At 73.8% G+C, this 55,595-nt stretch carries 54 protein-coding genes (1 of these 54 only partly in view); 29 read left to right on the top strand and 25 right to left on the bottom strand.

What is annotated here, in order from left to right; translation table 11 throughout:
• Nucleotides 1-174: 174 nt before the first annotated feature.
• The 4 genes from ASG49_RS06130 to ASG49_RS06145 all read right to left on the bottom strand — a co-directional run bounded on the left by ASG49_RS06130 (nt 175) and on the right by ASG49_RS06145 (nt 5,703).
• Entirely contained in the window at nt 175-1,332 is a 1,158-nt protein-coding gene (locus ASG49_RS06130; protein ID WP_200936207.1) for a bifunctional glycosyltransferase family 2/GtrA family protein, read from the bottom strand.
• Nucleotides 1,333-1,388: 56 nt separating this feature from the next.
• Nucleotides 1,389-3,446, bottom strand: a complete 2,058-nt coding sequence (locus ASG49_RS06135; protein WP_056538407.1) for a glycosyltransferase family 39 protein — start codon at nt 3,444-3,446, stop codon at nt 1,389-1,391.
• A gap of 78 nt (nt 3,447-3,524) precedes the next feature.
• A complete protein-coding gene (locus ASG49_RS06140; RefSeq protein WP_056538409.1) occupies nt 3,525-4,955 on the bottom strand; it encodes a cell wall metabolism sensor histidine kinase WalK in 1,431 nt (476 codons plus the stop codon).
• Nucleotide 4,956: 1 nt separating this feature from the next.
• Nucleotides 4,957-5,703 carry a response regulator transcription factor gene (locus tag ASG49_RS06145; protein WP_056538412.1) on the bottom strand — a complete coding sequence of 249 codons (747 nt, stop codon included), beginning with the start codon at nt 5,701-5,703 and terminating at the stop codon, nt 4,957-4,959.
• A 137-nt stretch (nt 5,704-5,840) separates the two neighbouring features.
• Between ASG49_RS06145 and ASG49_RS18535 the strand changes: the two genes are divergently transcribed.
• Complete coding sequence (locus ASG49_RS18535) at nt 5,841-6,446, top strand: hypothetical protein (protein WP_056538415.1); 606 nt, start codon at nt 5,841-5,843, stop codon at nt 6,444-6,446.
• A 69-nt stretch (nt 6,447-6,515) separates the two neighbouring features.
• Complete coding sequence (hrpA, locus tag ASG49_RS06155; RefSeq protein ID WP_056538418.1) at nt 6,516-10,307, top strand: ATP-dependent RNA helicase HrpA; 3,792 nt, start codon at nt 6,516-6,518, stop codon at nt 10,305-10,307.
• A gap of 118 nt (nt 10,308-10,425) precedes the next feature.
• On the opposite strand, the gene ASG49_RS06160 is transcribed toward hrpA, so the two are convergent.
• From ASG49_RS06160 to ASG49_RS06170, 3 genes are all read right to left on the bottom strand, one after another.
• Nucleotides 10,426-10,917 (bottom strand): DUF2243 domain-containing protein, encoded by a 492-nt coding sequence (locus ASG49_RS06160; RefSeq protein WP_056538421.1) that lies wholly within the window; start codon nt 10,915-10,917, stop codon nt 10,426-10,428.
• 25 nt (nt 10,918-10,942) lie between these two features.
• Nucleotides 10,943-11,314 (bottom strand): type II toxin-antitoxin system PemK/MazF family toxin, encoded by a 372-nt coding sequence (locus ASG49_RS19275; protein WP_235561925.1) that lies wholly within the window; start codon nt 11,312-11,314, stop codon nt 10,943-10,945.
• A gap of 414 nt (nt 11,315-11,728) precedes the next feature.
• The gene (locus ASG49_RS06170) at nt 11,729-12,340 is read right to left on the bottom strand and encodes a hypothetical protein (protein ID WP_056538424.1); all 612 of its coding nucleotides are present in this window, start codon (nt 12,338-12,340) and stop codon (nt 11,729-11,731) included.
• Between the two features lie 122 nt (nt 12,341-12,462).
• Here ASG49_RS06170 and ASG49_RS06175 point away from each other — a divergent pair, with 122 nt between their 5' ends.
• Nucleotides 12,463-13,872 (top strand): ABC transporter substrate-binding protein, encoded by a 1,410-nt coding sequence (locus tag ASG49_RS06175; RefSeq protein WP_056538426.1) that lies wholly within the window; start codon nt 12,463-12,465, stop codon nt 13,870-13,872.
• Nucleotide 13,873: 1 nt separating this feature from the next.
• Here ASG49_RS06175 and ASG49_RS06180 read toward each other — a convergent pair whose 3' ends face one another.
• Both ASG49_RS06180 and ASG49_RS06185 read right to left on the bottom strand, forming a co-directional pair.
• Entirely contained in the window at nt 13,874-15,184 is a 1,311-nt protein-coding gene (locus ASG49_RS06180) for an HRDC domain-containing protein (protein ID WP_056538429.1), read from the bottom strand.
• A complete protein-coding gene (locus ASG49_RS06185; RefSeq protein WP_056538432.1) occupies nt 15,184-15,783 on the bottom strand; it encodes a DUF3000 domain-containing protein in 600 nt (199 codons plus the stop codon). Before ASG49_RS06185 ends, ASG49_RS06180 begins: the two co-directional genes overlap by 1 nt.
• 69 nt (nt 15,784-15,852) lie before the next feature.
• Between ASG49_RS06185 and hemE the strand changes: the two genes are divergently transcribed.
• Nucleotides 15,853-16,905, top strand: a complete 1,053-nt coding sequence (gene hemE / locus ASG49_RS06190) for a uroporphyrinogen decarboxylase (RefSeq protein WP_056538436.1) — start codon at nt 15,853-15,855, stop codon at nt 16,903-16,905.
• Between the two features lie 28 nt (nt 16,906-16,933).
• Here the strand turns inward: hemE and ASG49_RS06195 are convergent, their stop codons facing one another.
• Complete coding sequence (locus ASG49_RS06195) at nt 16,934-17,869, bottom strand: DUF4349 domain-containing protein (RefSeq protein WP_156384202.1); 936 nt, start codon at nt 17,867-17,869, stop codon at nt 16,934-16,936.
• A gap of 84 nt (nt 17,870-17,953) precedes the next feature.
• Here ASG49_RS06195 and hemG point away from each other — a divergent pair, with 84 nt between their 5' ends.
• Together hemG and hemQ are read left to right on the top strand one after the other, a co-directional pair.
• Complete coding sequence (gene hemG / locus ASG49_RS06200; RefSeq protein ID WP_200936208.1) at nt 17,954-19,396, top strand: protoporphyrinogen oxidase; 1,443 nt, start codon at nt 17,954-17,956, stop codon at nt 19,394-19,396.
• Complete coding sequence (gene hemQ, locus ASG49_RS06205; RefSeq protein ID WP_056538445.1) at nt 19,393-20,106, top strand: hydrogen peroxide-dependent heme synthase; 714 nt, start codon at nt 19,393-19,395, stop codon at nt 20,104-20,106. Before hemG ends, hemQ begins: the two co-directional genes overlap by 4 nt.
• Before the next feature lie 75 nt (nt 20,107-20,181).
• On the opposite strand, the gene msrB is transcribed toward hemQ, so the two are convergent.
• Nucleotides 20,182-20,601 carry a peptide-methionine (R)-S-oxide reductase MsrB gene (gene msrB / locus ASG49_RS06210; RefSeq protein ID WP_056538448.1) on the bottom strand — a complete coding sequence of 140 codons (420 nt, stop codon included), beginning with the start codon at nt 20,599-20,601 and terminating at the stop codon, nt 20,182-20,184.
• A gap of 119 nt (nt 20,602-20,720) precedes the next feature.
• Between msrB and ASG49_RS06215 the strand changes: the two genes are divergently transcribed.
• The 4 genes from ASG49_RS06215 (at nt 20,721) to ASG49_RS06230 (ending at nt 24,647) form a co-directional block, all read left to right on the top strand.
• A complete protein-coding gene (locus ASG49_RS06215) occupies nt 20,721-21,830 on the top strand; it encodes a ferredoxin reductase (RefSeq protein ID WP_056538450.1) in 1,110 nt (369 codons plus the stop codon).
• Nucleotides 21,831-21,904: 74 nt separating this feature from the next.
• The gene (locus ASG49_RS06220; protein WP_056538454.1) at nt 21,905-23,101 is read left to right on the top strand and encodes an acyl-CoA desaturase; all 1,197 of its coding nucleotides are present in this window, start codon (nt 21,905-21,907) and stop codon (nt 23,099-23,101) included.
• The gene (locus tag ASG49_RS06225) at nt 23,098-23,508 is read left to right on the top strand and encodes a hypothetical protein (RefSeq protein WP_056538457.1); all 411 of its coding nucleotides are present in this window, start codon (nt 23,098-23,100) and stop codon (nt 23,506-23,508) included. The genes ASG49_RS06220 and ASG49_RS06225 overlap by 4 nt, the downstream gene beginning before the upstream one ends.
• Before the next feature lie 62 nt (nt 23,509-23,570).
• Nucleotides 23,571-24,647, top strand: a complete 1,077-nt coding sequence (locus tag ASG49_RS06230) for a DNA polymerase domain-containing protein (RefSeq protein ID WP_056538460.1) — start codon at nt 23,571-23,573, stop codon at nt 24,645-24,647.
• A gap of 15 nt (nt 24,648-24,662) precedes the next feature.
• Here the strand turns inward: ASG49_RS06230 and ASG49_RS06235 are convergent, their stop codons facing one another.
• From ASG49_RS06235 to ASG49_RS06245, 3 genes are read right to left on the bottom strand one after another with little or no spacing between them, the layout of a single operon-like run.
• On the bottom strand, nt 24,663-24,998 hold the full coding sequence (locus ASG49_RS06235; RefSeq protein ID WP_056538463.1) for a hypothetical protein: 336 nt from the start codon (nt 24,996-24,998) through the stop codon (nt 24,663-24,665).
• Nucleotides 24,998-25,573, bottom strand: a complete 576-nt coding sequence (locus ASG49_RS06240; protein WP_056538466.1) for a hypothetical protein — start codon at nt 25,571-25,573, stop codon at nt 24,998-25,000. The genes ASG49_RS06235 and ASG49_RS06240 overlap by 1 nt, the downstream gene beginning before the upstream one ends.
• A 10-nt stretch (nt 25,574-25,583) precedes the next feature.
• Nucleotides 25,584-26,687: an ATP-dependent DNA ligase gene (locus ASG49_RS06245; protein WP_056538469.1), complete on the bottom strand. Its 1,104-nt coding sequence runs from the start codon at nt 26,685-26,687 to the stop codon at nt 25,584-25,586.
• Nucleotides 26,688-26,757: 70 nt separating this feature from the next.
• Here ASG49_RS06245 and ASG49_RS06250 point away from each other — a divergent pair, with 70 nt between their 5' ends.
• The 3 genes from ASG49_RS06250 to ASG49_RS06260 are packed head-to-tail and all read left to right on the top strand — an operon-like array spanning nt 26,758 to nt 28,803.
• Complete coding sequence (locus ASG49_RS06250) at nt 26,758-27,615, top strand: PPK2 family polyphosphate kinase (protein ID WP_056538472.1); 858 nt, start codon at nt 26,758-26,760, stop codon at nt 27,613-27,615.
• A gap of 7 nt (nt 27,616-27,622) precedes the next feature.
• A complete protein-coding gene (locus ASG49_RS06255; protein ID WP_056538475.1) occupies nt 27,623-28,396 on the top strand; it encodes a HipA family kinase in 774 nt (257 codons plus the stop codon).
• Complete coding sequence (locus tag ASG49_RS06260) at nt 28,393-28,803, top strand: DUF3037 domain-containing protein (RefSeq protein WP_056538478.1); 411 nt, start codon at nt 28,393-28,395, stop codon at nt 28,801-28,803. Before ASG49_RS06255 ends, ASG49_RS06260 begins: the two co-directional genes overlap by 4 nt.
• Nucleotides 28,804-28,872: 69 nt before the next feature.
• Here ASG49_RS06260 and ASG49_RS06265 read toward each other — a convergent pair whose 3' ends face one another.
• The 4 genes from ASG49_RS06265 to ASG49_RS06280 form a co-directional block, all read right to left on the bottom strand.
• Nucleotides 28,873-29,616: a sirohydrochlorin chelatase gene (locus ASG49_RS06265; RefSeq protein ID WP_056538481.1), complete on the bottom strand. Its 744-nt coding sequence runs from the start codon at nt 29,614-29,616 to the stop codon at nt 28,873-28,875.
• 91 nt (nt 29,617-29,707) lie between these two features.
• Nucleotides 29,708-30,454 (bottom strand): phosphoadenylyl-sulfate reductase, encoded by a 747-nt coding sequence (locus ASG49_RS06270; protein ID WP_082533820.1) that lies wholly within the window; start codon nt 30,452-30,454, stop codon nt 29,708-29,710.
• Nucleotides 30,451-30,654 carry a hypothetical protein gene (locus ASG49_RS06275; RefSeq protein ID WP_056538485.1) on the bottom strand — a complete coding sequence of 68 codons (204 nt, stop codon included), beginning with the start codon at nt 30,652-30,654 and terminating at the stop codon, nt 30,451-30,453. Before ASG49_RS06275 ends, ASG49_RS06270 begins: the two co-directional genes overlap by 4 nt.
• Nucleotides 30,651-32,396: a nitrite/sulfite reductase gene (locus ASG49_RS06280; protein WP_056538488.1), complete on the bottom strand. Its 1,746-nt coding sequence runs from the start codon at nt 32,394-32,396 to the stop codon at nt 30,651-30,653. Before ASG49_RS06280 ends, ASG49_RS06275 begins: the two co-directional genes overlap by 4 nt.
• A gap of 342 nt (nt 32,397-32,738) precedes the next feature.
• Between ASG49_RS06280 and ASG49_RS06285 the strand changes: the two genes are divergently transcribed.
• Complete coding sequence (locus tag ASG49_RS06285) at nt 32,739-34,187, top strand: glycine hydroxymethyltransferase (RefSeq protein WP_056538490.1); 1,449 nt, start codon at nt 32,739-32,741, stop codon at nt 34,185-34,187.
• A 26-nt stretch (nt 34,188-34,213) separates the two neighbouring features.
• On the opposite strand, the gene ASG49_RS06290 is transcribed toward ASG49_RS06285, so the two are convergent.
• Both ASG49_RS06290 and ASG49_RS06295 read right to left on the bottom strand, forming a co-directional pair.
• Nucleotides 34,214-34,900, bottom strand: coding sequence for a response regulator (locus tag ASG49_RS06290; protein WP_056538494.1), 687 nt, complete (start codon nt 34,898-34,900; stop codon nt 34,214-34,216).
• Nucleotides 34,897-36,474 carry a sensor histidine kinase gene (locus tag ASG49_RS06295; protein WP_235561926.1) on the bottom strand — a complete coding sequence of 526 codons (1,578 nt, stop codon included), beginning with the start codon at nt 36,472-36,474 and terminating at the stop codon, nt 34,897-34,899. Before ASG49_RS06295 ends, ASG49_RS06290 begins: the two co-directional genes overlap by 4 nt.
• A gap of 167 nt (nt 36,475-36,641) precedes the next feature.
• Here ASG49_RS06295 and ASG49_RS06300 point away from each other — a divergent pair, with 167 nt between their 5' ends.
• On the top strand, nt 36,642-38,048 hold the full coding sequence (locus tag ASG49_RS06300; protein ID WP_056538497.1) for a cation:dicarboxylate symporter family transporter: 1,407 nt from the start codon (nt 36,642-36,644) through the stop codon (nt 38,046-38,048).
• 43 nt (nt 38,049-38,091) lie between these two features.
• On the opposite strand, the gene ASG49_RS06305 is transcribed toward ASG49_RS06300, so the two are convergent.
• Nucleotides 38,092-39,309, bottom strand: coding sequence for a phosphotransferase (locus ASG49_RS06305; protein WP_056538500.1), 1,218 nt, complete (start codon nt 39,307-39,309; stop codon nt 38,092-38,094).
• A 52-nt stretch (nt 39,310-39,361) separates the two neighbouring features.
• Between ASG49_RS06305 and ASG49_RS06310 the strand changes: the two genes are divergently transcribed.
• Nucleotides 39,362-39,850 carry a MarR family winged helix-turn-helix transcriptional regulator gene (locus ASG49_RS06310; RefSeq protein ID WP_056538503.1) on the top strand — a complete coding sequence of 163 codons (489 nt, stop codon included), beginning with the start codon at nt 39,362-39,364 and terminating at the stop codon, nt 39,848-39,850.
• On the opposite strand, the gene glgA is transcribed toward ASG49_RS06310, so the two are convergent.
• Nucleotides 39,832-41,019 (bottom strand): glycogen synthase, encoded by a 1,188-nt coding sequence (gene glgA / locus ASG49_RS06315; RefSeq protein ID WP_056538508.1) that lies wholly within the window; start codon nt 41,017-41,019, stop codon nt 39,832-39,834. The two genes, ASG49_RS06310 and glgA, sit on opposite strands and share 19 nt — an antisense overlap.
• A 68-nt stretch (nt 41,020-41,087) precedes the next feature.
• On the opposite strand from glgA, the gene glgC reads away from it, so the two are divergent.
• Both glgC and pgm read left to right on the top strand, forming a co-directional pair.
• On the top strand, nt 41,088-42,335 hold the full coding sequence (glgC, locus tag ASG49_RS06320) for a glucose-1-phosphate adenylyltransferase (protein ID WP_056538512.1): 1,248 nt from the start codon (nt 41,088-41,090) through the stop codon (nt 42,333-42,335).
• Entirely contained in the window at nt 42,335-43,981 is a 1,647-nt protein-coding gene (gene pgm, locus ASG49_RS06325) for a phosphoglucomutase (alpha-D-glucose-1,6-bisphosphate-dependent) (RefSeq protein ID WP_056538514.1), read from the top strand. The genes glgC and pgm overlap by 1 nt, the downstream gene beginning before the upstream one ends.
• 45 nt (nt 43,982-44,026) lie before the next feature.
• On the opposite strand, the gene ASG49_RS06330 is transcribed toward pgm, so the two are convergent.
• Both ASG49_RS06330 and ASG49_RS06335 read right to left on the bottom strand, forming a co-directional pair.
• Complete coding sequence (locus tag ASG49_RS06330) at nt 44,027-44,911, bottom strand: DUF559 domain-containing protein (protein WP_156384203.1); 885 nt, start codon at nt 44,909-44,911, stop codon at nt 44,027-44,029.
• 167 nt (nt 44,912-45,078) lie between these two features.
• The gene (locus ASG49_RS06335; protein WP_056538520.1) at nt 45,079-46,722 is read right to left on the bottom strand and encodes an acyl-CoA dehydrogenase family protein; all 1,644 of its coding nucleotides are present in this window, start codon (nt 46,720-46,722) and stop codon (nt 45,079-45,081) included.
• 18 nt (nt 46,723-46,740) lie between these two features.
• Here ASG49_RS06335 and ASG49_RS06340 point away from each other — a divergent pair, with 18 nt between their 5' ends.
• The 9 genes from ASG49_RS06340 (at nt 46,741) to ASG49_RS06380 (ending at nt 53,930) form a co-directional block, all read left to right on the top strand.
• Nucleotides 46,741-47,841, top strand: a complete 1,101-nt coding sequence (locus ASG49_RS06340) for a YihY/virulence factor BrkB family protein (RefSeq protein WP_235561927.1) — start codon at nt 46,741-46,743, stop codon at nt 47,839-47,841.
• A 45-nt stretch (nt 47,842-47,886) separates the two neighbouring features.
• Complete coding sequence (locus tag ASG49_RS06345) at nt 47,887-48,240, top strand: hypothetical protein (protein ID WP_056538522.1); 354 nt, start codon at nt 47,887-47,889, stop codon at nt 48,238-48,240.
• A 29-nt stretch (nt 48,241-48,269) separates the two neighbouring features.
• Nucleotides 48,270-49,325, top strand: a complete 1,056-nt coding sequence (locus ASG49_RS06350) for a TrkA family potassium uptake protein (protein ID WP_056539904.1) — start codon at nt 48,270-48,272, stop codon at nt 49,323-49,325.
• Between the two features lie 65 nt (nt 49,326-49,390).
• The gene (locus tag ASG49_RS06355; RefSeq protein ID WP_162244499.1) at nt 49,391-49,933 is read left to right on the top strand and encodes a PGPGW domain-containing protein; all 543 of its coding nucleotides are present in this window, start codon (nt 49,391-49,393) and stop codon (nt 49,931-49,933) included.
• Between the two features lie 11 nt (nt 49,934-49,944).
• A complete protein-coding gene (locus ASG49_RS06360) occupies nt 49,945-50,622 on the top strand; it encodes a hypothetical protein (RefSeq protein WP_056538528.1) in 678 nt (225 codons plus the stop codon).
• Nucleotides 50,623-50,697: 75 nt separating this feature from the next.
• Complete coding sequence (locus tag ASG49_RS06365; protein ID WP_056538531.1) at nt 50,698-51,978, top strand: AI-2E family transporter; 1,281 nt, start codon at nt 50,698-50,700, stop codon at nt 51,976-51,978.
• Complete coding sequence (locus ASG49_RS06370; RefSeq protein ID WP_056538534.1) at nt 51,978-52,979, top strand: NAD(P)/FAD-dependent oxidoreductase; 1,002 nt, start codon at nt 51,978-51,980, stop codon at nt 52,977-52,979. The genes ASG49_RS06365 and ASG49_RS06370 overlap by 1 nt, the downstream gene beginning before the upstream one ends.
• Before the next feature lie 73 nt (nt 52,980-53,052).
• Nucleotides 53,053-53,373, top strand: a complete 321-nt coding sequence (locus ASG49_RS18880) for a hypothetical protein (protein WP_056538537.1) — start codon at nt 53,053-53,055, stop codon at nt 53,371-53,373.
• A gap of 17 nt (nt 53,374-53,390) precedes the next feature.
• On the top strand, nt 53,391-53,930 hold the full coding sequence (locus ASG49_RS06380) for a mismatch-specific DNA-glycosylase (RefSeq protein ID WP_056538540.1): 540 nt from the start codon (nt 53,391-53,393) through the stop codon (nt 53,928-53,930).
• Here ASG49_RS06380 and ASG49_RS19050 read toward each other — a convergent pair.
• On the bottom strand, nt 53,905-54,315 hold the full coding sequence (locus ASG49_RS19050) for a lipopolysaccharide assembly LapA domain-containing protein (protein WP_200936209.1): 411 nt from the start codon (nt 54,313-54,315) through the stop codon (nt 53,905-53,907). The genes ASG49_RS06380 and ASG49_RS19050 overlap by 26 nt on opposite strands.
• A gap of 135 nt (nt 54,316-54,450) precedes the next feature.
• On the opposite strand from ASG49_RS19050, the gene ASG49_RS06390 reads away from it, so the two are divergent.
• Nucleotides 54,451-54,909, top strand: coding sequence for an NUDIX domain-containing protein (locus ASG49_RS06390; protein WP_056538543.1), 459 nt, complete (start codon nt 54,451-54,453; stop codon nt 54,907-54,909).
• A gap of 83 nt (nt 54,910-54,992) precedes the next feature.
• Nucleotides 54,993-55,595: the 5' portion of a glycosyltransferase family 2 protein gene (locus ASG49_RS06395; protein WP_082533825.1), read on the top strand. It continues 330 nt past the right edge of the window; the window shows 603 of its 933 coding nt (coding positions 1-603); the start codon lies at nt 54,993-54,995; its stop codon lies beyond the right edge, outside the window.

A 55,595-nucleotide genomic window follows, 5' to 3' on the forward strand; every position in this document is an offset into this window, starting at 1 on the left:
AACAGCGGGTTCGCGACACGCCTCACGGGAGGGTCCGGGTGTTCGGGGATCGTCCTGGGACCGGCGGTTGGCCCTGCTTGCCCGGGAGTCCTGTTGCTGTGCCGGGGTCGTGGTCCCGGCGCAGCGTCGGTTTCCCAAGCGACCTTGGGAAACCGCCGCCGGCCGCCGCCCCCCTCACCGCCGCACGAACACCCACAGCCGCAGGGCCACGAACCGCAGCACCGTGACGGCGAGGTTGGCGGCGGTGAGCACGACGACCTCCGCGGTCGGGCCGGGGTCGGAGACGCCGTGGAGGAGGTGGAGCGCGCCGGTGGTGACCGCGAGGCCGACGGCGAGGACGACCAGCCCCTGCACCTGGTGGCGTACGACGTCACGGCGACCGCGCACCCCGAAGGTGAACCGCCGGTTGGCGGCCGTGTTGGCCACCGCGGTGGCGAGCAGCGCCAGGGCGTTGGCCCACCACGGCGACATCGTGGTGCGCAGCAGCACGAACAGCAGGGCGTAGGCCAGGGTCGAGGCGACGCCCACCAGCACGAACATGCCCAGCTGGAGGCCCAACCGACCCCGGCCCGCCTCGGCGCTGGTGCGGCCGAGCCGCTCGCCGACCTCGCGCAGCGGCAGCGTGCCGCGCAGCAGGGCGGTGCCGAGCCGGGCCACCCCGCGCAGGTCCTCGAGCGCGGTGCGGACGAGGTCCACGCTGCTGTCCGGGTCGTCGACCCAGTCGACCGGCACCTCGTGGATCCGCAGCCCGGCGCGCTCGGCCACCACCAGCAGCTCGGTGTCGAAGAACCAGGCGTCGTCGCGCACCAGCGGCAGCAGCTCGCGGGCGGCGTCCTGGCGGATCGCCTTGAACCCGCACTGCGCGTCGCTGAACCGTGCCCGCAGCGCCTGCCGCAGGACCAGGTTGTAGCCGCGCGAGATCAGCTCCCGCTTGGCGCCGCGCTGCACCCGCGAGGTGCGGGCGAGCCGGGAGCCGATCGCGAGGTCGGAGTGGCCACTGACCAGCGGGGCGACCAGGGGGAGCAGCGCCGCCAGGTCGGTGGACAGGTCGACGTCCATGTAGACGAGGACGTCGCTGGTCGAGGCGTGCCACACCCGCTTCAGCGCTCGGCCCCGGCCCTTCTCGGCCAGGTGCACCACCTCGACGTCGGCGTGGGCGTGGGCCAGGCGCCGGGCGATCAGCGCGGTCTGGTCGGTGCTGGCGTTGTCGGCGATCGTGACGCGGGCGCTCCAGGGCAGCGTCCGCAGGTGCTCCAGCACGCGGGTGACGGACGCCTCGAGCTGCGCCTCCTCGTCGTAGACCGGGATGACCACGTCGAGCACGGTCGCCACAGCCGTGCGGTCCGATCCGGTGGGGAGCGGTCCCCCCACCGGCTCGAGCAGGGCGCTCACCGGATCCCGGCCGCGAGGTCGTAGACGACCGTGCCGTCCACGGTCTGCGAGGCGAAGTTCTCGCTCACCCAGGTGGTGATCGCGTCGCTGCCGTCCCCACCGGGCCCGCCGCCGCTGCTCGCGATGAACCAGTGGACCTGCCCGTCGGCGACGTACTGCTGGAACTGCGCCAGCGTCGGGCTCGGGTCGCTGCCGTTGAACCCGCCGATCGCCATCACCGGCTCCTCGCTGGCCAGCTGGTAGCCCGAGGCGTTGTTGGCGCCCACCGTGGCCGCGGCCCAGGTGTAGGCGTCGGCGTCGGTCCGGAGCAGCGCGGTCATCGCGGCCGAGGACTCGCTGGCCTCGAGCAGCCCGCCCGTGCCGCCGCCGGCCGCACCGCCGCCGGGGGTCCCGGTCGGAGCGCCAGCCGTGCCGCCGCCGGGGGTGCCGCCGGGCATCCCACCGGGCATCCCACCGGGCATCCCACCGGGCCCACCGCGGCCGCCGGGGCCGGTCGACGAGGCGGGGCCGGCGCTGGGGATCGAGCCGGTGTGGGGCGTGGCGGCGGTGCTCACGGCGTACGCCGCGGGGCCGGCCAGGCCGACGACCAGCGCGACCGAGGCGACGACGAGCGCGATCGTGCGGGGGAGCTGGCCCAGCGCCGACAGCGCCAGCGCGGCGACCAGGCCGAGGACCAGCACGACCCACCTCAGCCACGGGACGAAGTCGCTGGTGCGGTCGAGCAGCACGAAGGCGAGCACCGAGGTCATCGCCGTCGTGGCCGAGAGCACGCCCGCGGCGACGAGCGAGGCGCGGTGCTGCCACAGCACCCACGTGCCGGTGCCGACGAGCGCCGCGATCGCGGGGGCCAGGGCGACGGTGTAGTAGGCGTGGAAGATGCCGGCCATCAGGCTGAACGTCAGGCCGGTGACGACCAGCCAGCCGCCCCACAGCACGAGCGAGGCGAGCACCGGGGGCCGCCGGCGCACGAACCACGCCGCCGCGAGGCCGAGGACGACGGCGGCGGGGAGCAGCCAGGCCACCTGGCCGCCGACCTCGCTGCCGAACAGCCGGAACAGCCCGGTCGAGCCCCAGCCGCCACCGCCGCCGACCGACCCGGTCTCCTCGCCGTTGAGCCGGCCGAGGCCGTTGTAGCCCAGGGTGAGCTCGAGGATCGAGTTGGTCTGCGAGCCGCCGATGTAGGGACGGCTCGAGGCGGGCCACAGCTCCACGATCGCGATCCACCAGCCGCCGGCCAGCAGCATCGCGCCGAAGGCGACCAGCAGGTGCCCGACCCGCTTGCCCCACGAGGTGCGGGCGAAGAGCAGGTAGACCAGCGCCAGCGCGGGCAGCACCAGGAACGCCTGCAGCATCTTGGCCAGGAAGGCCAGGCCGACCAGGGCGCCGCCGAGGGCGACCCAGCGGACCGGACGGCCGGTGGCCCCGGCCCGGGTCTCCTCCACGGCGCGCAGGGTGGCCCCGGCGGAGCCGACGAGCAGCAGCACCAGCAGCGCGTCGGGGTTGTCGAACCGGAACATCAGCACCGCGACCGGCGTCAGCGCCATCGTGGCGCCGGCGACGAGGCCGGCGGCCGCCGATCCCGTCGTACGCCGGACCAGCCGGTGCAGCAGCGCGATGGTGGCCACCCCCATCAGGGCCTGCGGCACCAGGATGCTCCAGCTGGAGAGCCCGAAGACCCGCACCGAGAGCGCCATCGGCCACAGCGCGAGCGGGGTCTTGTCGACGGTGATCGAGCTCGCCGCGTCGCTGGAGCCGAAGAAGAACGCCTTCCACGACTCCGACCCGGCCTGCACGGCGGCGGCGTAGAACGAGTTGGCCCAGCCGCTGGCGCCCAGGTCCCACAGGTAGAGCAGCGCGGTGAGGCCGAGCAGCGCCAGCAGGGCCGGTCGGGCCCAGACGGGGTCGGCGTCGGGTCCGCGCCAGGCGCGGCGCAGGGCCGGGCCGGCGTCGCCGGCGCGCGGCGCGGTGCGGGAGCCCGCGGTGTCGGGCGGGGGGAGCGAGGGGGCCGGCGGGGTCGGGGCGGTCGACCGCGACAGCGTGCTGGTGGTGTCCATGGGGCCACCGTGCCGAGCGGGACTGCGAGGGCCGTGTGGCTCCTCTGTGCAGGTCCTGTGAGGCCCGGCGCGGGGACGTCAGCGGGGGAGCGACACCACGAAGGTCGTGCTCCCGGGACGCGACTCCACCTCGACGGTGCCGTGGTGGGCCTCCGCGATGGCCGCGACGAGCGAGAGCCCGAGCCCGGCGCCGCCGGAGGACCGGGTGCGCGAGGAGTCACCGCGGGTGAACCGCTCGAACGCCTGCGACACCAGCGCGGGCGGGAGCCCGGGCCCGTCGTCGTGCACCGTGACCCGCACCCGGTCGCCGGCCACCGCGGCCCCGACGGTCACGGTCGTGCCCGGCGGGGTGTGGGCGCGGGCGTTGCCCAGCAGGTTGCGCACCACCTGGTGCAGCCGGTCGACGTCGCCGGTCAGGGTCACCGGCTCGTCGGGCAGGTCGAGGCGCCAGTGGTGGTCGGGGGCGAGCACCCGGGCGTCGGTGACCGACTCCAGCAGCAGCAGCGTCACGTCGACCTCGGCGCGCTCCAGCGGGCGCCCGGAGTCGAGCCGGGCCAGCAGCAGCAGGTCCTCGACCAGGGCGGACATCCGGTCGGTCTCGGTCTCGACCTTGGTCAGCGCCCCGGAGAGCGCGACCGGGTCGTCCGGCGTGCGGCGCGACAGCTCGGCGTACCCGTGGATCGTGGCCAGCGGCGTCCGCAGCTCGTGCGAGGCGTCGGCGACGAACTGCCGCACCTGCTGCTCGCTGCGGTGCCGCGCGCCCAGCGAGGACTCCACGTGCACCAGGAGGCTGTTGAGCGCCGCCCCGACCCGGCCGACCTCGGTGCGCTCGTCGGTCAGGTGGGTGGGGACCCGGTCGTCGAGCGCGATCTCGCCCGAGGACAGCGGCAGGTGCGAGACCCGGTCGGCGGTGGCGGCGACCTCGTTGAGCGGGCGCAGCTGGCGGCGTACGACGACGGTGCCGAGGCCCGCGGCCAGCCCGAGGCCGAGCAGGATCAGCAGCGCCTCGTAGCCCACGAGCGTGGCGACCGTCTCGTCGACCTCGCGGGTGGGCAACCCGTTGACCGCGGTGGTGCCGTCGGCCTGCGTCGAGGCCGCGACCCGGTAGGACCCGACGCCGGGGAGGTCGACGTGGTGCACCTCCCCGTCGGCGGGCACGTCGCCGAGGATGCCAAGCGCACGGGTCGAGAGCTCCCGCCGGCCGCCCAGCTCCCGGGTCAGCACCGCCCCGAAGGAGCCCGTCGGGCTGTCGAGGACCGACACGAGGGTGCCGGGCGCCTGGTTGCGCTGGTCGGGCCCCGGTCCCGGGCCGCCTCCGTCGCCGTCCCGGTCGGCGTAGGGACCGGGCCCGAGCCGCTGCACCGACGCGCGGACGTCGCCGTCGAGACGGTCCAGCAGCGAGGACCGGATCGCCAGCGTGGTGATCGCGGCGATGAGCAACGACACCGCCGCCACGAGGGCGACGGCGGTGACGACGAGGCGGGCGGTGAGCGTCCGCGGCGTACGCATCTCAGCCGGCGTCCGCGGCGGCGGCCTCGACCGGCTTCAGGACGTAGCCGGCGCCCCGCATGGTGTGGATCATCGGGGCCCGACCGGCGTCGATCTTCTTGCGCAGGTAGGAGATGTAGAGCTCGACCACGTTGGCCTGGCCGCCGAAGTCGTAGTTCCACACCCGGTCGAGGATCTGGGCCTTGCTCAGCACGCGGCGCGGGTTGCGCATCAGGAACCGCAGCAGCTCGAACTCGGTGGCCGTCAGGCTGATCTCGGTGCCGCCGCGGCTGACCTCGTGGCTGTCCTCGTCGAGGCTGAGGTCGCCGACGGTCAGCGTCGAGTCGCTGCGCGCCTGCTGCGCGCCGGCGCGCCGCATCAGCGCCCGCAGCCGGGCCACCACCTCCTCCAGCGAGAACGGCTTGGTGACGTAGTCGTCGCCGCCCGCCGTGAGCCCGGCGACGCGGTCCTCCACCGAGTCGCGGGCGGTCAGGAACAGCACGGGCACGTCGGCCGCGTCGGTGCGCATCCGGCGCAGCACCTCCATGCCGTCGAAGTCGGGCAGCATCATGTCCAGCACCACCGAGTCGGGGCGGAACCGCTTGGCCGCCGCGACGGCCCTGGAGCCGGTCAGGGCGACCTCGACGTCCCAGCCCTCGTAGCGCAACGCCATCCGGAGCAGCTCGGCGATGTTCTCCTCGTCGTCGACGACGAGCACCCGCAGCGGCGAGCCGTCGGGACGGGTGAGGTCGGGGGAGCCGTTCTTCATGACTCCACTGTGAAGGGGCTGTCCGGCGTGAGTCCATGAACACGCTGTGCATCACCTGTGAACGTCGGCCAGGACCCGCAGGTCGCGGCCAGCGTCGTCACAGTGCCCTGACAGGTAGGGCGGCGACGGTGCCTGGCATGAACGACGACACCCAGCCCCAGCGTCCTGTCCCCCCGGGCGAGCGACCCGGCCCCGCGTCCGCCGGGCCCGACCCGACCGTCTCGCTCCCCGCAGGCAGCTATCCCGCCGACGAGCGACCGACCGCCCCCGCGGCCCGTGCGGGGCGGCTGCAGCAGCTCAAGGGCTGGCGCGGCGCGGCCGTCGTCGGCGCCGCGGCGGTGATCCTCGGCTCCGCCGGCGGCGTCGCCATCGCGGCGGCCGGCAACGGTGCGGACGGAGCCGACGGCACCGGCGCCCGGGGCGGCCCCGGTCAGGGCCAGGGCCTCGGCGGGTACGGCGCTCCGGGCTACGGCACCGACGGTCGGCCCGGAGCCGGTCCCGGCCAGGGCGCCGGAGGCGGCCCGGAGGGTGCCGACGGCTGTAACGGGGACGGCGACGGGGACGGGGACGGGGACGGCGACCACGGTCACGGCCCACGTGGGGACGGGGACGGCGACGGCCCGCCGGCGCCCCCGCAGGGAGCGCCGGACGGACCCCGGGGCGAGGCCCCCGACGGCACGCCCCAGCCGCCGAGCGAGCCGCCGAGCGGGTCGCCGAGCGGGGCGTCCGACCCGACCACCTAGGCCTTCACGACGACGGGCACGGCCTCCCGGTTGGGCCTGGGAGGCCGCGCCCGTCAGACTGGTGGGGCTGTGCGCCTCCACTTCCCTCCCGACCTCCCCGTCTCGGGCCGACGCGACGACATCGCGGCCGCGATCCGCGACCACCAGGTCGTCGTGGTCGCCGGCGAGACCGGATCGGGCAAGACCACCCAGCTGCCCAAGATCGCGCTGGCGCTCGGCCGTGGCGACCCCTCGGCGAAGGGCGGTGGCCTGATCGGCCACACCCAGCCGCGGCGGATCGCCGCGCGCAGCGTCGCCGAGCGAATCGCCGAGGAGCTCGGCACCGAGCTCGGCGAGACCGTGGGCTACCAGGTCCGGTTCACCGACAAGACCTCGAAGCAGAGCCGGGTCAAGGTGATGACCGACGGCATCCTGCTGGCCGAGCTGCAGCACGACCGCGACCTGCGCCGCTACGACACCCTGATCATCGACGAGGCGCACGAGCGCAGCCTCAACATCGACTTCATCCTCGGCTACCTCCGACGGCTGCTCCCGCGCCGACCGGACCTCAAGGTCGTCATCACCTCGGCGACCATCGACCCCGAGCGGTTCGCGCAGCACTTCGCCGCCGTCGACGGCACCCCGGCCCCGATCATCGAGGTCTCGGGCCGCACCTACCCCGTCGAGGTCCGCTACCAGCCCCTGGTCGAGGAGTCCTACGACGACGACGAGGGTGAGCCCGTCCAGCGCGACCAGACCGAGGCGATCCGCGACGCCGTCTCCGAGCTGGTCCGCGACACCCCCGGCGACGTGCTGGTCTTCCTGCCCGGCGAGCGCGAGATCCGCGACACCGCGGACGCGCTCGCCGACCTCGCCGAGGGGCCGCGCGCGGTGCGGGGCGGCTTCGACGTGGTCCCGCTCTACTCCCGCCTCTCCGGCGCCGAGCAGCACCGCGTGTTCGAGCGGCACACCCGCCGGCGCGTGGTGCTCTCGACCAACGTCGCCGAGACCTCCCTGACCGTGCCCGGCATCACCGGGGTCGTCGACACCGGCCTCGCGCGCATCAGCCGGTGGTCGACCCGCACCAAGGTGCAGCGGCTGCCCATCGAGGCGATCAGCCAGGCGAGCGCCCAGCAGCGCTCCGGCCGGTGCGGCCGCGTCGAGGCGGGCGTGGCGATCCGGCTCTACAGCCAGGAGGACTTCGAGTCGCGCCCGGAGTTCACCGAGCCCGAGATCCTGCGCACCTCGCTGGCGAGCGTGATCCTGCAGATGACCTCGCTGGGGCTGGGCCAGGTCGAGCGGTTCCCGTTCGTGGAGCCACCCGACACGAGGGCGGTGCGGGCCGGCGTACAGCTGCTGGAGGAGCTCGGGGCGCTGGTCCCGACGGGCTCGACCGGCGGGGGAGGGGGCCGCGGGGGGCGCGGACCGCGGCTGACCCGGACCGGGCGGTCGCTGGCACGGCTGCCGATCGACCCGCGGCTGGCGCGGATGATCCTGGAGGCCGACCGGCTCGGCTGCCTGCGGGAGGTGCTGGTCATCACCGCCGCGCTGTCCATCCAGGACCCGCGCGAGCGGCCGGTCGAGCACCGTGCCCACGCCGACCAGCTGCACGCCCGGTTCCGCGACCCGCGCTCGGACTTCCTGACCTGGCTGAACCTGTGGCGCCACCTCAAGGCGCGGCAGGCCGAGATGGGCTCGAGCGCGTTCCGGCGGCTGTGCCGCGAGGAGCACCTCAACTACCTGCGGGTGCGCGAGTGGCAGGACTTCGAGTCACAGCTGCGCCAGGTCGCCAAGCAGGTCGGTCTGACCCCCGGCCGGGCGGCGGGCCCCGACGACCCCGTCGACGACGACGCCGTCCACCAGGCGCTGCTGTCCGGGCTGCTGAGCCACATCGGGCTGCGGGACTCCGAGAAGCGCGACTACCTGGGCGCACGCGGCACGCGGTTCTCGATCTTCCCCGGCTCGGGACTGTTCAAGAAGCAGCCCGACCTCGTGATGGCGGCCGAGCTGGTCGAGACCTCGCGGCTCTACGCCCGCCAGAACGCCGCGATCGATCCCGTGTGGGCCGAGCGGCTGGCCGGCGACCTGGTGTCGCGCCAGCTCGGCGAGCCGCACTGGTCGAGCAAGCGGGAGGCGGCGATGGCCCACGAGCGGGTCACGCTGTACGGCGTACCGCTCGTCGCCGACCGGCTCGTGGCCCTCGGCACCCGCGACCCCGTGCACGCCCGGGAGCTGTTCATCCGGCACGCGCTCGTGCAGGACGAGTGGCGCTCGCGGCACAAGTTCTTCGAGACCAACCGGCAGCTGCTCGACGAGGCGGCCGAGCTGGAGAACCGTGCCCGCCGGCGCGACATCGTGGTCGACGAGGACACCCTCTACGACTTCTACGACGCCCGGATCCCGGCCGAGGTCGTCTCGGGCGGCCACTTCGACGGCTGGTGGAAGCAGGAGCGGCGGCGCCGTCCCGACCTGCTGACCTTCGACCCCGACATGCTCGTCCACGACACCGCCGGCGAGGTGACCGGCCGCGACTTCCCCGACGCGTGGCAGGAGGGTCCGCTGACCTTCTCGCTGAGCTACCACTTCGAGCCCGGCTCCGACGACGACGGCGTCACCGTCGACGTGCCCCTGGCCACCCTCAACGCCGTGGGTCCGGCGCCCTTCACCTGGAACGTCCCCGGCCTGCGCCACGAGCTGGTGACCGCGCTGATCCGCTCGCTGCCCAAGCAGCTGCGGGTCAACTTCGTGCCGGCGCCCGACTTCGCGCGGCGGTTCCTCGACGCGGCGCCGCCCGGCGAGGAGGACCTGCTCGACGCGCTGTCGCGGCAGCTGCGGTCGATGACCGGGGTGCACGTGCCCCGCGACGCCTGGGACCTCGCCAAGGTGCCCGCCCACCTGCGACCCACCTTCCGGGTGCTCGACGAGGACGCCCGCGAGGTCGCCGTCGGCAAGGACCTCGAGGCGCTCAAGACGCCGCTCCGGCCGTCCTTCGACGCCGCCGTCCAGCAGGTCGCGTCGGAGTCCGGCATCAACGCGACCGGCCGGACCCGCTGGAGCTTCGGCACCGTCGAGACGTCGTTCACCCAGTCGCGCGCCGGCCACGAGGTGCGGGCCTACCCGACCCTGGTCGACGAGGGCAGCACCGTGGGGCTCCAGGTGGTGGCCTCGGCGGCGGAGCAGGAGGCCCACCACCGCCTCGGCGTACGCCGGCTGCTGCTGCTCGCCGTGCCCTCGCCCGTGTCCTCGATGGTCGAGGGGCTCGACAACGCCGCCAAGCTCGGCCTGGCCGCCTCGCCGTACCCCGGCGCCCGCGCCCTCGTCGAGGACTGCGTCGTCGCCGCGGCCGGCTCGCTCGTCGACGAGGGCAGTCCGGTGCGCGACGAGGCCGGCTTCGACGCCCTGGTCGCCCGTGCCCGGCAGGAGCTGCCCGACCGGGCCGCCGGCGTGCTGCACCAGGTGCTGCGCGTGCTCACGGCCTGGCGACCGGTCGACAAGGCGCTGCGCGGGCGCGTCGAGATGGCCGCCCTCCCGGCCATGAACGACCTCCGCGCCCAGCTCGGCCGCCTGGTCGGCCCCGGCTTCGTCGCCGACGCGGGGGCCGAGGCGCTGCGGCACCACCCGCGCTACCTCCAGGCGATGCTGCTGCGCGTCGAGCGGCTCGGCGACCTCGTCCGAGACCGGCAGCTGATGGACTCCGTCTCGCCGCTCCAGCAGGCGTGGGAGCACCGCCTCGCCGCACTGCCGTCCGGCGTACCCCCGACGGAGCCGGTGCGCCGCGTCCGCTGGATGCTCGAGGAGTACCGCGTCAGCCTCTGGGCCCAGCACCTCGGCACCGCCCAGCCCGTCTCCGACGCCCGGATCCGCAAGGCGCTCGACGCCTGACGGTCGTCGTTCCGTGGGCCCGACCGCCTCCGGGATCAGCACGGCTCGGGCGCGCTCGGGAGACCGTGGCACCCGCCACCCTCTCCCGAGTCCTCGCGCAGTCCGCCGGCCACGCCCCTCAGCGGTGTACGCCGCGCCGGTGGACCCCCCACCCGACGACGACGAACAGCAGCCCGGAGGCGAGGAAGCCGAGGTCCCAGGAGAGCGGGGCGCCGAGGTCGTCGCGGACGTGGTGGACGCCGAGCAGCTGGTGGTTCACCAGACCCTCGACGAGGTTGAACAGTCCCCAGCCGGCGAGCAGCAGGCCGAGGTGGAACGACCAGGTCGGTGCGATCCGGTCCTGCCGCCAGGCCGACACCGTGGCCAGGGAGCCCGCCAGCACCAGCACCCAGGTGAGCACGTGGAAGAAGCCGTCGGCCAGCGTGTTGGCCTCCAGGCCGGCGACGGTCGTCGTGGGGCTGCCGGGCACGGAGCTGATCATGTGGTGCCACTGCAGCACCTGGTGCAGCACGATGCCGTCGACGAAGCCGCCGAAGCCGATCCCGAGCAGCAGGCCGGGCACGCGGCTCGGGGGGAGCCGGGTGGATGCGGGGGAGCGGGTGCTGGTCACACCGGCTCGTACCCGTTGGTCGTGCCTACAGCCAGGGCCGGGCGGCCTCGACGACCGCGTCGAAGGTGGCGCGGTCGACAGCGGCGCCCTCGCGGCGCACCGAGGCGGGGTCGAGGTGGAGCAACCGGTTGAGCCGGACCTCGCTGGGCCGGCGCTGCGCGTCCCAGTCACCGGTGCCGACGTCCATCCAGACCCGGCCGGCCCGGCGCTCCTGCTCGGCGTCGCGGTCGTGGTCCTGCGAGGTCAGCTGCAGCGCGAGCAGCGAGGCGCCCTGAGCGCCGATGACCAGCACCGGACGGTCCTTGCCCTGCGAGGCGTCCTCCTCGTAGGGCACCCACGCCCAGCACACCTCGCCCGGGTCGGGCCGCCCGTCCGCGCGGGCGTCCCAGCCGATCACGCGGTCGCCGGCCCCCGAGGAAGGTCCCGAGGCGGACCCCGGAGCAGACCCAGGAGCAGACCCGGGGACCGGACGTCGCGGCGACGTGCGACCGGACCGACGTGGGGAAGCCGGACGACGACCCGCACGGGTGACCTGCTCGAGCGCGTCGCGGACGGCGCCGCGGGGGATGAGCGGGGTGATCGCCCGGAGGTCGGAGAGCCGGAGCCTCATCGTCACCCGCCTTCGAAGTAGGGCGTCGGGCCGGGAGCGCCTCACGGCGCGTGGCCGCTCGTAGCGGCTAAATGTGGGACCCGGGGCTGCCGCGGCCCGACGCACTGCTCACCCTACAAGCGGACCCCGTGTCGCACACGTGCATCGCGGGCGACGATCTTCACACCGTGCCGGGGGAATGGCCACAGGGAACGGCCGGGCTCAGCCGAGCTGGCCCGCGAGCTCGAGGCGGCCGGCCCGCTCGAGCTGGTCGGACAGCGTGAGCAGCCGCGAGGCCGCCACGTCCGTGGCGTACGACGCCCCGCCGCGCGAGTCGTCGACCCGGCCGGCGGCGGCCACGCGGGCGAACGCCGCGGCGCGGAACAGCGTGTCGGCGAGGTCGCCCTCGACGACGCCGCCGAGCACCTGGTCGACCAGCGCGCGCACCTCGTCGGGCCCGGGCGGCTCGACCACCCCGGAGATGACCTCGGCCACGGGCACGTGCCGGCGGCCGCGGTCGAACTCGGCGGCGGCGGTCGCCGGGTCGGCGTACACCCAGGTGCGGAGCAGGTAGAGCCGCCACAGCGCCCCGGCGAGCGAGTCGGCCGCCGCGCCCGACCACAGCTCGGCGAGCGTCTCGAGGCCCTCGGTGTCGGCCAGGCGCACGACGCGCGCCACCAGCTCGGCGTCACCGGCCTGGCGCGCGCCGCGCACCAGTGCGGTCGCGGCCCGCTCGGCCGCCTCGGTCATCGTCGCCGGGTCGACCCGGCCCTCGATGGCCTCGAAGTGGCGGGCGCCCGGCAGCGACGGACGGTGGTGGGGTCGCTCGGTCACCCGCCCATCCTGGCCGCTGCGACCACGCGAGCGCCCGGAGGGGTCACGCCGCGGCGGTGGCCCGGGCCGATATCGTGGCGGCCGCGCAGCCGTCTGGCCGCGCCGGGGAAGGGGACTCGCAGATGGTGGACGCGTCGTCGGTACGCCGCTCGGTCGCCGGCGTGGTGGCCCTCGTCGCCGTGGCGGCGTTCGCGGGCGGCTGCACCTCGGAGGAGCAGGAGCCGCCGCAGGCCGACCCCAGCCCCAGCGCCAGTGCCAGCGACGACGGCGTCCTCGACTTCACCGTCTACGGCCCCGAGGCGGTCACCGACGCCTACCGCGGGCTCGCCGACCAGTGGAACGCCGACCACCCCGACACCCAGGTGGAGGTCACCGCCTACCCCGACCGCGAGCGCGCCGCCGCAGCGGTGGCGAAGGCGCGGGAGGCCGGCCAGGCCCCCGACCTGTTCCTCGCCGACCGGCAGGACCTCGGCACCCTCGTCGAGGACGAGGCGCTGCGCCGCGTCGACGACCTGCTCGCCGCTCGCGAGGTCGACTTCGGCGACGGCTTCTCCCGCGTCGGCCTGGCCGCCTTCAGCGACGAGGCCGCGCTGCAGTGCATGCCGGTCGACGTCTCGCCGCTGGTCGTCTACTACAACCCGCAGCTGATCGAGCTCGACCAGATCGCCGACGAGGGCCGGGCCGAGATCACCGCCGAGCGCGGCTGGACGATCGGCGAGTTCGGCCGGGCCGCGGCGCAGCCGCGCCGTCCCGGCGTGCGGGGGCTCTACGTCGAGCCCTCGCTGGAGCAGGTCGCGCCGTTCGTGTGGTCCGGAGGTGGGCAGGTCGTCGACGACCAGGTCGACCCGACGACCCTGACGCTGTCCGACGATGCCAGCCGCGACGCCCTGGAGCGGCTGCTCGAGGTCGTGCGCGACCCGGGGCTGACCTTCGGCCAGGACGCGCTGGAGCGGCGCTCGGCGCTGGCCCGGTTCAAGGCCGGCAGGCTCGGCATGCTGCTGGGCTACCGCGACCTCACCGCGGAGCTGCGCCGTGACCCGCGCCTGACCTTCGACGTCATGCCGCTGCCCGTGGTCAACAGCGGCGCGACCATCGCCCGCATCACCGGCGCCTGCATCTCGGCGGACTCCACCGACGAGTCCGGGGCGGCCGACTTCCTCGCCGCGCTCACCTCGCAGTCCGCCCAGGACGCGCTGGCCGCCACCGGCTACGTGATGCCGGCCAACACCGCGAGCCTCGACGACGAGGCCTTCCTCCAGGCGGGGCAGCGGCCGCTGCACTCGCAGGTCTTCCTGCGCGAGCTGCGCGACGTGCAGCTGCTGCCCGCGACGTCGTCGTGGAACGACCTGGAGTCCTCGCTGACCGGGGCGCTCGACGACCTGTTCTACCTGCCCGTGATCGACCCGCTCGAGGAGCGGCTGACCGCGATCGACGACTCGTCGGTGCCGTTCCTCGACCCGGAGGCGGCCTCGGAGAGCCCCTCGGTCGACCCGTCGCCCAGCTCGTCGCCCAGCTCGTCGCCCAGCGACTGAGCTACTCCGCGGGTGCGGTCACGGGTGCGGTCTCGGGCGTGGCCGCCGGGCGCGGGTCCAGCACCGCCTCGGCGAGCATCGGGGCGGTGATCTCGACCTGCCAGGCGCGGGCGCCGAGACGGTGCAGCTCCTCGGCGACGGCGGCCTGCACGGTCGCGGGGTCGCCCTCGGTCACCGGCGGCTTCCACATCACCCGCCGCAGGAAGTCCGGGGTCAGCAGGTTCTCGATCGGCACCCGGTGCTCCTCGGCGTACGCCGAGACCAGGTCGCGCGCCCGAGCCAGGCGTCCGGCCGCGACCGGGTCGCGCTCGGCCCACACCCGGGGCGCCGGGGGAGCGTCGCTGCGCATCGTCAGCGGCGGCAGCTGCTGGTCGGGGATCTGGCGGGCGGCCTCGAGCGCGGCCAGCCAGCGATCGGCGAAGCGGCGCGCCCCGCGGCCGTGGAAGCCCGGGGTGTCGAGCAGCGCCGAGCGGGTGGCGGGCATGGCGTTGGCCGCGGCGATCATCGCGGCGTCGGGGATCAGCCGGCCGGGCGTGGTGTCGCGCTGCTCGGCGATCTGGTCGCGCACCGTCCACAGCTCGCGGACGGCGGCCAGGCCGCGGCGTCCCTTGGCCTTGTGGATGCCGGACGTGCGGCGCCACGGCTCGGCGCGCGGCGCCGGCACGTGGTCGACGAGGTGCTGGAACTCCTCGGCCGCCCAGCGCTCCTTGCCCTGCTCCACCAGCTCGGCAGCCATCACCTCGCGCAGCTCGACCAGCACCTCGACGTCGAGGGCGGCGTACTCCAGCCACGGCGTGGGCAGTGGCCGCTTGGACCAGTCGACCGCCGAGTGCTCCTTGCGCATCGTGCGGCCCATGATCACCTCGACCAGCGTGGCCAGGCCGACGCGCGGGTAGCCCAGCAGCCGGGCGGCGAGCTCGGTGTCGAACAGCGCCCGCGGCTCCAGGCCGAGCTCGCGCAGGCACGGCAGGTCCTGGCTGGCGGCGTGCAGGATCCACTCGGCGTCGCCGATGGCGGCGTCGAGGTCGGCGAGGTCGTCGAAAGCGATCGGGTCGATCAGCGCGCTCCCGCTGCCCTCGCGGCGCAGCTGGATCAGGTAGGCGCGCGAGGAGTAGCGGTAGCCGGACGCACGCTCGGCGTCGAGCGCGACCGGGCCGGTGCCGGCGGCCACCCGGGCCACGACGTCGGCGAGCGCGTCGGGGGTCTCGGTGATGTCGGGCAGGCCGTCGCGCAGCGTGAGCAGCGGGGGAGGCTCGGGCGGGGGAGTCGTCGCGGCCTCGTCGGCGGGGGCGGTCTGGGGCTCCGTCGGCATCAGGCGGGGCCACGCTGTCCGCGGCGCGAGGGCATCACGGTGATGCCCTCCGGCACCGGCGGGAGCCCGACCGCGGTGCACAGCAGCTCGCCCCAGGCCTCGACGTGGGGGGTGAGGTCGCCGCTGGGCGACCAGGACGCACGGATCTCCAGCTGCGCGGTGGCCGGCTCGTCGGCCATGCCGCCGAAGCTCTCCGAGGACACGCAGGTGACGCTGCCCGAGGGAGCGGAGTACGTCGCCCCGTGGGCGTCGAGGGCCTCGACCAGCCAGCTCCAGCCGACCTCGGCGAGCAGCGGGTCGGTGACCAGCTCGGGGTCGATCTCGGCGCGGGCGTAGACCACGCACCGGAAGGTGCCGTCCCAGGCGTCGTTGCCGGCGGGGTCGTGGAGCACCACGAGGCGCCCGGAGCCGACGTCCTCGCCGGCGACGGTGACGTCGGCGGACAGCGCGGAGGCGTGGGGCGCGATGCGCTGGGGGGCGGGCATCTGCTCGACGAACAGCTCGGGGCGGAAGCGCGCAGCCTGGAGCTGGGTCACGGCCCGCCGGAACTCCGGGGGCGCCGCGGCCGGCTCGAGGCGTGGGTGGTCGGGTGCCGCCATGGCCTCAGGGTAGGCCGAGAGTCCGCGACCCGTGTCCCGACTCGCCGCCTGACCTGGGAGGATCGGACCATGCCCGCTGCCTCCACGACCGACCCCGCCGTGCACGACTCCGCCTTCCTCCGGGCGGCGCGTCGCGAGCCGGTCCCGCACACCCCGGTGTGGTTCATGCGGCAGGCGGGTCGGTCGCTGCCGGAGTACCGCAAGCTGCGCGAGGGCACCACCATGCTGGAGTCCTGCATGGAGCCCGACCTGGTCGTCGAGATCACCCTCCAGCCCGTACGCCGCTACGGCGTCGACGCGGCCATCTTCTTCTCCGACATCGTGCTGCCGCTCAAGGCCGTCGGCGTCGACCTCGACATCACCCCCGGCGTCGGCCCGGTCGTCGCGCACCCGGTCGAGACGCTGGCCGACGTCGAGGCGATCCCCGACCTCACCCCCGAGCACGTCGACTTCGTCACCGCCTCGGTGCGGCGGCTGGTGGGCGAACTGGGCACGACGCCGCTGATCGGGTTCGCGGGCGCGCCGTTCACCGTCGCGTCGTACCTCGTGGAGGGCGGGCCGTCCAAGGACCACGCCCGCACCAAGGCGATGATGTTCGGCGCCCCCGAGGTCTGGGAGGCGCTGATGCGCAAGATCTCCGGGATCGCGGCGGCCTACCTCGAGGTGCAGGTCGACGCGGGCGCCTCCGCGGTGCAGCTGTTCGACTCGTGGGCCGGCGCGCTGTCGCGCGCCGACTACGCCCGGCACGTGCTGCCGTGGTCGACCCAGGTGCTGGAGCGCATCGGCGCCACCGGTGTGCCGCGCATCCACTTCGGGGTCGGCACCGGCGAGATCCTCGACCTGATGGGCGAGGCCGGCGCCGACGTCGTGGGCGTCGACTGGCGGGTGCCGCTCGAGGCGGGCATCGCCCGCGCCGGCGGGCGGGCCGTGCAGGGCAACCTCGACCCGACGCTGGTCTTCGCCCCCACCGAGGTCATGCTCGACCGTGCCCGTGAGGTCGTCGAGGTCGGCCGCACGGCGCCGGGCCACGTGTTCAACCTCGGCCACGGCGTCATCCCCGCCACCGACCCCGACCAGCTGGCCCGGCTCACCGACTTCGTGCACGAGGTCTCCGCGCGCTGACCCCGGTCGGACAGACCCCGCTGCCGGGCTAGGCGGCCGGGGTCGGGCCGGCCGTCACGCCCCGGCGACGACGCACCACCAGCGCGACCGGCAGCCCGACCAGCGCGAGCAGCGCGGCGAACGGCAGCACCGCCCCGACGACGGTGGCCAGGGCCACGGCGGAGCCGGTCATCGCGTCCCAGCCGGCGCCCAGTCCGGCGAGGAACCCGCGCGCGTCCTCGCGGGCCGGCTCGTCCGCGGACGGGCGCTGGAGGTGCAGCGTGATCGTGCTGAGCGAGGTCTGGTCGGCGAGGTAGGCCTGCTGCTGCTTCAGCGAGTCGAGGTCGGCCTGGCGCCGGGCGAGGTCGGACTCGATGCGGATCACCTCGCCCAGCTGCTCGGCCCGGGACAGCAGCCGCTCGATGCTGCGGATGCTGCGCTCGGCGGCCCGCACCCGCGCCTCGGTGTCGACCACCTGGGTGGTGACGTCCTCGGCGCTGCGGGTCTGGTCGACCGCGCGGCCCAGACCGGCGAGCGCGTCGAGGGCGTCGGCGAACCGGGGCGTGGGCACCCGCAGCACCAGCGTGGAGTCCGTGGGGCGGCCGCGGTCGTCGCTGCTGGTCTGCTCGTCGGCGACCAGGCCGCCCCAGCCGCGGGTCAGCCGCAGCGCCTCCTCACGGGCGGTCCTCACGTCGTCGGCGACGACGCTCACCTCGCCCGTCGCCACCACCGCACGCTGCAGGGCCGGCTGCGCCGCGGCGGCGCCCACGACCGAGCGGCTGTCGTCCGACCCGTCGGGCGCCACCTCCTCGGTCGTGGTGCCGGCACCGTTGTCGGTGGAGGACGAGGAGGCGCCGGAGCCCGCGTCGGAGGTCGACCCCGCGTCGCCGCCAGGCCCGCAGCCGGTGAGCACCAGGAGCAGCAGCGCCAGGGGCGCCAGGCCGAGGAGGCGGGAGACGGGGGCGGTAGCGCGGGTGCGGGTCATGCCGGTGTGACGCAGCCGACGCCCCACCGGTTCCCGGCCCGGTGCGCGGGGCGTCGTACGCCGCGGGTGTGCCACGCTGGCGAGGTGCCCGACCGTCCCACCGAAGCCCGCGGGACCCGACCCCACGTGGTCGTCGTCGGCGGCGGCATCGCCGGGCTGGCGGCCGCGTACCGGCTGCGCACGCTGCGCCCCGGCGTGGACGTGACGGTGCTGGAGTCGTCCTCGCGCCTGGGCGGCAGCCTGCGGGTCGAGGAGGTCGGCGGCGTCGCGGTCGACGTCGGCGCCGAGGCGGTGCTGCACCGGCGGCCCGAGGCCACCGGCCTGGCCCGCGAGGTCGGTCTGGGCGAGGACCTCGTGCACCCGGCCACGACCACGGCCCACCTGTGGAACCGCGGCCGGCTGGTGCGGATGCCGCGCACCCTGATGGGGGTGCCCACCGACCTCCGGGCGCTGGACGGCGTGCTCTCGGCCGCCGGCGTCGCCCGGGCCGCGCTCGACCCCGTGCTGCCCGCCACCGAGCTCGGCGAGGAGGACCTCAGCGTCGGCCGGCTGGTCGAGGACCGGCTCGGGGCCGAGGTCGTCGACCGTCTCGTCGAGCCGCTCCTCGGCGGGGTGTACGCCGGCCACGCCCGCGAGATCTCCGCCCGTGCCGCGGTGCCCCAGGTCGTCGCCCTGCTCGGCCGCGACCGGGCGCTGTCCCGGGCCGCCCGTGACGCGCTGCCCCCGGCCGACCAGCCGCAGGCGGCCCCCGTCTTCGCCGGCGTCCGCGGGGGAGTGGGTCGGCTGCCCCTCGCGGTGGCCGAGGCCGCCACCGCCGCCGGGGTCGTGGTGCGCACGGGGGCCACCGTCCGCGACCTCGCCCGTCGCGCGGGCGGTGACTGGCACCTCGTCGTCGGCTCGGCCCACGACCCCGAGCTGCTCCGGGCCGACGCCGTGGTCCTGGCCACCCCGGCCCGCGCGACCGCCCGCCTGCTCAGCGACGTCGCGCCGACGGCGGCGCTGACCCTGGCCCGGTTGGAGTACGCCTCGGTCGCCATCGTCACCCTCGCCGTGCGCGAGACCGAGCTCCCGGCCGTGGCCGGCTCGGGCTTCCTGGTGCCCCCGGTCGACGGTCACCGGATCAAGGCGGCCACCTTCTCGTTCGCGAAGTGGTCGTGGGTCCGCGATGCGGGAGCCCACGACGGCCTGCTGCTGCTGCGGTGCTCGCTGGGGCGCCACCGGGAGGAGCAGGTGCTGCAGCGGCCCGACGAGGAGCTGGCCGCGCTGGCGGTCGCCGACCTGGGCGCCGCGATCGGCACGACCGTGCACCCGGTGGACGCCCACGTGCAGCGCTGGGGCGGCGCGCTGCCGCAGTACGCCGTGGGCCACCTCGACCGGGTGGCGTCGGTGCGGCGCGAGGTCGGCCGGGTGCCCGGGCTGGCGGTGTGCGGCTCGGCGTACGACGGGGTCGGCGTGCCGGCCTGCATCGCCTCCGCCGAGCTGGCGGTGGCCGAGGTGCTTCTGCGGCTTGACACAATGGAGACATGACCGAGGAGCAGAAGTCGCAGGGCAAGAAGGCGCGCGAGCTGAACGACACGATCCGCTACACGATGTGGTCGGTGTTCTCGCTGCGCGACCTGCTCGGCGCGGAGGCCGACCGCGAGGTCGAGGCCCGCGAGCTCGACGAGCTGGTGGCCAAGCTCGGGTCCGGCGACGTCGTCGTCCGCGGCCTGTACGACGTGGCCGGGCTGCGCGCCGACGCCGACGTCATGGTCTGGTGGCACGCCGAGACCGTCGAGCAGCTGCAGGCGGCCTACCACCAGCTGCGCGGCACCCGCTTCGGCCGTCGGCTGGACCCGGTCTGGTCGCAGGTCGCGCTGCACCGCCCGGCGGAGTTCAACAAGAGCCACATCCCGGCGTTCCTGGCCGGCGAGGAGGCGCGCGACTACGTCTGCGTCTACCCGTTCGTGCGCTCCTACGAGTGGTACCTCCTGGAGGACTCCGAGCGTCGCGCCATGCTCGCCGAGCACGGCCAGATGGCCCGCGGCTTCCCCGACGTGCGGGCCAACACCGTCGCCAGCTTCGCGCTCGGCGACTACGAGTGGCTGCTGGCCTTCGAGGCCGACGAGCTGCACCGCATCGTCGACCTGATGCGTCACCTGCGCGGCTCGACCGCGCGGCGGCACGTGCGCGAGGAGCTGCCCTTCTACACCGGCCGCCGGCGCACCCCGACCGAGCTGGTCACCGCGCTCCCCTGACGCGCCCGGCCCTGACGCACGACGACCCCCGACCGGACGGCCGGGGGTCGTGCTGCGTGCGTGGGGGAGTGCCGTTCAGGCGTCCTCGGGACCCGGCTCGGCGTCGAGGGTCATGCTGACCGAGTTGATGCAGTAGCGCTGGTCGGTCGGGGTGCCGTAGCCCTCGCCGGAGAACACGTGGCCCAGGTGCGAGCCGCAGGTCGCGCAGCGCACCTCGGTGCGCACGCTGCCGAAGGAGCGGTCCTCGAGGTACTCCACGCGGTCCTCGGCGAGCGGGGCGTAGAACGACGGCCAGCCGCAGTGCGAGTCGAACTTGGTCTCGGACCGGAACAGCTCCGCCGAGCACGCGCGGCAGCGGTAGACGCCGACGGTCTTGGTGTCGGTGTACTCCCCGACGTACGGCGCCTCGGTGCCCGCCTGGCGCAGCACGCGGAACTCCTCGGGGGTGAGCTCGGCCCTCCAGTCGGCATCGCTCTTGTTCACCTGATAAGTCATGGCGCCAACGATAATCTCGGCGACCAAGCGGTGAAATGCACCACACAGGGTATTGACCTCAGCAGTGGACATCTGTTCACTCAAACGGACACCCAGGGCCCAGGAAGAGGACGTCGTAGATGGTGGCTGAACGAGTGCCCGAGAAGGTGGCGGGGGCGACCCGCAAGCTCCCGTGGACCAACATCCGCAGGATCGGTGCCGGACTGACCACCCCGCTGCACCCGGACGACTACCTGTCGCTGATCAACCCGCTGTGGACCGCGCGCGAGCTGCGCGGGCGCATCGAAAAGGTCATCCCCGAGACCGACGACGCGGCGACGATCGTGATCCGTCCCGGGTGGGGCTGGCACTACGACCACGTCCCGGGCCAGTACGTCGGCATCGGCATCCAGGTCGAGGGCAAGTTCCACTGGCGCTCCTACTCGGTGTCCTCGCCGCCCAAGCGCACCGGCCGCACCATCGCGATCACGGTGCGCGCGATGCCGGAGGGCTTTCTCTCCGAGCACCTCGTCTCGGGCCTGGAGCCCGGCACGATCCTGCGCCTCGCGGCCCCCAACGGCGACTTCGTGCTGCCCGACCCGCCGCCCGCCAAGCTGTTCTTCCTCGTCGGCGGCAGCGGCATCACCCCGGTGATGTCGATGCTGCGCACGCTGGACCGCCGCGGCACCATGCCCGACGTCGTGCTCGCCTACAGCTCGCCGACCCAGGACCGCATGATCTTCCGCGACGAGCTCCAGGCGCTCCAGGACAAGCACGAGGGCCTGCGGCTGCACGAGCAGTACACCGACGACGACGGCATCCTCGAGATGTCCGACCTCGACCGGGTCTGCCCCGACTGGCGCGAGCGCGAGACCTACGCCTGTGGTCCCGCCCCGATGCTCGACGCCTGCGAGGAGCACTGGGAGCAGGCCGACCTCGAGGACCACCTGCACCTCGAGCGCTTCTCCCTCGACCTCGGCGGCGACGGCGCCGAGGGCGGCACCCTGACCTTCACCAACTCCCACAAGGAGATCGAGGTCGACGGGGCCAAGACGGTGCTCGAGGCGGGCGAGGAGGCCGGCCTCGGCCTGCCCTACGGCTGCCGCATGGGCATCTGCCACACCTGCACCCTCACCCTCGCCGAGGGCACCGTGCGCGACCTGCGCAACGGCGACGAGTACAACGGGCCCAACGTCTCGATCCAGACCTGCGTCACGGCCCTGGCCGGCGACTGCACGCTCGACTACTAGCCCGCACCCGCACCCAGCTCGACCCGTCCCACCACCCGAGCAGCACCCAGCAGCACCGACAAGGAGTCGCACGCATGGCCATCGCCGATGTGAAGGAGTACACCCACCTCTCCCCCGAGGAGGTGGAGGAGCTCGGTCGCGAGCTCGACCAGATCCGCGCCGACATCGAGGAGTCGCGCAACAGCGACGACGCGGCGTACATCAACCGGATGATCACCATCCAGCGCCGCCTGGCCACGGCCGGCCGCATCACGCTGTTCGCCAGCAAGTGGAAGCCGGCCTTCTTCGCCGGTGCCGCGATGCTCGGCGTGGCCAAGATCCTCGAGAACATGGAGATCGGCCACAACGTCATGCACGGCCAGTGGGACTGGATGAACGACCCCGAGATCCACTCCAGCACCTGGGACTGGGACACCGCCCAGCCGGCCGAGCAGTGGAAGCACAGCCACAACTACGTGCACCACCAGTTCACCAACGTGCTGGGCCACGACAACGACATCGGCTACGGCATCCTGCGGATGGCGCGCGAGCAGAAGTGGAACGTCTTCAACCTCGGCCAGCCGATCTACAACGCCCTGCTCGCCTCGCTCTTCCAGTGGGGCGTCGCGCTCCACGACCTCGACATCGAGTCCATCCGCAAGATGGAGAAGGACCCCGAGGTGATGAAGAAGCAGCTCAAGCAGATCGGGGTCAAGGTCCGCCGCCAGGTCGGCAAGGACTACATCTTCTTCCCGCTGCTGACCGGTCCCGCGGCGATCCAGACCGCCAAGGCCAACGCGCTGGCCAACCTGACCCGCAACCTGTGGTCCTACATGATCATCTTCTGCGGGCACTTCCCCGACGGTGCGCTGCACTTCTCCGAGGAGGAGATCGAGGACGAGACCCGCGCGGAGTGGTACCTCCGCCAGATGCTCGGCTCCGCCAACTTCACGGGCAGCCGGACGCTGCACATCATGTCCGGCAACCTGGGCTACCAGATCGAGCACCACCTGTTCCCCGACCTCCCCAGCAACCGCTACGAGGAGATCAGCAACCGGGTGCGGCCGCTGTGCGAGAAGTACGGCGTGCCCTACACCACCGGCCCGCTGCACCGTCAGTACGGCCAGGCGCTGCGCACGATCATGAAGCTCTCGCTGCCCAACAAGTTCACCAAGCCGGCCCGCCACGACTCGGCGGACTCGGTCGAGGTGCCGCGGGGCCGCAAGAAGGACTCCGAGCGGCCGACGCGTCGTACCGAAACCGGCACCTGGACCAGCCGGGCGTCTGCATGATCGATCAGCCCCGCACCGGGATCGGCGAGCTGCCGTTCGCGAGCATGGGGGACCTGGGCCTGGACAAGAAGCGGGTGACGCAGTGCGCGCTCAGCCGCATCTGCGGTGTCTGTGCCCAGTCGTTGGACCGTCCCGTGGCCTTCGTGGGCAGCGGCGAGGAGCTGGAGCGCAACGCGTTCCACTTCCCGCCGACCCACCGGGCGTGCGCCGAGCACGCGCTGGAGCACTGGGCGCCGAGCTGGAGCGCCTCCCTGGGGCACCCCTCGCAGCCCGAGAGCTGGGTGATGGTGACGACCTCGGGTTTCGAGTTCGTGCGCCAGAACGCCGACGCGGCCGACCGCCGCCCGGTGTTCTCGCCCAACTCGATCCTCGAGGAGAAGCGGACCCCGGCGCTCCGGAGCACCTGAGCAGGGGACCGACCGGCACGACACGCGCAGCGGGTGTCGCCGTGGCTGGCTAGATTGCAGCCATGGCGACACCCGCTGCGCACGTCCAGGCCGACGACCACGAGGTGCGGGTGACCAGCCCCGACCGGGTGATCTACCCGGCGACCGACCGCACGCCCGAGGTCACCAAGCTCCAGGTGGTGGAGTACTACGTCGCGGTCCGCGAGGGCATCATGCGCGCGCTCACCGACCGGCCGGTCGCCCTGGAGCGGTGGACCACCGGCGTCCACGAGGGGATCACGCTGGCCACCGGTCGCGGCGACAAGAGCGACGCCTTCTACTCCAAGCGGGTGCCCAAGGGCGCCCCGCCGTACGTCGGCACCGCCCGCGTCGCCTTCCCCAGCGGCCGCCCCGCCGAGGAGGTGTGCGTGACCAACCTCGCCACCGTCGGCTGGTGCGCCCAGATGGGCACCATCACCTTCCACCCGTGGCCCACGCGCAGCGGCGACAACGACCACCCCGACGAGCTGCGCATCGACCTCGACCCCCAACCGGGCACCACCTTCACCGACGCCGTCCGGGTCGCCGGCGTGGCCTGCGAGCTCCTCGAGGAGCTCGGCATCACCGGCTACCCCAAGACCAGCGGCAACCGCGGCGTGCACGTCTACGTCCGCATCGAGCCGCGCTGGGACTTCGTCGACGTCCGCCACGCCGCCATCGGCTTCGGGCGGGCCCTGGAGCAGCGCGACGAGGGCGTCACCACCCGCTGGTGGAAGGAGGAGCGCGGCGAGCGCATCTTCGTCGACTTCAACCAGAACGCCCGCGACCGCACCATCGCCTCGGCGTACTCCCTGCGGCCGCGGCCCGGTGCGCCGGTCTCGACGCCGGTGACCTGGGAGGAGCTCGCCGGCCTCACCGACCCGCGCGACTTCCACCTGTTCTCGGTGCCCGACCGGCTCGCCGATGGCGACCCCTGGGCGGGCATCGACGACACCGCCCACTCCCTCGAGCCGCTGCTGCGCCTCTACGAGGAGTCGGGGGAGGGGGAGGCCAACTACCCGCCCGACTACCCCAAGATGCCGGGCGAGCCGCCGCGGGTGCAGCCGTCGAAGAAGGTCGCCTCGCACTGGGACGACGAGGGCAACCGCGTCGAGGGCTGAGCCCCGGGGTGCGGCTCAGGCGGTGAGGCTCTCCACGAAGGAGCGCAGCGCCGGGAGGCCGAAGCTGTCGATGGGCGTGTGGGTGGCCGGGACGACCTCGGCCACCACCTGGGCGGCGAGCGGCAGCCCGAGCGTCGCGGCGAGGACGGCCTTGGCCGCCTCGTCGCGATGGTCGGGACCGAGGTCGGCGAAGACCGGGTGGTGGACCTCGACGCCGAGCCGGCCGCGGTCGACGCGGGCGCCGACGACCACGTCGCGCAGCGCGAGGTCGTGGCCCGCGACGACCACGGAGGCGGTCTCGAGGTCCTCGACGGCCGGTTGGACCTCGGGCTTCCTGCGGAACAGTGCCATCAGAACCCCGAGATCCCCTCGCCGTCGCCGGCCTGCTCGTCGAAGCTCTCGTGCTCGAGCAGGTGCAGCACCGGCACGCCGAGCTTGCGGCGGGCTCGCGAGGTCCAGTCGACGTGGAACAGCTCGGCCACGACGTGCGGCCGGGTGAGCACGATGACCTCGCGGGCGTCGACCTCGCGGGCTCGCTGCACCAGCGCGTCGACGGGCTCGCCGGTCACGGCCAGGCCGAGCGCCTGTGCCCCGGTGGCCTCCAGCGCCGTCACGGCCGCGGCGACGTCGGCGTCGCAGCGCTCCCGGACGTCGTGCCGCAGCTCCTCGGCGGCCTCGGCGTCGACGAGCACGGGCGGCGTGGTCAGCAGCTCGCCGGTGCCCAACGACCCGATGGCGCCCTCGACGCGGGCGGCGGGGTCCTCGACGGGGAGCAGCACGTGGTAGCGGACGGACTCGTCCACGCCCTCGTGGAGCGCGACCAGGTTGGTGACGTCGGTGGGGCTCAGCGGCTGCTCGACCAGCACCACCACGTCGTACGACGCACCGGGCCGGCGTGCGTCGGGGTCGGGGGTCTGGTCGGTCATGCGGTGCTCCTCACGGTCGGGTCCCCAACACCCTAGTGAGGTCGTAGCCCACGGGCTCCTCGAGCTGCTCGTAGCCGCACGACGCCGGGTCGCGGTCGGGGCGCCAGCGCTTGAACTGGGCCGTGTGCCGGAACCGGCTGCCCTCCATGTGCTCGTAGCCGACCTCGAGCACCCGCTCGGGCCGCAGCGGGGTGAACGACAGGTCCTTGCCGACGCTCCAGCGGCTCTGGGTGCCGGGCACCCGGTCGGGGTTGGCGATCGCGTCGCCGGCCCAGGCCGACCACGGGTGGTCCTCGATCGAGCACTCCAGGGGGGCGAGCTCCTCGACGAGCTCGGCGCGACGGGTCTCGGTGAAGGAGGCGGCCACACCGACGTGCTGCAGCCGTCCGGAGCCGTCGTGCAGGCCGAGCAGCAGCGAGCCGAGCAACGGCCGCTCCGGTGTCGAGTTCTTGTGGAGCCGGTAGCCCGCGACCACGACGTCGGCGGTGCGGGCGTGCTTGACCTTGAACATGGTGCGGCCGTTCTCGACGTACGCCGATGCGAGCGGCTTGGCCATCACCCCGTCGAGCCCGGCACCCTCGAACTGCTCGAACCACCGCTCGGCCTCGGCGGGGTCGGTGGTGGTGCGGGTCAGGTGGATCGACCCGGCGACGCCGTCGAGGTGGGCGAGCTCGGCCTCGAGCCGGGCCCGGCGCTCGGACAGCGGCCGGTCGACGAGCGACTCGTCGCCGATCGCCAGCAGGTCGAAGGCGACGTAGGACGCGGGGGTCTTCTCCGAGAGCATCGTGATGCGCGACTCCGCGGGGTGGATGCGCTCCTGCAGCACCTCGAACTCCAGCCGCGGCCCGACCGCCACGAACAGCTCGCCGTCGAGCACGCACCGCTCGGGCAGCTGCTCCAGCACGGCCGCCACCACCTCGGGGAAGTAGCGGGTCAGCGGCTTGGTGTTGCGCGAGGCCAGCTCGACCTCGTCGCCGTCGCGGAAGACCAGGCAGCGGAAGCCGTCCCACTTGGGCTCGAACAGCAGCCCGCCCTCGTGCTTGGCCGGGTCGGGCACGCCCTTGACCGACTTGGCGAGCATCGGTCGGACGGGCGGCATCACGGGGAGGTCCACACCGGTGAGCCTAGGAGCCGCCACCGACGACGTCGTCGTCACCGGGCGCTGGCTCCGCCATACTCGGCCCATGAGCGACGACCGCTACGCCCTCGCCGACCAGCTGCGCCTGCCCCCGGGCCCCGTGCGGCTGGCCGACCTGCCCACCGACGCCACCCCCGTGCTGGAGGGCGACAAGGCTGCCGGGCAGCGGGCGCTCGCGGTGCTGGGCGAGGAGCTGGCCGAGCTGCAGGAGCGGATGTACGCCCACGCCTACACCGGGGGTGCGCGCCGCGTCCTCGTCGTGCTGCAGGGTATGGACACCTCGGGCAAGGGCGGGGTGGTGGAGAAGGCGATCGGCCTGCTCAGCCCCAACGGGCTGCGGATCACCTCCTTCAAGAAGCCCACCGAGGAGGAGCTCGAGCACGACTTCCTGTGGCGCATCGACCGCGCCCTGCCCGGGCCGGGCGTCGTGGGCGTCTTCGACCGGTCGCACTACGAGGACGTGCTCGTCCACAAGGTGCACGAGCTGGTCGAGGAGGACGAGCTCGAGCGGCGCTACGAGGCGATCAACGCCTGGGAGAAGGGCCTGGTCGAGGAGGGCACGCTGGTGCTCAAGTGCTTCCTGCACATCTCCGCCGACACCCAGCGCGAGCGGCTGCTGGCGCGTCTCGACGACCCCGACAAGCAGTGGAAGTTCAAGCCCGGCGACGTCGACGAGCGGCAGCACTGGGGCGACTACCAGCGGGCCTACGAGACCGCGCTGGAGCGCTGCGACACCGACGCCGCACCCTGGTACGTCGTCCCGGCCGACCGCAAGTGGTACCGCAACTGGGCCGTCGCCCGGCTGCTGCTCGACGCGCTGCGGGGCATGGAGCTCGCCTGGCCCGAGCCCGACTACGACGTGGCCGAGCAGCGCGCCCGGCTCGAGGCGGAGGCCGACGCGTGAGGCCGGCATGAGACCGGTCCGCGCCACCCGCTACGTCACCCCGCTCCGCGAGGGCGGCTCCCTGCCCGGTGTGGTCGAGGCCGACGACCTCGGCGTCTACGTCTGCAAGTTCCGCGGCGCCGGCCAGGGCGTCCGCGTCCTGGTCGCCGAGGTGGTGGTTGCCGGCCTGGCCGCGCTGGTCGACGTGCCGGTGCCGGAGCTCGTCACCGTCGACCTCGGTCGTGACATCGCCCGCTACGAGGCCGACGAGGAGGTCCAGGACCTGCTCACCGCCAGCCTGGGGCTCAACCTGGGGGTCGACCTGCTCCACCGCGCCTTCGGGTACGACGCGTCGTACGAGCCGGATCCCGACCTCGCCGGCCGCATCCTGTGGCTCGACGCGCTGACCGCCAACGTCGACCGCTCCTGGCGCAACCCCAACCTGCTGCTGTGGAGCGGGGCGCTGTGGGCCATCGACCACGGGGCGTCGCTCTACTTCCACCACAGCTGGCCCGGGGGCGGCGGCAGCCCGGAGCGGTTCGCCGGACAGGCCTACGACGCGAGCGAGCACATCATGCGCCGGTTCACCGCGCAGGCGCGCGCCCAGGACGCCGACCTGGCCTCCCGGGTCGACGAGGCGGCGCTGCGCCGGGTGCTGGGCGAGGTGCCCGACGCGTGGCTCGAACCGGTCCCGGGGGCCGAGGACCCCGAGGCGCTCCGTGAGCGCTACGTCGCCTTCCTGCTCGCCCGCGTGTCGGGGGAGCGGTCGTGGCTGCCGGGGCTGCCGGAGGACGGGGCGTGAACGGCTACCAGTACGTCGTGCTGCGCTGCGTCCCGCGCGTCGAGCGCGAGGAGTTCCTCAACGTCGGCGTCGTCCTCTACTCCGAGGCGGCGGGGTTCCTGGCCTGCGCCGGCCGGGTCGACGACCAGCGGCTGCGCGCCCTCGACGCAGGGCTCGACCCCGAGCTCGTCCGGAGGGCTCTCCAGGGGGTCGAGGAGGTGTGCCGCGGCGAGGGCCGCCTCGACCTCGCGGTGGGGGCACGGGCCACGGCGTACGGCACCCGCGAGGCCGCCGACACCCTCGGCACCCGCTTCGGGCTGCTCCGCGCGCCCCGCAGCACCGTGGTGCAGCCCGGCCCGGTCCACGGCGGCCTCACCGACGACCCCGCGGCCGAGCTGCCGCGCCTGCTGGCGGCCTACGTCGGGTAGTCCGAGACGAAAAGCACCACTAGGAGCCTCCCGGCGGTGCTCCTCGTCTCGGACTACCCGCAGGCGGGGTCAGACGGGGACGAGCTCGACCGCGCCGACGGCGTAGCGGGCGAGGACGGTGCGGGCCAGCTCGGGGTCGGCCCCCAGCGGCTCGGAGACGGCGACGGCGCCGGCCTCCAGGGCCAGCTCGGCGGCGCGGTCGGGCAGGAAGCCCGGGGCCAGGAACATCGAGGCCACGGCCACGTGGCGGCGGCCCTCGCGGCGGAACGCGCGCACCGCCTCGCCGGTGGCGGGCGGGGCCGAGGAGGCGAACGCCGCCGCGACGGGCAGGTGGTGCCGGGCGCCCCACACCCGGGCGAGCCGGGCGACGGCCTGGTTGGCCACGGGGTCCGAGGAGCCGGAGGCCGCGAGCACCAGCGCGTCGAGCTCGCGCACCCGGGCGCCGCGCAGGGCGTCGCGCAGGCGCTCGTCGAGCACGCCGAGGAAAGCCGGCTCCATGCCGAGGATGCGGGTCTGGCGCACCTGGAGCCCCACGTGCCGGTCCATCGCCTCCTGCACGACGCGGGGCACGTCGACCCCCGCGTGGTAGCCCTCGTTGAGCAGCAGCGGGACGACGACGACCTCGTCGTGGCCGGCGGCGACGAGGCGGTCGACGACCGCGTGGAAGCCGGGCTCGGCCAGCTCGAGGAAGGCCGCCTCGACACGCAGGTCGGGGCGCAGTCGACGGACCTCGGCGGTGAGCGACTCGATGGTGGCGGCCGACCGGGGGTCGCGGCTGCCGTGGGCGAGGGTGACGAGGGCTGGAGCGGTCACGTTCCGGCTCCCTTCGAGCTCGTGCGGCGGACGACGCTGTCCGGTGCGGGTGGTCGCCGGGGGACCGGCGGTGTGGGGTGACGCGGGCGGGCTACTGGTGGATGCCGCACTCGGTCTTGTTGCTGCCGGCCCAGCGGCCGCTGCGGGGGTCCTCCCCGGGGGCGACCCGGCGGGTGCAGGGCCAGCAGCCGATCGAGGGGTAGCCGTCGTACTGCAGCGGGTTGACGAGGATGCCGTTCTCGTCGATGTAGCGCTGCACGTCCTCGTCGGACCAGCGCGCCAGCGGCGAGACCTTGACCTTCTGCTTCTTCTCGTCCCAGCCCACGACGGGCGCGATCACGCGGTTGTGGGTCTCGGCCCGGCGCAGCCCGGTCGCCCAGGCGTCGTACGACGCGAGGCCCTCGGCCAGCGGCTGCACCTTGCGCAGCTTGCAGCACAGGTCGGGGTCGGTGCGGAACAGGTCCTTGCCGTACGTCGCGTCCTGCTCGGCCACCGACTGCACCGGCGTGATGTCGATCAGGTTGACCGGCATCGTCGCCTCGACGGCGTCGCGGGTGCCGATGGTCTCGGCGAAGTGGTAGCCGGTGTCGAGGAAGACGACGTCGACGCCCGGCGCGACCTTGGAGGCGAGGTGCGACAGCACGGCGTCGCTCATCGAGGAGGTGACGCAGAACCGGGAGCCGAAGGTGGCCGTGGCCCACTCGATGATGTCCTCGGCGGGCGCGAGCTCGAGCTCGGCACCGACGTGGAAGACGATGTCCTTGAGCTCCTCGGTGCTGCGGCCCTCGGTCTCCGAGCCCCGGTAGTCGCGGGCGGCCAGCGTGGTGGGGATGGTCATCGCGCGCCTCCTGTCGCGGTGCTGCTCGACGTGGCGGAGGCGGGGCGACGCAGCTGACCGATCATGCTGACCTTGAACGCCCGCAGGCAGGAGTGGCATTCCCACGAGCCGTGCGGGGAGGTGCCGTCCTCGGCCTCGTGGGGACGCAGGTCCTCCTCGCCGCAGAACGGGCAGTGGAACGGCACCGCCCGGGCGCTCACGAGGCCTCCCCGGCCAGCGACTTCTCGCCGCGCAGCAGGATCTCGTCGGCGCGGGTGGCCCAGGCGCCGAACGCCTCGCCGCCCTCGCGGTCGGCGAGGTAGTTGCCGACGACGGTGGTGACGTAGTCGTCGAGCCCGGCGCTGGTGACCTTGTGGGCGCGCAGCTTCTTGCCGAACTGCTCGGTCAGCCCCAGCGCGCCGCCGAGGTGGACCTGGAAGCCCTCGACCTGGTCACCGGCCTCGTCGAGCACGAGCATCCCCTTGAGGCCGATGTCGGCGACCTGGGTGCGGGCGCAGGCGTTGGGGCAGCCGTTGACGTTGACGGTGATCGGCACGTCGAGCGTGGGGAAGCGCTTCTCCAGCTCGGTGACCAGGTCGGTCGCCCGCTGCTTGGTGTCCACGATCGCGAGCTTGCAGAACTCGATGCCGGTGCAGGCCATCGTGTTGCGGCGCCAGTTGGACGGCTCGGCCTCCAGGCCGAGCTCGCGCAGGTCGCGCACCACGGCGTCGACGTCGGCCTCGGCGACCCCGAGGACGACGAGCTTCTGCTGCGCGGTCAGGCGGGCGCCGGCAGCGGCGTACCGCTCGACGACGTCGCCGACGCCGGTGAGCACCGCACCGTTGACGCGACCGGCGACCGGCGCGACCCCGACGTAGAACTTGCCGTCCTTCTGGGCGTGGACGCCGACGTGGTCGCCGCTGACGCCGGAGGCCTCGGGCGAGGGTCCGTCGAGGAGCGGCCGCCCGAGGTACTCGGTCTCGAGGACCTCGCGGAACTTCTCCTTGCCCCAGTCCGAGACGAGGAACTTCAACCGGGCGCGCGAGCGCAGCCGGCGGTAGCCGTAGTCGCGGAACACCGAGACCACGGCCTCCCAGGCGTCGGGGACCTCCTCGACCGGGATCCAGACGCCGAGCTTCTGGGCCAGCATCGGGTTGGTCGAGAGCCCGCCGCCGACCCACAGGTCGAAGCCGGGGCCGTGCTCGGGGTGCACCGTGCCCACGAAGGAGACGTCGTTGACCGACGGCACGCAGTCGAGGCTGGGGTGGCCGCTGGCGGAGGTCTTGAACTTGCGCGGCAGGTTGGAGTAGTCGCGGTTGCCGATGTAGCGGCGCTTGATCTCCTCCAGCGCCGGGGTGGCGTCGATGATCTCGTCGGCGGCGACACCGGCGACGGGGGAGCCGAGGAAGGGCCGTGGCGAGTCGCCGCACGCCTCGAGGCTGGTCATCCCGACGGCGTCGAGGCGGTCCCAGATCTCGGGGACGTTCTCCACCTCGATCCAGTGGTACTGGATGTTCTGGCGGTCGGTGATGTCGGCGGTGCCGCGGGCGAAGTCGGTGGAGATCGACCCGAGGGCGCGCAGCTTGGCGGCGTCGAGCAGCTCACCGTCGGAGCGCACCCGGAGCATGAAGAACTCGTCGTCGAGCTCCTCCTCCTCGAGCATGGCGGTCTTGCCGCCGTCGAAGCCCGGGGCGCGCTGGGTGTAGAGGCCCATCCAGCGGAACCGGCCGCGCAGGTCGGCGGGGTCGATGCTGGCGAAGCCGCGCTTGGAGTAGGTGTAGAGGATCCGGTCGCGGACGTTGAGCGGGTTGTCGTCCTTCTTGGACTGCTCGTTCTTGTTCAGCGGCTCGTTGTAGCCGAGCGCCCACTGGCCCTCGCCCTTCTTGCGGCGGGTGCGGCCGGAGCGGCCGACGCGGCCCTCGGAGGGTGCCGGGGACTGTGCCGGGGGGGTGCTGGAGGTCATCGTTACCTGTTCCTGGTCGGGAGGGACGCGGAGCGCGCGGCGCGGATCGGCGCGGCGGGCAGGCGTCCGGCGGGGCCGTGAGCTCGGCGGGTGGGGGCGGGGGCGGGGCTCGCGGCGCTCAGGAGGCGTGACGACACATCATGCTGCGGGTGCGACCGAGGTCCACGTGGCGGCGGGCCACGAGCCAGGTCGTCGATGCAGCGGTGATCACGAGGCCAAGTCTCACGTCGCGGACAGGCCGCCCACAAATCTCGGTCTCATGCAGTGAGACGCCTGTCCGCATGCCGGACACGGCGGTCCGCCCGCCGCGGGCCCGCGCGACGACCGCTCTAGGCTGGTCCCATGACTGACGAGCGCCTGGCCAAGACCGTCTCCTCGGCGTACGACGCCGCCCTCGAGGTCATCGCCTCGGTGGAGCCGCGTGTGGCGCAGGCCACACGTCAGGAGCTCGCCGACCAGCGGGGCTCGCTCAAGCTGATCGCCTCGGAGAACTACGCCTCGCCGGCCACGCTGCTCACGATGGGCACCTGGTTCAGCGACAAGTACGCCGAGGGCACCGTCGGACACCGCTTCTACGCCGCCTGCCAGAACGTCGACACCGTCGAGTCGCTGGCCGCCGAGCACGCCCGCGAGCTGTTCGGCGCGCCGTACGCCTACGCGCAGCCGCACTCCGGCATCGACGCCAACCTGGTCGCCTTCTGGTCGATCCTCGCCAACCGCGTCGAGACGCCCACGCTGCAGCGGCTCGGTGCCAAGAACGTCAACGAGCTGACCGAGGAGGACTGGGAGACGCTGCGCCACGAGTTCGGCAACCAGCGCCTGCTGGGCATGTCGCTCGACGCCGGCGGTCACCTGACCCACGGCTTCCGGCCCAACATCAGCGGCAAGATGTTCCACCAGCAGCAGTACGGCACCGACCCCGAGACCGGGCTGCTCGACTACGACGTGGTGCGGGCCAAGGCCCAGGAGTTCCGTCCCCTGGTGCTGGTGGCCGGCTACTCGGCGTACCCCCGGCGGGTGGACTTCGCGAAGATGCGCGAGATCGCCGACGAGGTCGGCGCGGTGCTCATGGTCGACATGGCCCACTTCGCCGGCCTGGTCGCCGGCAAGGTGTTCACCGGCGACGAGGACCCGGTGCCGCACGCCCACATCGTCACCACCACCACCCACAAGTCGCTGCGCGGCCCGCGCGGCGGCCTCGTGCTGGCGCAGGAGGAGTTCGCGGCCGACGTCGACCGCGGCTGCCCGATGGTGCTCGGCGGACCGCTGTCGCACGTGATGGCGGCCAAGGCCGTGGCCCTGGCCGAGGCGCGGCAGCCGGAGTTCCGCACCTACGCCCAGAACATCGCCGACAACGCCAAGTCGCTCGCCGAGGGGTTCCTGAGCCGCGGCGCCAGGCTCGTCACCGGCGGCACCGACAACCACCTCGTGCTGCTCGACGTCTCCGGCTTCGGCCTCACCGGCCGCCAGGCCGAGTCCGCGCTGCTCGACGCGGGCGTGGTCACCAACCGCAACTCCGTCCCCGGCGACCCCAACGGCGCGTGGTACACCTCCGGCATCCGCTTCGGCACCCCGGCGCTGACCACCCGCGGCTTCGGCCACGAGGAGTTCGACACCGTCGCCGACCTGGTGGTCGAGGTGCTGTCGAAGACCCAGCCCGGCACCACCAAGGCCGGTGGCCCGTCGAAGGCGACGTACGCCACCGAGGACGGCGTCGCCGACCGCGTCAAGGACCGCGCCTCGGAGATGCTCGACCGCCACCCGCTCTACCCGGGCCTCCAGCTCTCCTGACCGCGACCGGGCAGCTCTGCTGAGGCTCAGCGCTTCCAGCCGTAGGCCACCTCGGGGCGGCCCGCGCCGCCGTAGCGAGGTCGTCGCTCGACCGCGCCGTCGTCGGCGAGGTGCTCGAGGTAGCGGCGGGCGGTGACGCGGGAGACGCCGACGGCCTGGGCGACCTCGGAGGCCGACATCGGGGAGGGCGTACGCCGGAGCACGTCGGTCACCTGCCGCAGCGAGTCCGGGCTCATCCCCTTAGGCAGCGACGACCCGGTGCCCCGGGCGCGGAGAGCGCCGAAGAGCTGGTCGACGTCGTCCTGCACCACGTCGTCGGCGGTCTCGCGGAGCTGCTCGCGGTAGGCGGCGTACTGCTCCAGCTTGGTGCGGAACGCCGCGAACGAGAACGGCTTGAGCAGGTAGAGCACGACCCCCTGCGAGACCGCCCGCCGCACGACGTCGCTGTCGCGCGCCGAGGTGACCGCGATGACGTCGCACAGGTGGCCGGCCGCCCGGATCCGCTGGAGCAGCCCCAGGCCGTGGCCGTCGGGCAGGTGCATGTCGAGCAGCACGAGGTCGACCTCGCCGGGGCGGGAGTCGAGCAGCCGCATCGCCTCGCCGGCCGAGCGAGCGACGCCGGCGAGGTCGAACCCCGCCACCCTCCCGACGTACGCCGCGTGGGCCTCGGCCGCGATCTCCTCGTCCTCGACGACGAGCACCCGGACGCTCACGAGGGCGGCCCCAGCGTCACGGTGAACCGCGCCCCGCCCAGGTCGGAGGAGTCGACCTCGACGCGGCCGCCGTGGCGCCGCGCGACCTGGCCGACGAGCGCCAGCCCCAGCCCCCGGCCCTCGACCGCCTTGGTCGACCAGCCGCGCTCGAGCACCCGCTCCGCGTCCTGGGGAGGTACGCCGGGCCCGCTGTCGTCGACCTCCACGAGCAGCCCCGCCCCGCGGTCCTCCAGCCGCAGCCGCACCTGGCGGCGCTCGGACTCCGCCACCGCGTCGAGGGCGTTGTCGATCAGGTTGCCCACCACCGTGACCAGCTCGCGCGACGGCACGGCCACCTCGGCCCCCACGGACCCGGTGAGCCGCAGCTCGACGCCCTGCTCGGCGGCCTGGGCGGTCTTGCCGAGCAGCAGCGCCGCCAGCGCGGGCTCCTCCACCGCCCCGACCACCTCGTCGGCGAGCGCCTGGGCCACGGCGAGCTCCTCGGTGGCGAAGTCGACGGCCTCCTCGTGGCGGCCGAGCTCGATCAGGCCGACCACAGTGTGCAGCCGGTTGGCCGCCTCGTGGTTCTGCGCCCGCAGCGACGCGGTCAGGCCGCGCACCAGGTCGAGCTCGCCGGTGACCGACTGCAGCTCGGTGCGGTCGCGCACCGTCACGACCGCGCCGACCTCGGCGCCGCCCCAGTAGGCGGGGGCCGAGCTGATCACCAGCACCTGGTCGCGCAGCACGTAGAGGTGGTCGCTCTCGGCCACCCGGCCGCGCGCCGCCTCGACCATCGCCGGCGGGAGCCCGAGGTCGTCGAAGCGCCGGCCGACCACGTCGTCGGGCAGCCCGAGCAGCCGCCGCGCCTCGTCGTTGACCAGCTGCACCCGGCCGGCCTCGTCGAGCAGCACCAGCCCCTCGCGGACGGCGTGCAGCACGGCCCGGTAGTACTCGTACATCCGGGTGATCTCGCGCTCGCCCATCCCGTGGGTCTGGCGCCGCAGCCGCCGGGAGATCAGCCAGGCGCCGACCAGCCCCACCACCAGCGCCCCCAGCGCCGCGAGCCCGATCGAGGGCAGGTCGTCGAGCAGCTGCTGCTGGATCCGGTCGAGCGTGATGCCGACCGAGACCAGCGCGACCACGCGGCCGGCGTCCTCGACGGGCACGACCGCCCTCACCGAGGGGCCGAGCGTGCCGGCGTACTCCTGGGTGAAGGGGCGTCCCTCCGGCGCGGTGCCGAGGTCGCCGATGAACCTCTCCCCGATGCGGTCCGGGTCGGGGTGGGTGTAGCGGGTGCGGTCCAGGGCCATCACCACCACGAAGTCGGTGTCGGTGTCGGCGCGCACCTCCTCGGCGTACGGCTGCAGCGTCCGCGACGGGTCGGCCCCCACCACGGCCGTGCGCACGGTGGGGGAGTCCGCCAGCGACTCCGCGACCGCCAGGGCCTGGTCGCGGGACTCCGCCCGGACGTCGCGGCGGGCGTCGACCGCGGCGAGCGCGACCGCGCTCACCACCAGCACGACCACGACGAGCACCTGGAGCAGCAGGATCTGCCGGGCCACGGGGGAGTCCCGGGGACCGCCGCGCCGTGCCATGCGCCGCATCATGCCGTACGCCGCGCCCCACGCCGCCGCGCCAACCACGGCCGGGGTCCCACCCGGTGAACACAACCTACGAAAGGGTGACGGCAGTCACAGGGGGTCGCAGGATGTGGTGCAGGGCACACGCCTGTCACGCCGCACGACCGAGAGCCGGAGGACGCATGAGCAGCACGGACACCCAGGGGACGACGGTCAAGAAGGACCGCACCCACTACCTGTACATCGCGGTGATCGTCGCCGTGGTGCTCGGCGTCATCGTCGGCTTCGTCGCACCCGACTTCGCGGTGAAGCTGAAGTGGATCGGCGAGACCTTCGTGGCGCTGGTCAAGATGATGATCCAGCCGGTCATCTTCTGCACGCTCGTGATCGGCGTCGGCTCGGTCCGCAGCGCCGCCAGCGTCGGCAAGGTCGGCGGGCTCGCGCTGGCCTACTTCCTGACGATGTCGACCTTCGCCCTGGCCATCGGCCTGGTCGTCGGCAACCTCATCGACCCGGGCGAGGGCCTCAACCTGACCGACGAGACCGCGGGCGTCGGCGCCGAGCAGGCCGCGGGCGCCGGCTCCACCACGGAGTTCATCACCGGCATCGTGCCCGACTCGCTGTTCTCCTCGCTGACCTCCGGCGAGGTGCTGCAGACGCTGTTCGTCGCGCTGCTGGTCGGGTTCGCGCTGCAGGCCATGGGTCGCTCCGGCGAGCCCATCCTGCGGGGCATCGGCCACCTCCAGCGCCTGGTGTTCCGCGTGCTCGCGATGGTGATGTGGGTCGCGCCGATCGGTGCGTTCGGCGCCATCGCCGCCGTCGTCGGCGAGACCGGCCTCGACGCGCTGAAGAGCCTGGCCGTGCTGATGGGCGCGTTCTACCTGACCTGCTTCATCTTCGTCTTCGGCGTCCTCGGCACGATCCTCAAGCTGGTCACCGGGGTCAACATCCTGAGCCTGTTCAAGTACCTCGCCCGCGAGTTCCTCCTCATCGTCTCGACCTCCTCCTCGGAGTCCGCGCTGCCGCGGGTCATCGCCAAGATGGAGCACGCCGGCGTCGACAAGACCACGGTGGGCGTGGTCATCCCGACCGGCTACTCCTTCAACCTCGACGGCACCGCGATCTACCTGACGATGGCCTCGATCTTCATCGCCGACGCGCTCGGCAAGCCGCTGTCGATCGGCGAGCAGATCTCGCTGCTGGTCTTCATGGTCATCGCCTCCAAGGGCGCGGCGGGCGTCTCCGGCGCCGGTCTGGCCACCCTGGCCGGCGGCCTGTCCTCGCACCGGCCCGAGCTGCTCGACGGCGTCGGCCTCATCGTCGGCATCGACCGGTTCATGTCCGAGGCCCGCGCGGTCACCAACTTCGCCGGCAACGGCGTCGCCACGGTCCTGGTGGGCCACTGGACCGGCACGCTGAACCGCGAGCGGCTCGACCAGGTGCTCGCCGGCCACGCGCCGTTCGACGAGATGACGATGCTCGACGACGACCACTCCGAGGGCGACCGCGCCCGGGAGATCGACCCGGAGGGCACCACCGCGAGCACCACCGCGAGCACCACCAGCGGGAGCTCCACCACCACCCCCTGAGCACGGCACCGGCACCCCGGGCCCTGGTCCGCCGCGAGGCGGGTCAGGGCCCGTCGTGCGTCCCGGTGCGGTCCAGCAGGTCCAGGCTGTACGCCGCGAGCACGGCGCGCTGCCGGGCGAGGTCCACCAGCGCCGGGGTCGGCTCCGAGCCGAGGTGCTCGAACGGCAGCGACGACAGGCCGGCGTACAGCACCAGCTGCAGCGCGTGGGCGCGGCGCACCACCTCGGTGGGGGTGTCGTCGCCCTCGGCCCGCAGCCCGGTGACGTAGGCCGCGAGGCAGGCCTCGTCGCGCGTGGCCAGGGACTCCAGGTCCTCGGCGCAGTGGCCGGTCTGGACCTCGCCGACGAGGAGTTGGGCCAGGTCGAAGCCGACCGGTGCCGCGCCGAAGAAGCCGTAGTCGATGAGCACGAACCCCTCGACCCCCGGCGAGGTGAGCAGGTTGTGGGGGCAGGCGTCGCCGTGGGCGGCCAGCAGCGGCACGGCGGCCAGCTCGGCGGTCAGCGCCTCGGCCCGGCGGGCGGCGTCGCGCAGGCGCTCGCGCACCTCGTCGAAGGGTCCGGCCAGCAGCGGGTGCTCCCACAGCCCGTCGTCTAGGAGGGCGGGGAGCACCTGCCCCGCCAGGCGCCCGTGGAGGTAGCTCCACACCGACAGGCCGTGGCCGACCCGGGACGCGGCCTCGCGCACCGCGGGGCTCGCGGCCAGCCGGCCCAGCAGGTGGGCCGCGGACACGTAACGCTCCAGCCCCCAGGTCCCGAGGCGCGTCGCCACCTCCGGCAGCCAGACCGCGGCCGACAGCTCGTCGAGGTCCTCGACCAGCAGCGCGCGCGGCATCGCCAGACCCTCGGGCAGCCGGGCGCCGAGGTCGGAGCGGTAGGCGAGCGGCTCGGTGCGCCAGGGCAGCCCCGCCGCCGCCAGCTCCCGCATCTCCGGCGGCACGGCCGCGAAGGCGGGGTGCCGGCTCCAGCACTGCACCTGCTTGACGAAGACCGACCACGGCCGGACCGCGTCCGTGTCCGATCCGGGGCCCCCGTTAGTCGAGCCCGTCGAGACCACCGCCTCGCCCCGCACCCAGTGCCGGGCGGCGGTCGTGATCGCGTCCAGCTCGTAGTCCACCGGGTCGACCGTGACCCCGCGCAGCCGGACGTGGCCGGGCGGCTCGCCCAGCAGGGCGGCCACGAGCCCGGTCAGCGTGTCCGCGTCCACGGCGGCGGGGCCGAGGGCCTCCAGCGCGTCGGCAGCAGGGGCGGTGGTGTGGGCCATGACGACCTCCGATCGGCAGGCGGCTCTACCACCTCGAAGGTAAACTTGCTTTATGAACTCGGTCAAGGGCATTCCGCCGCGAGGGGAGTGGCACGCCGCGCTGCTCCTCGGTCAGCTGTTCCGGCGGCTGGGTGAGGCCTTCGGCGCGGGGCCGGGCCTGCGGCAGTCGCAGCTGCGCGTGGTCTCGGCCGTGCCGGCGGAGGGGATCAGCGTCACCGACCTCGCCCGGCGGGTGGGGATGACCAAGCAGGGCTGCGGGCAGTTCGTCAGCGTGCTCGTCGACTCCGGCCACCTGGTGGTCGATCCCCGCCAGGACGACCGGCGCGTCCGCGTGGTGCGGCGTACGACGGAGGGGGAGCGGGCGACGCACGCGGCCCGCGACCGCGTCCTGGAGCTGGAGGAGGCGTGGGCGGCCCAGGTCGGGCCGGAGCGCTACCGGGTCTTCCGCGAGGTGCTCGAGGAGGTCGCGACCGGCGTCTGGCGCGCCGACGCGGCGCCCGGTGCGGCAGCAGCCCCCGGGGCTCAGACCAGCGAGCGGTAGATCTCCAGCGTCCGTTCGGCGATCGCGGGCCAGCTGAAGTGCTCCTGCGCCCGGCGCCGCCCGGCGAGGCCGTACGCCGCCGCGCGCTCGGGGTCGCTCACGGCCTCGACCAGCGCGGCGGCGAGGTCCGCGACGTACTGCTCGGGCTGCAGCGGCGTGCCGGTGCCGTCGGTGGCCTGCTCGATCGGCACCAGCCAGCCCGTCTCCCCGTCGACCACGACCTCGGGGATGCCCCCGGTCGCGGTCGCCACCACGGCGGTCTCGCAGGCCATCGCCTCGAGGTTGACGATACCGAGCGGCTCGTAGATCGACGGGCACGCGAAGACGGTCGCCGCCGTCAGCAGCGCCACCACGTCGGGCCGGGGCAGCATCTCGGAGATCCAGACCACGCCCTCGCGCTCGGCGGCGAGCCGGTCGACCAGCCCGCGCACCTCGGCCTCGATCTCGGGGGTGTCCGGCGCTCCCGCGCACAGCACCAGCTGCACGTCGGGCGGCAGCTGGGCGGCGGCGCGCAGGAACAGCGGCAGTCCCTTCTGGCGGGTGATCCGGCCGACGAAGATCACGCTCGGCCGGTCGGGGTCGACGCCGAGCTCGCGGACGCGGTCGGGGTCGCTCACCGGCTGCCAGTCCTCGGTGTCGATGCCGTTGTGGACGACCTGGACCCGGGCAGGGTCGATCGCGGGGTAGGCGCGCAGCACGTCCTCGCGCATCGCGGCGCTCACGGCGATCACGGTGTCGGCGGCCTCGTACGCCGTCCGCTCGACCCAGCTCGACACGGCGTACCCGCCGCCCAGCTGCTCGGCCTTCCACGGCCGCATCGGCTCCAGGCTGTGCGCCGAGACCACGTGGGGGACGCCGTGCAGCAGCTTGGCGAGGTGACCGGCCAGGTTGGCGTACCAGGTGTGGGAGTGGACCAGGTCGGTGCCGACGCACCCGCCGACCATCTCCAGGTCGACGCCCAGCGTGCGGACCGCCGCGTTGGCGTCGGCGAGACCCGCCGGGTCGGCGTACGCCGTCGTGCCGGCCTCGGCGCGCTCCCCGCCGAAGCAGTGGACGCGGGCGTCGACCCCGTCGACGGCCCGCAGCGCCCGGACCAGCTCGGCCGCGTGGACGCCGGCGCCGCCGTACACCTCGGGCGGGTACTCCCTGGACAACACGTCGATGCGCATGGCAGCAACCTAGTGCGCGTCGGGCGGCGGCGCTCGCGCGTGACCGCGGTCACCCCTAGGGTCGAGGCATGAGTGCATCGTCGCGGCGCAAGAAGGTCCTGGCCATCGTGCTGGCGGGCGGTGAGGGCAAGCGGCTGATGCCGCTGACCGCCGACCGCGCCAAGCCCGCGGTGCCGTTCGGCGGCATCTACCGCCTGATCGACTTCGCGCTCTCCAACGTCGTCAACTCCGGCTACCTCCAGGTGGTCGTGCTGACGCAGTACAAGTCGCACAGCCTGGACCGCCACGTCACCACCACCTGGCGGATGTCGACGCTGCTCGGCAACTACGTCACGCCGGTGCCGGCGCAGCAGCGGGTCGGCAAGCGGTGGTACCTCGGCAGCGCCGACGCGATCTTCCAGTCCATGAACCTCCTCGACGACGAGAAGCCCGACATCGTCGTGGTGGTCGGAGCCGACCACGTCTACCGGATGGACTTCTCGCAGATGGTCGACGCCCACGTCGCCAGCGGCGCGGGCGCCACCGTCGCCGCCATCCGGCAGCCGATCTCGCTGGCCGACCAGTTCGGCGTCATCGACGTCGACCCCGCGCGCCCCGACCGGATCCGCGCGTTCCTGGAGAAGCCGACGGACCCCACCGGCCTGCCCGACTCGCCCGACGAGGTGCTCGCCTCGATGGGCAACTACGTCTTCGACGCCGAGGCGCTGCGCGAGGCGGTCACCCGCGACGCCGAGGACGAGGACTCCAAGCACGACATGGGCGGCGACATCGTCCCGGCCTTCGTCGCACGGGGCGAGGCGGCGGTCTACGACTACAAGGACAACGACGTGCCCGGCTCCAACGAGCGCGACCGGGGCTACTGGCGCGACGTCGGCACGATGGGCTCCTACTACGCCGCCCACATGGACCTCGTCGCCCACCTGCCGGTCTTCAACCTCTACAACCAGCAGTGGCCGATCTACACCACCTACGGCCCGCAGCCGCCCGCCAAGCTGGTCGAGGGCGACGGCATGACGCCCGTGACCGTCTACAACTCGATCCTGTCCCCGGGCGTCGTCGTGACCGGCGGCTCGGTCCGCGAGTCGGTGCTGTCGCCGTCGGTCCGCGTCGCCTCCGGCGCGCGCGTCGAGGGGTCGGTGCTGCTCAACGGCGTGAGCGTGGGGGAGGGGGCGATCGTCAAGAACGCCATCCTCGACAAGAACGTCGTGGTCCCGGCCGGGGCCCGGGTCGGCGTCGACCCCGAGGCCGACCGCGCCCGCGGCTTCGTGGTCGAGGACGGCCTGACCGTGCTCGCCAAGGGGCAGGAGGTCACCTGATGGCCGAGCAGAGCCGCGCCGGCACGCCGGCCCGCCCCGAGGACCTCGTCGACGTCGCGCACCTGGTCACGGCCTACTACACCGGTGAGCCCGACCCCGACGACGTCGACCAGCAGGTCGCCTTCGGCACCAGCGGCCACCGCGGGTCCTCGCTCAAGACGTCCTTCAACGAGACCCACATCGCCGCCACCACGCAGGCGATCGTCGACCACCGCCGCCAGCAGGGGTACGACGGCCCGCTGTTCGTCGGCCGTGACACCCACGGCCTCTCCGAGCCGGCGTGGGCGACCGCGCTGGAGGTGCTGGTCGCCAACGACGTGACCGTCCTGGTCGACGCCCGCGACGGCTACACCCCCACGCCGGCCGTCTCCCACGCGATCATCCGGGCCAACGGCGGCCGCACGTCCGGCTCGGGCCTGGCCGACGGCATCGTGGTCACCCCGTCGCACAACCCCCCGAGCGACGGCGGCTTCAAGTACAACCCGCCCCACGGCGGCCCCGCCGACTCCGACGCCACCAAGGCGATCGCCGCCCGCGCCAACGAGCTGATCCGAGGCGGCCTGTCCGGCGTGCAGCGGGTGCCGTTCGCCCGCGCCCGCGCCGCCGCCCAGGGCTACGACTTCCTCGGCACCTACGTCGACGACCTGCCCTCGGTGCTCGACGTCGACCGGGTCCGCGAGGCGGGCGTGCGGATCGGCGCCGACCCGCTCGGTGGGGCGGCGGTGCACTACTGGGGCGAGATCGCCGAGCGGCTGCGCCTCGACCTGACCGTGGTGAACCCGCTCGTCGACCCGACGTGGCGGTTCATGACGCTCGACTGGGACGAGAAGATCCGGATGGACTGCTCCTCCCCGTCCGCGATGGCCTCGCTCATCGGTCGCAAGGACGAGTACGACATCGCCACCGGCAACGACGCCGACGCCGACCGGCACGGCATCGTGACGCCCGACGGCGGGCTGATGAACCCCAACCACTTCCTGGCCGTCGCCATCGGCTACCTGTTCGGCGGCGCCCGGCCCGACTGGCCCGAGACCGCCCGGATCGGCAAGACCCTGGTGTCGAGCTCGATGATCGACCGCGTCGCCGCCTCGCTCGGCAAGCCGCTCGTCGAGGTGCCCGTCGGGTTCAAGTGGTTCGTGCCCGGCCTGATCGACGGCTCGTTCGGCTTCGGCGGCGAGGAGTCCGCGGGGGCTTCGTTCCTGCGTCGCGACGGGTCGACGTGGACCACCGACAAGGACGGCATCCTGCTGGCCCTGCTCGCGAGCGAGATCCTCGCCGCGACCGGTCGCACCCCCAGCCAGCACTACGCCGACCTGGTCGCACAGCACGGCGAGCCGGCGTACGCCCGGGTCGACGCGCCCGCCGACCGCGAGCAGAAGGCCGCCCTGGCCGCCCTCTCGCCCGACGCCGTCACCGCCACCTCGCTCGCCGGGGAGGAGATCACCGGCAAGCTCACCGAGGCCCCCGGCAACGGCGCCGCCATCGGCGGGCTCAAGGTCACCACCGGGTCGGCCTGGTTCGCCGCCCGCCCCAGCGGCACCGAGGACGTCTACAAGATCTACGCCGAGTCCTTCCGCGGCCCCGACCACCTCGCCGAGGTCCAGGCCGAAGCCAAGCAGGTCGTCTCCGCGGCCCTCGGTTCCTGATCGGTTCGCAGACGCGCGGACACAAGTCGGCGGATCGGTCCGGTTTCAGGCGGTTCGCCCACGTCCTCGCAGGACTTGTGTCCGCGCGTCCACGACTCGCTGCAGCACGTCGAGCACGTACGCCGGGTCGTGCATGACGTCCTCCCAGGAGAACCGCAGCACCGTCCAACCGTCGACGACCAGGAGGTTGTAGCGACGGGCATCGCGGCGCAGGGCCGACCGGTCGCCGTGCCACTCGAAGGAGTCGGCCTCGAGAATGATCCGCAGCCGGGTGTCGACGAGGTCGGGTCGCACCGTCGTCCTCGAGCCGACGACACGCAGCTGCGGGCTCACTTGGAGTCCCTCGACCTGCAGCGCGAGGGCACGCAGGCACGACTCGAACGGGTTGGCGGCGCTCCCGTCGGCGTGACGAGCGACGTGGCGCACGGCGGGGCGACCGCGGCCACGGATGGTTGCCGCGATGTCGGTCAGCACCTCGCGGCGTACGCCGTGGCGCAGCGCGGAGTCGCCGATCGCCAGCCCCTCGTCGACAGGGAGGGTCCGCAGGCAGTCGAGCAGCGTGCGGCGGGCCGACGTGCAGATGTCGTCGACGACCTCGTCCGACCCGAGGTCGGAACGGTGGGGGACCACCGTCGGCGGCGTGGCCAGACGCCGGCGACGTGGGACGGTGACGTGCGTCTTGTCGGGCAGGGTCTTCACCTCCCAGCCGTGCCACAGCGCGGCGCTGACGTGGCTGAGCACGCCGCGCAGCCCGTGCGCCGTCATCACGTCGAGGTCGAGGCCCGGCAGCCCGTAGCGGCCCCGCGACACCCACACGATGTGCCCGACCCTCACGGCTCGGTCGAACTCGCTCCGCCCGGTCGCCTCGACCAGCTCGCCCCAGGTCGCGAAGCCCCCTCGCTGGACGAGGAAGCGCACGGCATCGGACACGCCGACACCCTGACCCGACTCCGCTGCGTCGTCGAACGGCCGTCCACAGGACTCGCCGCCGGCGCGCAGACGCGCGGACACAAGTTCGTCGGAGCGTCCGGTTCGCCCACGTTCGTCTACCCCGGACGCGGACTTGTGTCCGCGCGTCTGCGAGAAACGCCCGACGCTCAGACGACGGGGGTGGCGCGGGTGACGATGGTGGCGAGGTCGGTGCCGACGGGCAGCGTGCCGAGGGTGCCGTTGTAGTCGCCGCCCAGGCGGGTGGCGCAGAAGGCGTCGGCGACGTCGGGGTCGGCGAGGCGGAGCAGGAGCGAGGCCTGGAGGCAGGCGGCCATCTGGCCGGCGAGGCGGCGGGCGGAGTGCTCGAGGGTCTCCACCTCGCCGAGCATGGTCAGGACGCCCTCGACGGCGCGGTCGAGGCGGGGGTCCTCGCCGCGGGCGAGACCGACCTCGGTCAGCCAGGCGGCCAGCGTCTCGGGCTCGCGCGTCAGGGCGCGCAGCACGTCCAGGGCGTTGACGTTGCCCGAGCCCTCCCACACCGAGTTCAGCGGCGACTCGCGGAACAGCAGCGGCAGCCCGGACTCCTCGACGTAGCCGTTGCCGCCCAGGCACTCCAGCGCCTCGGCCACCATCATCGGCGTGCGCTTGCACACCCAGAACTTCGCGAGCGGCAGCGCGATCCGGCGCAGCGCCGCCTCGTGGGGGTCCGTACGCCGGTCCACGGCGCTCGCCAGCCGCATGGCCAGCACCGTCGCCGCCTCGGACTCCACCGCCAGATCGGCCACCACGTTGCGCATCAGCGGCTTGTCGCCCAGCAGCCCGCCGAACGCCGACCGGTGCGCCACGTGCCACGACGCCTCGGCCAGCGCCTTGCGCATCAGCGAGGCCGACCCGATGACGCAGTCGAGGCGGGTGGCGGCGACCATCTCGATGATCGTGCGCACGCCGCGGCCCTCGTCGCCGAGCCGCTGCGCCCAGGTGCCCTCCAGCTCGAGCTCGGCCGAGGCGTTGGAGCGGTTGCCCAGCTTGTCCTTGAGCCGTACGACGTCGATGCGGTTGCGCTCGCCCGAGGGCAGCACCCGGGGCACCAGGAAGCACGACAGCCCGTCCGGGGCCTGGGCCAGCACCAGGAAGACGTCGTTCATCGGGGCGGAGGTGAACCACTTGTGGCCGTGCAGGGTGTACTCCCCGTCGACCGAGGTCGGCCGGGCCGCCGTCTCGTTGGCGCGCACGTCGGACCCGCCCTGCTTCTCGGTCATCCCCATCCCGGCCAGCGCGCCGCCCTTGTCGGCCAGCAGCCGCACGCCCGGGTCGTAGGAGGTCGCGGCCAGCTTGGGCGTCCACTCCTTGGCCAGCGCGTCGTCGACGCGCAGGGCGGGGACGGCGGCGTACGTCATCGAGATCGGGCAGCCGTGCCCCGGCTCGGTCTGCGACCAGGCGAAGAACCCGGCGGCGCGACGCAGGTGGGCGTGCGGGGCGCCGGACTCCTGCTGCTCCCAGGGCGCCGCCTGCAGCCCGTGGCCGACCGCGCGCTCCATCAGCCAGTGCCACGAGGGGTGGAAGCGGACCTCGTCGACGCGGTTGCCGTAGCGGTCGACGGTCACCAGCTCGGGGTGGTGCACGTTGGCCAGCCGGCCGTGCTCGCGGGCCTCCTCGGTGCCGGCCTCGCGGCCCAGGTCGCCCAGCGTCTCGACGACGCCGTCGGGGGCGTGGCTGCGCACCGCGTCGACCAGCGCGGTGTCGGAGGTCACGACGTCGTGGCCGACGAGCGGCGGGGCCTGGTTGCGGGCTACCCGGGAGTCGGCGCTCATGGCCTTACCGTAGTGCTCATGGCCGTCCAGAGCAGTCCGCGCCGCCAGGTGCGCGGGTTGTCGTGGGCCACGATGCGCACGTCGACCTGGCAGCTGGTCGTCAACACGGTCGGCACCTGCATGCGCCACCGGGTCACCGGGCTGGCGGCCGAGGCGGCGTTCTTCGCGGTGCTCTCGCTGCCGCCGCTGATCTTCGCGCTGGCGGGCTCGATCGGCTACATCTTCGCGCAGTTCAGCGACAGCCAGATCGCCGAGGTCCGCGACACCATCATCGCGCTGGCCAGCCAGGCGCTGACGCCGCAGACGGTCGACAGCATCATCCGGCCGACCCTCGACGAGGTGCTCTCGGGCGGCCGCTACGACGTGATCTCGATCGGCTTCGTGCTCGCGCTGTGGTCCGGCTCGCGGGCGCTCAACGTGTTCCTCGACACCATCACGATCATGTACGGCCTCGGCGGTCAGCGCGGCATCCTCAGCACGCGCGCGCTGTCCTTCGGGCTCTACCTGCTCGGCATGCTGATGGGGGTCGTGCTCGTGCCGCTCGTGGTGGCCGGGCCCACGCTGATCGGGCGCTGGCTGCCCGAGCGCCTGGAGTTCCTCGACCAGCTCTACTGGCCGGTCGTGCTGCTGCTCGGCATCGTGTTCCTGGCGCTGCTCTACCACCTGTCGGTGCCGGTCCGGACCCGCTGGCGCTGGAACCTCCCGGGCGCGGTGTTCACGATGTTCTGCTGGGTCTTCGGGTCGGCGTTGCTGCGCTGGGTCCTGGTCGGGACCGCGCAGGGCTCGACCTCGATCTACGGACCACTGGCCGCGCCGATCGCGGTGCTGCTGTGGCTCTACCTGCTCTCCATCGCCATCCTCATCGGCGCCGCGCTCAACGCCGCATTCGACCAGGTCTGGCCGCAGAAGGAGCTCACCACCGCCCGCGCGGAGCGGCTCAGCCGGATCTCGCTCGACAACGTGCTGCCCTGGCGGGCCGGCCCGACCACCGCCAGGACCGAGCCGGAGCCGGAGCCCGAGGCCGACGCCGAACCCGGGGCCGGGGCGACCGCGGGCGACACCCGAGGCACGGACGCCGTCGCGCCCGCCCAGCCCGTGGCGCCGGGCCGGGAGGCCTGAGGGTCGCTGCCGCGGGGCCCGCCGCGTGCGTGCCATGCTTCGGCCGTGGCCAACGTGACCCTGCCGACCCCGGTGGTCCTCGCCGGAGCCGGCCTGTGCCTGCTCGGGGGCTACCTCGTCGGCTCCGTGGCCGGCGCGACCGACCAGGTGGAGCGGCGTACGGCGCAGGTGGCCTCCTACGACGCGGACGACCAGCGGATCTGCCTCACCGGCGCCACCGTGGAGGACCTGCCCGGCTCCGACGACGAGGGCCGGCTGTGCGGCTCCCTGCGTCGTACGCCGTCCAGTGCCGTGCCCCGCGAGGGCGACACCCTGCGCTTCGTCTCCGTCGCCACCGCCGAGCAGGTCGACGGCGAGCCCCGGCAGTCGGTCGTCGTCATCGGCGACGTGGTCCGCTAGTCGTGGCGGCCGCCCCCCGCACGTTCGGGATGCTGACCCTGCCGGCCCGGCAGCGCTCCCCGTGGTGGGAGCTCGGCCGGCGGCTGCTGGCCGCCATCGGGATCCTGGTCTTCACGGTCGCGATCGTGTGGTTCGACCGCGACGGCTACGTCGACAACAGCGACCCGACCAACCAGGTCAGCCTGGTCGACGCGATGTACTACACGACCGTCACCCTGAGCACGACCGGCTACGGCGACATCGCCCCGGCCACGGACACGGCGCGGCTGGTCAACGCCTTCGTCGTCACGCCGCTGCGCATCGCCTTCCTGGTGCTGCTGATCGGCACGACGCTGGAGGTGCTGGCCGCGCAGGGCCGCGAGATGTTCCGGGTCGCCCGTTGGAGGAGGAAGATGAACCAGCACGTCGTCGTCATCGGCTACGGCACCAAGGGTCGCAGCGCCGTGCAGACCCTGGTCAGCAACGGCACCTCCCGCGACTCCGTCGTCGTGGTGGACCCCTCGACGGTCGGTCAGGAGGAGGCCAACGCCGACGGGCTGGCCGTCGTCACGGGCGACGCCACCCGGCGCGACGTGCTGCGGCGCGCCGGCGTCGAGCACGCCCAGCAGGTCATCATCACCACCGCCCGCGACGACACCACGGTGCTCGCGACGCTGACGGTGCGCCAGCTCAACCCCGACGCCTACATCGTCGCCGCGGTGCGCGAGCAGGACAACGTGCAGCTGGTGCGGCAGAGCGGTGCCGACTCGGTGATCACCTCCTCCGACGCGGTGGGCCGGTTGCTCGGCCTCGCGTCGTACTCGCCCAACCTCGGCGCGGTGATGGAGGACCTGCTCACCTACGGCGAGGGTCTGGAGGTGGCCCAGCGCGAGCTGCTGGTCGGCGAGGTCGGCCGGGCGCCGCAGTCGCTGCCCGACCAGGTGATCGCCGTGGTGCGCGACGAGAAGGTCTACCGCTACTTCGACCCGACGGTCACGCTGCTGGCGCGCGGCGACGAGCTGATCGTCGTACGCCCCTCCAAGGAGCTGCCCTGGGCACCCCGCCCGGGCACGCACAACGAGACGCTCGCCGACGAGGAGGAGTAGCACCGGGCTGCACCGGACGCGCGTAGCGGCTGCGCTCTGGGGTGCCGCCTCGTAGGATCAGGGGCGTGAAGGAAGCCGTGAAGGGCCTGGGGCTCAAGGTGCTGGGCTGGGTCCTGCTGGTGGCGGGCATCATCTTGATGCCGGCACCCGGACCCGGGGCGATGGTCATCCTGCTCGCGATGGTCGTGCTGGCCACGCAGTACGAGTGGGCCGACAAGCGGCTCGACAAGGTCAAGGTGTGGGCGCTCAAGGGCGCCGCCGACAGCGTGAAGACGTGGCCGCGCATCATCGCCTCGCTGCTGGGCGTCGCCTGGCTGGTCGGGCTCGGCATCTACTGGGGCATGCGGCCCCCGGCGCCCGACTGGTGGCCGCTGCGCGAGAGCTGGTGGCTGATCGGCGGCTGGGGCACCGGCTCCACGCTGATCTTCTCCGGCGTCGTGGCCTTCGGCCTGCTGGTCTACAGCTTCGTCAAGCTGCGCGGCGCGACCAAGGCCGACATCGAGGCCCAGGCCACCCGCGGCGGCGCGAGCGACAGTCCCGGGGTGCAGCACGACCAGGACGGCAACCGGCTCGACGGCGCCCGTCCGGCCGACACCGCCTCGCACTAGGCAGCCACGCCGTGACATCCCCGTCCTCGGAGATCGACGCCTGGCGCTCCGGCCACCGGCGTGTCTGCGACCTCGTCCTGCAGGCCAGCCCGGCCGAGCTCGAGCGCCACGTGCCCGCCACGCCCGACTGGACCGCGCGCGACCTGGTCTCTCACATGGTGGGGCTGGCCGCCGACGTGCTCGGCGGTGACGAGCCGGACGACCACAACCCCGGGTGGACGCAGGCGCAGGTCGACGCCCGTCGCGGGCGCTCCGGGGTCGAGCTGGTGGAGGAGTGGCGCGGGCTGGCCGACGACCTCGCCGCGTGGATGGCCGACCACGGCACCCGGCCCCTCAACGACGTGCTGATCCACGAGCAGGACCTCCGGGGCGCGCTCCGTCGGGCCGGTGCGCGCGACGCCCCCGGCGTCGACGTCGTACGACGGAGGATGGCCGGTCGCCTGGGCACCACCCTGGGCGAGGTGCCGGCCCTGGGCCTGGTCGGTCCCACGTGGCAGTGGGCCTCGCGCGGCGCGGCCGCCGACGCCGACACCGTGCTCGAGGCGTCCGACTTCGACCTGCTGCGGGCGCTGTGCAGCCGGCGCACGGCCGAGCAGCTGCGCGGCTGGACCACCCGCGGCGACGTCACGGCCTACCTGCCCGCCCTCGCCGGCCTCGGCGACCTGCCGACGCGGCCGCTGGCGGAGTAGTCGCCCCACGCGGCGCCGGTGCCCGCGGGGGTGTCGGTTCGTGCGTGCACGGGGGCCGGTGCGAGGCTGGTCCTCATGGACCAGTCCGGCGCGCCCACCCCCACCCCACCGTCGCAGGGCGACACCGTGCCCTCGCGCGAGAAGGTGATCGGCCGCGGTCTCGCGTGGGTGGCGACCTGGAGCGGCCGGCTCGTGCTGGTGACGCTGGCGGCGATCGTCGTCGGACTGATCATCAAGTACACCTGGACGATCCTGTTCCCCGTCGTCCTGGCGCTGGTGCTGGCGACCGTGCTCGCCCCGGTCTCCAAGCTCCTGCGCGAGCGGCTGCGGGTGCCCGGCGGCCTCGCGGCGGCCGGTACCCTGATCGGCTTCCTCGGGGTCTTCGTCGTCGCCGGCTTCCTGATCGCGCCGTCGGTGGCGGGCCAGAGCGGCGACATCGTCAAGAGCACCAACGCGGGTCTGCAGAAGCTGCAGGACTACGTGCAGGGGCTCGACTTCGTCTCCTCGGCGCAGATCGACAACGGGCTGCAGAAGCTGCAGGAGCAGATCAGCGGCTCGGCGTCCTCGATCGCCTCGGGCGTGCTCACCGGGGTCTCGGCGGTGACCAACGGACTGATCACGCTGATCATCACGCTGATCCTGACCTTCCTGTTCCTCAAGGACGGCCGCCGCTTCCTGCCGTGGCTGCGCCGGCTCGCCGGGCCCCGCGCGGGCGGCCACCTCCAGGAGGTCGGCAACCGGTCCTGGCGCACGCTGGGCGGCTTCATCCGCACCCAGGCGCTGGTCTCGCTCATCGACGCGGTGCTGATCGGCACGGCGCTGCTGTTCGTGGGGGTCCCGCTGGCGGTGCCGCTGGCCGTGCTGACCTTCTTCGCCGGCTTCATCCCCATCGTGGGTGCCGTGGTGGCGGGCTTCATCGCCGTCCTGGTCGCGCTGGTCTCCAACGGCCTGACCGGCGCGATCATCATCCTGGTCGTGATCTTGCTCGTGCAGCAGCTCGAGGGCAACGTGCTCTCGCCGTGGCTGCAGTCCAAGTCGATGCAGCTGCAGCCGGCGGTCGTGCTGCTGTCGGTGACGCTCGGTTCGACGCTGTTCGGCATCACCGGCGCCTTCCTGGCCGTGCCCGTCGTGGCGGTCGTCGCGGTCGTGCTGCGCTACCTCGACGACGTCGTGGAGGACAAGTCGACCCCGGGCGACAACCCGCCCTACCTGGCCGGGGGACCCTCCGGCGACGAGCCCGACGCCAGCACCCGCCAGGGCGAGGACGAGCTCACCCGCGCCCAGCGCGACCCCGACGACGACCGCGCGGTCGACGACGGCGAGGACGACCACCCGACCGCCCCGGCCGTGTCCTGATGGGCACCGGACCCACGACCAGCACCGGCCCCGTCGTCGTGGTGGGCGCCGGCATCGCCGGCATCGCGTGCGCCCGCCGGCTGCGGACGGCCGGCCTCGACGTCCACGTGCTCGACCGCGGCCGTCGGGTCGGCGGCCGGATGGCGACCCGGACCGTGGCGGGCCGCCCGGTCGACACCGGGGCGTCCTACTTCACCGTCTCGGACCGCCGCTTCGCCGCCGTGGTGCGCGAGTGGCGCTCCTCGGGGCTGGCCCACGAGTGGACCGACCGGTTCCACGTGCTCGGCTACGGCGAGCCCGAGGTCAAGGAGGGTCCCGTGCGGTGGGGCACCGCGCGCGGCAGCCGCTCGCTGGTGGAGGACCTCGCCCGCGGCATCGACGTGCGGCCGCGGCAGGTCAGGACGGTCCGCCGCCGCTCCGGGGGCCTGGAGGTCGACGGGGTGCCTGCGGCCGCGGTCGTGCTGGCGATGCCCGACGCCCAGGCCCGCCGGCTGCTGGGCCAGGACCTGCACGAGGTCCGGGGCGTCCTGACCCGGGAGAGCGAGCCCGTGCTGGCGCTCACCGCGGCGTACGACGCGCGCACGTGGGACCGCGGGGAGCGCTTCGACGGCGCCTTCGTCAACGGCAACGAGGTGCTGGCGTGGGTCGCCGACGACGGCCGCCGCCGCGGCGACGACGCGCCCGTGCTGGTGGCGCACTCCACGCCGGACTTCGCGGCCCGGCACCTGGGTGACCCGGCCGCGGCCGGCCCCGCGATGCTCGCGGCGCTGGGCCGCCACCTCGAGGTCGGCGACCCGGTGACGACCCGGGTGCAGCGGTGGTCGCTCGCGCGCCCGACCGGGCGGCGGCTGCCCACGCACCACCTCCGCGACGGGGTCGGCGTGTGCGGTGACGGCTGGGGTCCGGTCTCGAAGGTGGAGGGCGCCTGGATCTCCGGCGACGACCTCGGCACGGCCCTGGCCCGCGAGCTCCGGTCGGCTCGCGCGGGCCGCCCGGCCTAGAGCAGTTCCCGTCCCGCCGCATGGCCGGGCGCGCTTCGGGCACGTAGGGACCTCACGACGAAACGGGGAACCCGTGTCACCGCTCCAGCTGGACGAGGTCTTCGAGGAGCCCCCGTCCGTGGTCAGCACGATCCTGTGCACCGCGATCGAAGCCGCCGGCTGGACGCTGGTCGGCGTCTGGGACGCCGGGCAACGGCTCGTCTGGACCGTCGACGACGACCAGCTCTCGACCCCGGCCACGATCCAGGCCGTGATCAGCGACCACGCCGACGGCGGCTCCCGGGTGCACGTCTCCTCCCTCGACCAGCTCTGGCGCGGCGACGTGCAGGACCCGCGGCTGCGCAGCACACCGCGGCTCGACGACGCCGGGTCCGACGACCCCGGCACGCGCTGACGCAGGCGTCGGTCGCGGTGCACGTCCTGCCCGACGTCGTCGGCGACCGTCCGGTCGTGGTCTTCTGCGGCCGGGCCGGCGTGGACAGCTCCAAGGCGCGCGAGCACCGCTACGACGCGCCCGGCAACCGGTTCTGGTCGCTGCTGCACGACAGCTCCCTCACCCCGCGGCTGCTCCGCGCCGACGAGGAGGCCGCGCTGCCGTCGTACGGCCTCGGCAGCACCGACCTGGTCCGCACGGGCGAGGAGTGGACCCGGCCCTCGTCGTACGCCGTGGCGGAGCTGGTCGCCAAGGTCGAGGCGTGGCAGCCCGAGTGGCTGGCGTTCACGAGCAAGACCGTGGCCGCGCTGGTGGCCCGTGCCGAGGGACGACGGCCGCCCGGGCTGGGCCCGCAGGAGTGGTACGTCGGTGGCGCCCAGGTGTTCGTGCTCCCGGGCACCAGCGGGGCCAACCAGCGCAAGGACTACGACGGCCGGGTGGACCGGCTGTCGTGGTTCGCCGAGCTCGCCGCGCTGGCCGGCCGCCCGGGGCTCAGCGGCGCTTGCGGTCCTTCTTGACCCGCCGGCGCAGCTGCAGGATGCGCAGCGCCCCCGCCGAGGCGACCAGGAGCGCGCCCCCCGCGGCGGCGATCAGCAGCGTCGCCGACAGCGGTGCCTGGCCGGTCCAGCCGAAGTAGCTGACCTCCACCCGCTGGGTGTTCTGCAGGATGAAGACGGCGAGCAGGATCAGCACCACGATGAGCGCGACGGTGGCCGACCAGATGCCGCTCGTGCGCGAGCCGCGCAGCGGGTCCTTGCCGGACCCGGAGCCGGACCCGGAGCCGGACCCGGAGCCGGACCCGGACCCGGACCCGGGTCCCGTCGACCGGGTGGCGGGGGCCTCGTCGGTGGACGCGGAGGCGGGGGAGCCGGGCTCGGTGGGGGAAGGGTGCTCAGTGCTCACGGTCTGCTCCTGCGTGGGTGGGTCGATCTCGGGTCGATCTCGCTCCCGGTGTCGTACCCGGGGAGCCGCCGGCCACGCGTGCGCCGGCACCCCAGCCTAGGAGGCCCGGCTGGGTCGGGGTGTCAGGATCGGCACGTGTTCCTCCAGTGCTCGTGCGGCCAGCGTCACTGGGGCCGCTACGGCGCGGCGGGGCTGCTGCTGACCGACCCGGGGCGCACCGGTGTGCTGCTGCAGAAGCGCTCGGTGCACGTCCACAGCGGCGGCACCTGGAGCGTGCCGGGCGGCGCCATCGAGCGAGGCGAGGACCCGGTCGACGCGGCGCTGCGCGAGGCGCACGAGGAGGCGGGGCTGCGAGCCGGCGACCTGGCGGTCTCGCGCACCGTCGTGGGCACCGACCACGGCACCTGGTCCTACACCTACGTCATCGCCGAGGCGCCGCGCCCCGAGCTGGCCGAGCTGCGCAGCGCGGGCGCGACCAGCTGGGAGGCCGACCGCACCCTGTGGGTCGACCTCGACCGGGTCGGCTCCTACCGGCTCCACCCGGGCCTGCGCGAGGTGTGGCCGCGGCTGCGCGAGGAGCTGCTCCTGCCCTGAGGACGTCGGCTCCGAGGCGGGAGTTCATCTCGTCGTCGTGTCGAATACCCGCTAACTCCTATCTACTTTGTAGACTTTGGGGCATGACCCGCACGAGCACCCTCGCGAGCCTCCCCGGAGCCACGTCCCCGGGCGCCCCCCGACCCCTCGCCGACGTCGGCGTCGTGGTCCTCACCCAGGGCCGCCGGCCCGACGAGCTGGCCGCCGGGCTGGCGGCCGTGCTGGGCCAGCAGGGCGTCACGTGCGACGTCGTCGTCGTGGGCAACGGCTGGGAGCCGACCGGCCTGCCTGACGGGGTGCGCGGGGTCGCCCTGCCCGTCGACGACGGCATCCCGGCCGGTCGCAACGCCGGCGTGCCCCACGTCTCCGGCGGGCTGCTGCTGTTCCTCGACGACGACGCCCGCCCCGCGGGGCCGGACTACCTCGCCCGTGCGGTCGACCTTTTCGCCGCCGACCCGGGACTGGGGCTGGTGCACCCGCGGGTCGAGGCGACGTACGGCGAGGCGCCGACCCGCTGGGTGCCGCGGGTCCGCACCGGCGACCCGCGGCGCTCGTCGCCGGCCTTCGTGCTGTGGGAGGGCGCCACCGTCGTACGCCGGGACGCGCTGCTCGCCGCCGGTGGCTGGCCGGAGGTCTACCGCTACGCCCACGAGGGCATCGAGCTGGTCTGGCGGGTGTGGGACGCC

The organism is Marmoricola sp. Leaf446 (assembly GCF_001424755.1).
Lineage (GTDB): Bacteria > Actinomycetota > Actinomycetes > Propionibacteriales > Nocardioidaceae > Marmoricola.

What these genes read in the sequence shown, in the direction of transcription:
- ASG49_RS06310 (WP_056538503.1), top strand. Translation starts at nt 39,362, where the DNA reads ATGAACTCGGTCAAGGGCATTCCGCCGCGAGGGGAGTGGCACGCCGCG.
- ASG49_RS06215 (WP_056538450.1), top strand. Translation starts at nt 20,721, where the DNA reads ATGGTGGCTGAACGAGTGCCCGAGAAGGTGGCGGGGGCGACCCGCAAG.
- hemE (WP_056538436.1), top strand. Translation starts at nt 15,853, where the DNA reads ATGCCCGCTGCCTCCACGACCGACCCCGCCGTGCACGACTCCGCCTTC.
- ASG49_RS06270 (WP_082533820.1), bottom strand. Translation starts at nt 30,454, where the DNA reads ATGACCATCCCCACCACGCTGGCCGCCCGCGACTACCGGGGCTCGGAG.
- ASG49_RS06280 (WP_056538488.1), bottom strand. Translation starts at nt 32,396, where the DNA reads ATGACCTCCAGCACCCCCCCGGCACAGTCCCCGGCACCCTCCGAGGGC.
- ASG49_RS06185 (WP_056538432.1), bottom strand. Translation starts at nt 15,783, where the DNA reads ATGGCGGCACCCGACCACCCACGCCTCGAGCCGGCCGCGGCGCCCCCG.
- ASG49_RS06220 (WP_056538454.1), top strand. Translation starts at nt 21,905, where the DNA reads ATGGCCATCGCCGATGTGAAGGAGTACACCCACCTCTCCCCCGAGGAG.
- hemQ (WP_056538445.1), top strand. Translation starts at nt 19,393, where the DNA reads ATGACCGAGGAGCAGAAGTCGCAGGGCAAGAAGGCGCGCGAGCTGAAC.
- ASG49_RS06235 (WP_056538463.1), bottom strand. Translation starts at nt 24,998, where the DNA reads ATGGCACTGTTCCGCAGGAAGCCCGAGGTCCAACCGGCCGTCGAGGAC.
- ASG49_RS06180 (WP_056538429.1), bottom strand. Translation starts at nt 15,184, where the DNA reads ATGCCGACGGAGCCCCAGACCGCCCCCGCCGACGAGGCCGCGACGACT.
- ASG49_RS06140 (WP_056538409.1), bottom strand. Translation starts at nt 4,955, where the DNA reads ATGCGTACGCCGCGGACGCTCACCGCCCGCCTCGTCGTCACCGCCGTC.
- msrB (WP_056538448.1), bottom strand. Translation starts at nt 20,601, where the DNA reads ATGACTTATCAGGTGAACAAGAGCGATGCCGACTGGAGGGCCGAGCTC.
- ASG49_RS06255 (WP_056538475.1), top strand. Translation starts at nt 27,623, where the DNA reads ATGAGACCGGTCCGCGCCACCCGCTACGTCACCCCGCTCCGCGAGGGC.
- ASG49_RS06305 (WP_056538500.1), bottom strand. Translation starts at nt 39,309, where the DNA reads ATGGCCCACACCACCGCCCCTGCTGCCGACGCGCTGGAGGCCCTCGGC.
- ASG49_RS06365 (WP_056538531.1), top strand. Translation starts at nt 50,698, where the DNA reads ATGGACCAGTCCGGCGCGCCCACCCCCACCCCACCGTCGCAGGGCGAC.
- ASG49_RS06225 (WP_056538457.1), top strand. Translation starts at nt 23,098, where the DNA reads ATGATCGATCAGCCCCGCACCGGGATCGGCGAGCTGCCGTTCGCGAGC.
- ASG49_RS06230 (WP_056538460.1), top strand. Translation starts at nt 23,571, where the DNA reads ATGGCGACACCCGCTGCGCACGTCCAGGCCGACGACCACGAGGTGCGG.
- glgC (WP_056538512.1), top strand. Translation starts at nt 41,088, where the DNA reads ATGAGTGCATCGTCGCGGCGCAAGAAGGTCCTGGCCATCGTGCTGGCG.
- ASG49_RS06300 (WP_056538497.1), top strand. Translation starts at nt 36,642, where the DNA reads ATGAGCAGCACGGACACCCAGGGGACGACGGTCAAGAAGGACCGCACC.
- ASG49_RS06145 (WP_056538412.1), bottom strand. Translation starts at nt 5,703, where the DNA reads ATGAAGAACGGCTCCCCCGACCTCACCCGTCCCGACGGCTCGCCGCTG.
- pgm (WP_056538514.1), top strand. Translation starts at nt 42,335, where the DNA reads ATGGCCGAGCAGAGCCGCGCCGGCACGCCGGCCCGCCCCGAGGACCTC.
- ASG49_RS06340 (WP_235561927.1), top strand. Translation starts at nt 46,741, where the DNA reads ATGGCCGTCCAGAGCAGTCCGCGCCGCCAGGTGCGCGGGTTGTCGTGG.
- ASG49_RS06335 (WP_056538520.1), bottom strand. Translation starts at nt 46,722, where the DNA reads ATGAGCGCCGACTCCCGGGTAGCCCGCAACCAGGCCCCGCCGCTCGTC.
- ASG49_RS18535 (WP_056538415.1), top strand. Translation starts at nt 5,841, where the DNA reads ATGAACGACGACACCCAGCCCCAGCGTCCTGTCCCCCCGGGCGAGCGA.
- ASG49_RS06240 (WP_056538466.1), bottom strand. Translation starts at nt 25,573, where the DNA reads ATGACCGACCAGACCCCCGACCCCGACGCACGCCGGCCCGGTGCGTCG.
- ASG49_RS06195 (WP_156384202.1), bottom strand. Translation starts at nt 17,869, where the DNA reads ATGACCCGCACCCGCGCTACCGCCCCCGTCTCCCGCCTCCTCGGCCTG.
- ASG49_RS06295 (WP_235561926.1), bottom strand. Translation starts at nt 36,474, where the DNA reads ATGGCACGGCGCGGCGGTCCCCGGGACTCCCCCGTGGCCCGGCAGATC.
- ASG49_RS06350 (WP_056539904.1), top strand. Translation starts at nt 48,270, where the DNA reads ATGCTGACCCTGCCGGCCCGGCAGCGCTCCCCGTGGTGGGAGCTCGGC.
- ASG49_RS06175 (WP_056538426.1), top strand. Translation starts at nt 12,463, where the DNA reads ATGGTGGACGCGTCGTCGGTACGCCGCTCGGTCGCCGGCGTGGTGGCC.
- ASG49_RS06250 (WP_056538472.1), top strand. Translation starts at nt 26,758, where the DNA reads ATGAGCGACGACCGCTACGCCCTCGCCGACCAGCTGCGCCTGCCCCCG.
- ASG49_RS06285 (WP_056538490.1), top strand. Translation starts at nt 32,739, where the DNA reads ATGACTGACGAGCGCCTGGCCAAGACCGTCTCCTCGGCGTACGACGCC.
- ASG49_RS06135 (WP_056538407.1), bottom strand. Translation starts at nt 3,446, where the DNA reads ATGGACACCACCAGCACGCTGTCGCGGTCGACCGCCCCGACCCCGCCG.
- ASG49_RS06370 (WP_056538534.1), top strand. Translation starts at nt 51,978, where the DNA reads ATGGGCACCGGACCCACGACCAGCACCGGCCCCGTCGTCGTGGTGGGC.
- glgA (WP_056538508.1), bottom strand. Translation starts at nt 41,019, where the DNA reads ATGCGCATCGACGTGTTGTCCAGGGAGTACCCGCCCGAGGTGTACGGC.